This window comes from Priestia megaterium (genome assembly GCF_023824195.1).
GTDB lineage: Bacteria > Bacillota > Bacilli > Bacillales > Bacillaceae_H > Priestia > Priestia megaterium_D.
Window position 1 is genome coordinate 4,145,348 of record NZ_CP085442.1, and the last position, 57,671, is coordinate 4,203,018.

The 57,671-nt window shown below is 39.7% G+C and carries 52 protein-coding genes and 1 other annotated feature (2 of these 53 running past the window's edge); of the genes, 2 read left to right on the top strand and 50 right to left on the bottom strand.

All coding sequences use genetic code 11. The features are described from left to right. From priA to LIS78_RS21530, 7 genes are all read right to left on the bottom strand, one after another. A protein-coding gene (gene priA / locus LIS78_RS21500) for a primosomal protein N' (RefSeq protein WP_195781981.1) crosses the window boundary here: on the bottom strand, nt 1-1,352 show its 5' portion. The gene continues 1,063 nt to the left of window position 1, outside the view; only the first 1,352 of its 2,415 coding nucleotides appear in the window; its start codon is at nt 1,350-1,352; its stop codon lies beyond the left edge, outside the window. Next, nucleotides 1,349-2,566: a bifunctional phosphopantothenoylcysteine decarboxylase/phosphopantothenate--cysteine ligase CoaBC gene (gene coaBC / locus LIS78_RS21505; protein ID WP_252284330.1), complete on the bottom strand. Its 1,218-nt coding sequence runs from the start codon at nt 2,564-2,566 to the stop codon at nt 1,349-1,351. The genes priA and coaBC overlap by 4 nt, the downstream gene beginning before the upstream one ends. Nucleotides 2,567-2,746: 180 nt before the next feature. Next, a complete protein-coding gene (gene rpoZ / locus LIS78_RS21510; RefSeq protein WP_013058926.1) occupies nt 2,747-2,968 on the bottom strand; it encodes a DNA-directed RNA polymerase subunit omega in 222 nt (73 codons plus the stop codon). A 2-nt stretch (nt 2,969-2,970) separates the two neighbouring features. Then, nucleotides 2,971-3,585, bottom strand: a complete 615-nt coding sequence (gene gmk, locus LIS78_RS21515) for a guanylate kinase (RefSeq protein WP_013058927.1) — start codon at nt 3,583-3,585, stop codon at nt 2,971-2,973. A 13-nt stretch (nt 3,586-3,598) separates the two neighbouring features. Next, nucleotides 3,599-3,859, bottom strand: coding sequence for a DUF370 domain-containing protein (locus LIS78_RS21520; RefSeq protein WP_013084831.1), 261 nt, complete (start codon nt 3,857-3,859; stop codon nt 3,599-3,601). Nucleotides 3,860-3,905: 46 nt separating this feature from the next. Then, nucleotides 3,906-4,781, bottom strand: coding sequence for a YicC/YloC family endoribonuclease (locus LIS78_RS21525; RefSeq protein ID WP_028411458.1), 876 nt, complete (start codon nt 4,779-4,781; stop codon nt 3,906-3,908). Between the two features lie 152 nt (nt 4,782-4,933). Beyond that, nucleotides 4,934-7,612, bottom strand: coding sequence for a cation-translocating P-type ATPase (locus tag LIS78_RS21530; protein ID WP_195781979.1), 2,679 nt, complete (start codon nt 7,610-7,612; stop codon nt 4,934-4,936). Nucleotides 7,613-7,753: 141 nt separating this feature from the next. On the opposite strand from LIS78_RS21530, the gene LIS78_RS21535 reads away from it, so the two are divergent. Beyond that, nucleotides 7,754-9,466: an Rqc2 family fibronectin-binding protein gene (locus LIS78_RS21535; protein ID WP_252284331.1), complete on the top strand. Its 1,713-nt coding sequence runs from the start codon at nt 7,754-7,756 to the stop codon at nt 9,464-9,466. 51 nt (nt 9,467-9,517) lie between these two features. Here the strand turns inward: LIS78_RS21535 and pyrE are convergent, their stop codons facing one another. From pyrE to LIS78_RS21745, 42 genes are all read right to left on the bottom strand, one after another. Further along, nucleotides 9,518-10,156, bottom strand: a complete 639-nt coding sequence (gene pyrE / locus LIS78_RS21540) for an orotate phosphoribosyltransferase (protein WP_013058931.1) — start codon at nt 10,154-10,156, stop codon at nt 9,518-9,520. After that, nucleotides 10,153-10,875, bottom strand: coding sequence for an orotidine-5'-phosphate decarboxylase (gene pyrF / locus LIS78_RS21545; RefSeq protein ID WP_195781977.1), 723 nt, complete (start codon nt 10,873-10,875; stop codon nt 10,153-10,155). Before pyrF ends, pyrE begins: the two co-directional genes overlap by 4 nt. Next, nucleotides 10,847-11,788 (bottom strand): dihydroorotate dehydrogenase, encoded by a 942-nt coding sequence (locus LIS78_RS21550; protein ID WP_013058933.1) that lies wholly within the window; start codon nt 11,786-11,788, stop codon nt 10,847-10,849. The genes pyrF and LIS78_RS21550 overlap by 29 nt, the downstream gene beginning before the upstream one ends. Beyond that, nucleotides 11,785-12,558, bottom strand: a complete 774-nt coding sequence (locus LIS78_RS21555) for a dihydroorotate dehydrogenase electron transfer subunit (protein WP_195781976.1) — start codon at nt 12,556-12,558, stop codon at nt 11,785-11,787. The genes LIS78_RS21550 and LIS78_RS21555 overlap by 4 nt, the downstream gene beginning before the upstream one ends. Further along, nucleotides 12,555-15,767 carry a carbamoyl-phosphate synthase large subunit gene (gene carB, locus LIS78_RS21560; protein ID WP_195781975.1) on the bottom strand — a complete coding sequence of 1,071 codons (3,213 nt, stop codon included), beginning with the start codon at nt 15,765-15,767 and terminating at the stop codon, nt 12,555-12,557. Before carB ends, LIS78_RS21555 begins: the two co-directional genes overlap by 4 nt. Next, nucleotides 15,767-16,852, bottom strand: a complete 1,086-nt coding sequence (locus tag LIS78_RS21565; protein WP_195781974.1) for a carbamoyl phosphate synthase small subunit — start codon at nt 16,850-16,852, stop codon at nt 15,767-15,769. Before LIS78_RS21565 ends, carB begins: the two co-directional genes overlap by 1 nt. Beyond that, the gene (pyrC, locus tag LIS78_RS21570; RefSeq protein WP_045290205.1) at nt 16,837-18,126 is read right to left on the bottom strand and encodes a dihydroorotase; all 1,290 of its coding nucleotides are present in this window, start codon (nt 18,124-18,126) and stop codon (nt 16,837-16,839) included. Before pyrC ends, LIS78_RS21565 begins: the two co-directional genes overlap by 16 nt. Continuing rightward, complete coding sequence (locus LIS78_RS21575) at nt 18,089-19,027, bottom strand: aspartate carbamoyltransferase catalytic subunit (protein ID WP_195781972.1); 939 nt, start codon at nt 19,025-19,027, stop codon at nt 18,089-18,091. Before LIS78_RS21575 ends, pyrC begins: the two co-directional genes overlap by 38 nt. Before the next feature lie 148 nt (nt 19,028-19,175). After that, nucleotides 19,176-20,483, bottom strand: coding sequence for a uracil-xanthine permease family protein (locus LIS78_RS21580; RefSeq protein ID WP_252284332.1), 1,308 nt, complete (start codon nt 20,481-20,483; stop codon nt 19,176-19,178). 156 nt (nt 20,484-20,639) lie between these two features. Beyond that, complete coding sequence (pyrR, locus tag LIS78_RS21585) at nt 20,640-21,182, bottom strand: bifunctional pyr operon transcriptional regulator/uracil phosphoribosyltransferase PyrR (protein WP_013058940.1); 543 nt, start codon at nt 21,180-21,182, stop codon at nt 20,640-20,642. A 192-nt stretch (nt 21,183-21,374) separates the two neighbouring features. Continuing rightward, on the bottom strand, nt 21,375-22,289 hold the full coding sequence (locus tag LIS78_RS21590; protein WP_013058941.1) for an RluA family pseudouridine synthase: 915 nt from the start codon (nt 22,287-22,289) through the stop codon (nt 21,375-21,377). Then, on the bottom strand, nt 22,286-22,753 hold the full coding sequence (gene lspA, locus LIS78_RS21595; RefSeq protein ID WP_013084844.1) for a signal peptidase II: 468 nt from the start codon (nt 22,751-22,753) through the stop codon (nt 22,286-22,288). Before lspA ends, LIS78_RS21590 begins: the two co-directional genes overlap by 4 nt. An 80-nt stretch (nt 22,754-22,833) precedes the next feature. Then, nucleotides 22,834-23,121 carry a conjugal transfer protein TraR gene (locus LIS78_RS21600; protein WP_013058943.1) on the bottom strand — a complete coding sequence of 96 codons (288 nt, stop codon included), beginning with the start codon at nt 23,119-23,121 and terminating at the stop codon, nt 22,834-22,836. A gap of 170 nt (nt 23,122-23,291) precedes the next feature. After that, entirely contained in the window at nt 23,292-26,057 is a 2,766-nt protein-coding gene (gene ileS, locus LIS78_RS21605) for an isoleucine--tRNA ligase (RefSeq protein ID WP_252284333.1), read from the bottom strand. Between the two features lie 70 nt (nt 26,058-26,127). Then, nucleotides 26,128-26,348: a binding site (T-box leader), on the bottom strand. Between the two features lie 69 nt (nt 26,349-26,417). After that, the gene (locus tag LIS78_RS21610) at nt 26,418-26,912 is read right to left on the bottom strand and encodes a DivIVA domain-containing protein (protein ID WP_013058945.1); all 495 of its coding nucleotides are present in this window, start codon (nt 26,910-26,912) and stop codon (nt 26,418-26,420) included. Nucleotides 26,913-26,996: 84 nt separating this feature from the next. After that, nucleotides 26,997-27,770: a YlmH family RNA-binding protein gene (locus tag LIS78_RS21615; protein ID WP_252284334.1), complete on the bottom strand. Its 774-nt coding sequence runs from the start codon at nt 27,768-27,770 to the stop codon at nt 26,997-26,999. 50 nt (nt 27,771-27,820) lie between these two features. Beyond that, nucleotides 27,821-28,090 carry a YggT family protein gene (locus tag LIS78_RS21620; RefSeq protein WP_014458382.1) on the bottom strand — a complete coding sequence of 90 codons (270 nt, stop codon included), beginning with the start codon at nt 28,088-28,090 and terminating at the stop codon, nt 27,821-27,823. Nucleotides 28,091-28,093: 3 nt separating this feature from the next. Next, complete coding sequence (locus LIS78_RS21625; RefSeq protein WP_013058948.1) at nt 28,094-28,558, bottom strand: cell division protein SepF; 465 nt, start codon at nt 28,556-28,558, stop codon at nt 28,094-28,096. A gap of 16 nt (nt 28,559-28,574) precedes the next feature. Then, a complete protein-coding gene (locus LIS78_RS21630) occupies nt 28,575-29,258 on the bottom strand; it encodes a YggS family pyridoxal phosphate-dependent enzyme (protein WP_195781970.1) in 684 nt (227 codons plus the stop codon). Between the two features lie 7 nt (nt 29,259-29,265). Further along, complete coding sequence (gene pgeF, locus LIS78_RS21635) at nt 29,266-30,087, bottom strand: peptidoglycan editing factor PgeF (protein ID WP_097824528.1); 822 nt, start codon at nt 30,085-30,087, stop codon at nt 29,266-29,268. A gap of 74 nt (nt 30,088-30,161) precedes the next feature. Continuing rightward, nucleotides 30,162-30,416, bottom strand: a complete 255-nt coding sequence (locus LIS78_RS21640; RefSeq protein ID WP_013058951.1) for a YlmC/YmxH family sporulation protein — start codon at nt 30,414-30,416, stop codon at nt 30,162-30,164. Between the two features lie 349 nt (nt 30,417-30,765). Continuing rightward, nucleotides 30,766-31,545 (bottom strand): RNA polymerase sporulation sigma factor SigG, encoded by a 780-nt coding sequence (gene sigG / locus LIS78_RS21645; protein ID WP_013058952.1) that lies wholly within the window; start codon nt 31,543-31,545, stop codon nt 30,766-30,768. Nucleotides 31,546-31,693: 148 nt separating this feature from the next. Continuing rightward, the gene (sigE, locus tag LIS78_RS21650) at nt 31,694-32,413 is read right to left on the bottom strand and encodes an RNA polymerase sporulation sigma factor SigE (RefSeq protein WP_013058953.1); all 720 of its coding nucleotides are present in this window, start codon (nt 32,411-32,413) and stop codon (nt 31,694-31,696) included. A gap of 30 nt (nt 32,414-32,443) precedes the next feature. Then, nucleotides 32,444-33,367, bottom strand: a complete 924-nt coding sequence (spoIIGA, locus tag LIS78_RS21655) for a sigma-E processing peptidase SpoIIGA (RefSeq protein WP_053487710.1) — start codon at nt 33,365-33,367, stop codon at nt 32,444-32,446. Between the two features lie 276 nt (nt 33,368-33,643). Further along, the gene (ftsZ, locus tag LIS78_RS21660; protein WP_252284335.1) at nt 33,644-34,801 is read right to left on the bottom strand and encodes a cell division protein FtsZ; all 1,158 of its coding nucleotides are present in this window, start codon (nt 34,799-34,801) and stop codon (nt 33,644-33,646) included. Between the two features lie 41 nt (nt 34,802-34,842). After that, on the bottom strand, nt 34,843-36,138 hold the full coding sequence (gene ftsA / locus LIS78_RS21665) for a cell division protein FtsA (RefSeq protein WP_168761254.1): 1,296 nt from the start codon (nt 36,136-36,138) through the stop codon (nt 34,843-34,845). A 425-nt stretch (nt 36,139-36,563) separates the two neighbouring features. Continuing rightward, the gene (locus LIS78_RS21670; protein WP_016765445.1) at nt 36,564-37,322 is read right to left on the bottom strand and encodes a cell division protein FtsQ/DivIB; all 759 of its coding nucleotides are present in this window, start codon (nt 37,320-37,322) and stop codon (nt 36,564-36,566) included. Nucleotides 37,323-37,475: 153 nt separating this feature from the next. Beyond that, nucleotides 37,476-38,381 (bottom strand): UDP-N-acetylmuramate dehydrogenase, encoded by a 906-nt coding sequence (gene murB, locus LIS78_RS21675; RefSeq protein WP_013058958.1) that lies wholly within the window; start codon nt 38,379-38,381, stop codon nt 37,476-37,478. Between the two features lie 540 nt (nt 38,382-38,921). After that, nucleotides 38,922-40,022, bottom strand: a complete 1,101-nt coding sequence (gene spoVE, locus LIS78_RS21680) for a stage V sporulation protein E (RefSeq protein ID WP_013058959.1) — start codon at nt 40,020-40,022, stop codon at nt 38,922-38,924. 61 nt (nt 40,023-40,083) lie between these two features. After that, complete coding sequence (gene murD, locus LIS78_RS21685) at nt 40,084-41,433, bottom strand: UDP-N-acetylmuramoyl-L-alanine--D-glutamate ligase (protein ID WP_209150631.1); 1,350 nt, start codon at nt 41,431-41,433, stop codon at nt 40,084-40,086. Beyond that, nucleotides 41,434-42,408: a phospho-N-acetylmuramoyl-pentapeptide-transferase gene (mraY, locus tag LIS78_RS21690; RefSeq protein WP_252284336.1), complete on the bottom strand. Its 975-nt coding sequence runs from the start codon at nt 42,406-42,408 to the stop codon at nt 41,434-41,436. A gap of 61 nt (nt 42,409-42,469) precedes the next feature. Continuing rightward, a complete protein-coding gene (locus tag LIS78_RS21695) occupies nt 42,470-43,933 on the bottom strand; it encodes a UDP-N-acetylmuramoyl-L-alanyl-D-glutamate--2,6-diaminopimelate ligase (RefSeq protein WP_252284337.1) in 1,464 nt (487 codons plus the stop codon). Nucleotides 43,934-44,144: 211 nt separating this feature from the next. After that, complete coding sequence (locus LIS78_RS21700; protein ID WP_252284338.1) at nt 44,145-46,061, bottom strand: stage V sporulation protein D; 1,917 nt, start codon at nt 46,059-46,061, stop codon at nt 44,145-44,147. Nucleotides 46,062-46,130: 69 nt separating this feature from the next. After that, the gene (locus tag LIS78_RS21705; RefSeq protein WP_252284339.1) at nt 46,131-48,389 is read right to left on the bottom strand and encodes a penicillin-binding protein; all 2,259 of its coding nucleotides are present in this window, start codon (nt 48,387-48,389) and stop codon (nt 46,131-46,133) included. 5 nt (nt 48,390-48,394) lie between these two features. Continuing rightward, nucleotides 48,395-48,754, bottom strand: coding sequence for a cell division protein FtsL (gene ftsL / locus LIS78_RS21710; RefSeq protein ID WP_252284340.1), 360 nt, complete (start codon nt 48,752-48,754; stop codon nt 48,395-48,397). Between the two features lie 33 nt (nt 48,755-48,787). Next, nucleotides 48,788-49,723 (bottom strand): 16S rRNA (cytosine(1402)-N(4))-methyltransferase RsmH, encoded by a 936-nt coding sequence (gene rsmH, locus LIS78_RS21715; protein ID WP_116076265.1) that lies wholly within the window; start codon nt 49,721-49,723, stop codon nt 48,788-48,790. Between the two features lie 334 nt (nt 49,724-50,057). Continuing rightward, the gene (bshC, locus tag LIS78_RS21720) at nt 50,058-51,683 is read right to left on the bottom strand and encodes a bacillithiol biosynthesis cysteine-adding enzyme BshC (RefSeq protein ID WP_252284341.1); all 1,626 of its coding nucleotides are present in this window, start codon (nt 51,681-51,683) and stop codon (nt 50,058-50,060) included. A gap of 90 nt (nt 51,684-51,773) precedes the next feature. Further along, nucleotides 51,774-52,157 (bottom strand): DUF3397 domain-containing protein, encoded by a 384-nt coding sequence (locus LIS78_RS21725; RefSeq protein ID WP_013058968.1) that lies wholly within the window; start codon nt 52,155-52,157, stop codon nt 51,774-51,776. Between the two features lies 1 nt (nt 52,158). Further along, nucleotides 52,159-53,040, bottom strand: a complete 882-nt coding sequence (locus tag LIS78_RS21730) for a 2-dehydropantoate 2-reductase (protein ID WP_195781962.1) — start codon at nt 53,038-53,040, stop codon at nt 52,159-52,161. Between the two features lie 158 nt (nt 53,041-53,198). After that, nucleotides 53,199-54,740 carry an acyl-CoA carboxylase subunit beta gene (locus tag LIS78_RS21735; RefSeq protein WP_252284342.1) on the bottom strand — a complete coding sequence of 514 codons (1,542 nt, stop codon included), beginning with the start codon at nt 54,738-54,740 and terminating at the stop codon, nt 53,199-53,201. A 19-nt stretch (nt 54,741-54,759) separates the two neighbouring features. Continuing rightward, nucleotides 54,760-54,972, bottom strand: coding sequence for a biotin/lipoyl-containing protein (locus tag LIS78_RS21740; protein ID WP_013058971.1), 213 nt, complete (start codon nt 54,970-54,972; stop codon nt 54,760-54,762). Further along, on the bottom strand, nt 54,969-56,321 hold the full coding sequence (locus LIS78_RS21745) for an acetyl-CoA carboxylase biotin carboxylase subunit (RefSeq protein ID WP_252284343.1): 1,353 nt from the start codon (nt 56,319-56,321) through the stop codon (nt 54,969-54,971). Before LIS78_RS21745 ends, LIS78_RS21740 begins: the two co-directional genes overlap by 4 nt. Before the next feature lie 313 nt (nt 56,322-56,634). Here LIS78_RS21745 and LIS78_RS21750 point away from each other — a divergent pair, with 313 nt between their 5' ends. Beyond that, nucleotides 56,635-57,105: an N-acetyltransferase gene (locus LIS78_RS21750; protein WP_195781959.1), complete on the top strand. Its 471-nt coding sequence runs from the start codon at nt 56,635-56,637 to the stop codon at nt 57,103-57,105. 81 nt (nt 57,106-57,186) lie between these two features. Here LIS78_RS21750 and LIS78_RS21755 read toward each other — a convergent pair whose 3' ends face one another. Then, nucleotides 57,187-57,671, bottom strand: the 3' portion of a protein-coding gene (locus LIS78_RS21755; RefSeq protein WP_028411482.1) for an RsfA family transcriptional regulator. 118 nt of this gene lie beyond the right edge of the window; the window shows 485 of its 603 coding nt (coding positions 119-603); its start codon lies beyond the right edge, outside the window; it ends in the stop codon at nt 57,187-57,189.

Below are 57,671 nucleotides of genomic sequence, written 5' to 3' on the forward strand. Positions count from 1 at the left end.
ATTCTTTGCTTTAACGTCAGTAGCTTATACACACCTTTTTGCGCTCTTGCAAAGGACTCAAGCGTTGGTGTTGCACTTCCTAAAATGACTGGACACTGATGATGCTGCCCTCGGTAAATGGCTACATCTCTGGCATGATAACGGGGGTTTTCTTCTTGTTTATAACTCGTCTCATGTTCTTCATCGATAATAAGAAGGCCCAAATTTTCAAATGGCGCAAATACAGCAGAGCGGGCCCCTACTACAACGGATACTTCTTTCCGCTGAATTTTTCGCCATTCATCGTATTTTTCTCCAGTAGACAAGCCGCTATGAAGCACAGCAACTTTTGAGCCGAATCGCTCTTTAAAACGCTTGACCATCTGAGGGGTAAGTGAAATCTCCGGAACAAGCATAATCGCTTCTTTCCCTTTTTTTAGCACTTGATCAATGGATTGGAGATACACTTCAGTTTTTCCGCTTCCGGTTACTCCGTACATTAAAAACACATCGTGAAGATTTTCTTCGATGTCATGCAGAATCGGTGCGATTGCCTCAGCTTGTTCATCTGTCAATTGAAATGGCTTTGATGGTGTAAAGTATCGATCTTGATAAGGATCACGGTATATTTCAATTTCCGTTTCTGCTAAGAGTCCTTTGTTAATCAGCGCTTTTATAGGAGCGGAGGTAATCTGCAAATCTTCCGCTATTTCTTTTATGGCTACTTCTTCATTTCGATCGAGCATAAAAGACAGCACTTGTTTTTGCTTTTCTGCCTGCTTATTTAACTCGCTCATAAACTGCTGAATTTCTTCAAGGCTTTGATTCAGTTTTACGCCTTTTGCCGTTTTTTTGTTTCCTTTGTTTTTCACGACGTAGACGACTTCAATTAGACCTTTTTGAATATCACGGTGAAAAGCAGGAGCAGCGGCTGTTTTTTCTACTTCACTCCACTTCAGCGAGGATCTTGACTGAAAAAACGGCTTTACTTGCTCATGAAGCTGTTCGTATGCCTCTTTTGAAAGGAGTGACAGTTCTTTATCATATTTTGCTTTCATCGCCGCAGGCAGCATCACTTGAAAAGCCGATATCATAAAACAAAGCGTTTTTTCTGTTAGCCAGTGCCCAATCTCTAACAGTTCGGGAGTCAGAACCGGCGTTAAATCAAGCAGGTCAGCGATTGGTTTAACACGCTTAACTTCGGCCTCTTCTTTAAGAGCCACCACAAACCCTTGAACTTTTCTAGGACCAAACGGAACGACAACTCGCATACCCGGAACAATAATTCCTTTCCATTTGTCAGGAATAGCGTAGTCAAAAGCTCGATCTGTTTGCTTAGCAGCCACGTCCACAATTACACTAGCTACACTCATTTTTTCAGCCCTTCTAACATTTCCTTCACTTCTTTTAACACCTCGGTAGCTACATCGTGTTTTGAAAGAATAGGAAGTTCCTTAGACTCTCCGCTTCGCTTATAGAGCGTTACAATATTTGTGTCCGTCCCAAACCCTGCTCCTTCTGTCGTCACGTTATTGGCTACAATCATATCCAAGTTTTTAGATGCAAGTTTCTTTTGTGCATATTCATCCACTTGTTCTGTTTCTGCTGCAAAGCCGACTAAAAGCTGGTGTTCTTTTCGCTCTCCAAGCGTGCGTAAAATATCTGTTGTTCTCTCTAGCTCTAATACTGCTTCACCAGGCTGCTTTTTCATCTTTTGATCAAACACATGCTTTGGTCGGTAATCTGCCACTGCGGCTGATTTAATGACAACATCTGCTTCATGATAGCGCTGCATAACAGCTTCAAGCATCTGCTGCGCACTTTCAATTTGAACAACCTGCACCCCTTTTGGATATTCTAAATTCGTCGGTCCCGTTACAAGTGTTACCGATGCGCCTAATTTAGCAGCTTGTTCTGCAAGGGCATAGCCCATCTTCCCAGTAGAGCGATTGGTAAAAAATCGGACGGGATCAATGCGTTCTACCGTAGGTCCTGCTGTAACCAATACATTAATACCTTCAAGGATCTTTTGTGTATCTGATGCTTGTGAAAAATAAGATCCGATTAGTGAAACAATTGTTTCTGGCTCTTCAAGACGACCTTTTCCTACATAACCGCATGCCAAATACCCTTCTCCAGGTTCTACAAAAGAGTAACCAAATGATGAAAGAGTGCTCATATTTTTTTTAACAGCTTGATGATCGTACATATGAACATTCATTGCAGGTGCAATCCACACAGGTGCAGTAGCAGCCAGCAGCGTTGTGGAAATCATATCATCTGCAAGACCATTTGCTATTTTCCCTATCATATTAGCCGTAGCAGGAGCTACTAAAATTAAATCAGGCCAATCTGCTAAATCAATATGTGCAATCACAGATGGATCTTTTTCATCAAACGTATCTGTATAAACTGGGTTTCGAGACAGAGCTTGAAACGTAAGCGGCGTTACGAACTCGCATGCTGAAGCAGTCATCATTACTTTAACTTCCGCTCCCGCTTGTACTAATTTACTTGTTAAAGCTGCAGCTTTATATACGGCGATTCCGCCGCTAACACATAATAAAATTCGTTTTCCCTTCATCATTATGCCCCCATCTATTTATCCCGCTCAACCAGCATCCGCTTGTTTACTCGGGTAACTATCTAAAGCTTTTCAATTCAATTATTATACCATTTTTGTAGTGAGACATTCACTATCCTGCTTGAATACAAACAAAAGCATCAAAAAAATAACAACCTATAAAGTAGGTTGTTATTTTTTCACTTACTGATGTTTAGAATCTTCTTCTGCTACACCTTGCTTATAGCTTAATTGTTCAGCATTAATTTCTTCTAAAGCACAGCCTACAAACTTATAAGAAACCGGCTTTTCAATCGGCGTATCATTGTGAAGCTGTAATTGACGTGCACGTTTTGCAGCTACTGTCACAAGCGTGTACTTAGAATCTAATTTTTCCATTAGAGAATCAATTGATGGATAAAGCATGTTTATTCTACCTCCAGCATTCTTTTATAGCGCGCAGAAATACGATCACGACGGCAGTGTTCAGCCGTTACGATAGCACGGATGCGAGCACAAGCATTTTCTACTTTGTCATTTTCTACAACATAATCGTAGGCGTCCATAAGTTCAATTTCTTCTTTTGCCACGCGCATACGGTTATTGATTAAATCTTCTGTTTCAGTACCGCGATTTACGATACGACTTTTAAGCTCTGATAAACTTGGCGGTGCCAAGAAGATGAACAAACCTTCTGGAAATGCTTCTTTCACTTGAAGAGCACCTTGCACTTCAATTTCTAGAAATACGTCTTTTCCTTCAGATAACGTTTGTTCTACATAATCAACCGGGGTACCGTAGTAGTTGCCTACGTATTCAGCCCACTCTAATAATTTCTTGTTTTCAATCATGCGCTCAAACTCTTCGCGTGGTTTGAAGAAATAGTCAACGCCATCTACTTCACCTTCGCGGGGCTTTCTTGTTGTTGCAGAGATAGAATACTGCAATTTAATGTCTTCTTGCTCAAACAATGCTTTTCGTACCGTTCCTTTTCCAACACCTGATGGTCCGGAAAGAACAATTAATAAACCTCTTTCAATCATCGGTTCAAGTGACCTACCCTTCTAATAATTCTTCTTTGTTTATAAGTCGCTGTGACACAGTTTCTGGCTGTACAGGAGCTAAAATAACATGATCGCTATCCATAACAATAACAGATCGTGTTTTACGTCCTTGCGTTGCATCTATTAAAGAGCCTCGATCTTTTGCATCTTGAATAATGCGTTTGATTGGAGCTGATTCAGGATGAACGACAGAGATTATACGATTAGAAGAAATAAAATTTCCAAATCCAACGTTCACTAATTTACCGCTCATAAGAAGCCTCCTGCTATACCAATATAATCTTTATCTTACACGAAGGCTATTCAATATTTTGAACCTGCTCTTTTATGCGTTCTAATTGTGCTTTCATACTAATAACATACTGAGCAATAGTACCATTATTTGCCTTCGCACCGATTGTATTCATTTCACGATTCAGCTCTTGAACAAGAAAATCCAGCTTGCGTCCTACTGAATCAGGTGTATTTAATGCTTGAATAAATTGTGAAACATGACTTTGAATTCGCGTAAGTTCTTCGCTAATATCTGCTTTTTCAGCAAAAATAGCTACTTCAGTCAGCACTCGCTGCTCATCGAAAGTACCTTCTAAATAGTCGCTCAGCTTCCTTTTAATACGCTCGCGATATTGTTCAGCAACTTCAGGAGCAAGCTGTGTAATTTTTTCGCGAATATCTTGAATGTCCTGTAAGTACCCCATTAAATCGTGATACAGCTCTGATCCCTCTCGTTTCCGCATATCCACTAACTGATGCACAGCAGCTTCCACGGCTTCAAAGATTGCACCATGAATACTCGTCTGATCAGCTTCTTCTTCATAAGTTGTCATCACTTCAGGCATGTGTAAAATGTCTTGAATTTGAACAGATTGTGACAGCCCATGCTTTTCTTTTACTTGCTGCAGCGCATTCATATATTCATCAAGCAGCTGCCAATCCGTCTGCAGTTTCTTTTTTGCCATTTCTTCACCTGAAATAGTAACAAATACTTCTACTCTACCACGTTTTATGTATGTTTGAACGATTTTTTTTATTTTATCTTCAATTTCAATTAATTGTCTTGGCATACGAATAACAATTTCACAAAAACGATGATTAACAGACTTCATTTCCACTGTTACTGATCGATTTTCCACTTCCGCTTTTCCGCGGCCAAAACCAGTCATACTTTTTATCATTATCATCACATCCACTATGTACATCTTACATAAAAAGTATCATAAAAGAAAGTGTTAGCAAAAAAAAGAAATCTCTCTTCTTTATTCAACCTGTAAAGGCTGCCTTCATGAGTTTTCTCATTTGGGACAGCCTGTATTAAGTATAGCACAATTTATGAAGGTTTTCTTGTTAAAAGTGAACCGGCAAGTAAAAAAGTTGGAAGACTTGCAAGTCCTAAAATAACGAGCCATTCCCGCGGTGCAATGGCCATTGTATGGAAAATAGGCTGCAGGGGCGGATAGTAGATAGCCACCAGCATAAGGATAATAGATGAAATAACGGCTCCTACAAGATATAAGTTCTGAAATGGATTGCGATCAAAGATTGATTTTTCACTTCGGCAGTCAAATACGTGAATAAGCTGTGCCATGACAAGCGTGGCAAATGCAATCGTCTGAGCATACTGCAGCCGATCTGGGTCATTGTCGTAGACAATCATGAACGCAGCAAGTGTAGCAGCTCCAATTAAAAATCCACGGCTGACTACTTTCCACCCTAATCCTCTTGCAAAGATACCTTCACGCGGATGCCTTGGATGGCGCTTCATCACATTGTCCTCTGGCTGGTCTAAGCCAAGAGCCATTGCAGGCAAACCGTCTGTTACTAAGTTTACCCATAGTATTTGAATTGGCACTAGCGGAAGCGGAAGTGCTAAAATCATCGCAAAGAGCATAACTAAGATTTCTCCTACATTTGATGCAAGCAAGTAACGGATAAACTTTCGAATATTTTCATAGATGTTTCGCCCTTCTTTGATCGCTGATTTAATAGTAGCAAAATTGTCATCAAGCAAAACGAGTGAAGACGCTTCTTTTGCTACGTCTGTCCCGGTGATGCCCATCGCGATGCCTATGTCTGCTGCTTTAATAGCCGGTGCATCATTTACGCCGTCGCCCGTCATGGCTACAATGTGATCTTTCGCTTGAAGAGCTTTAACAATTTTAAGCTTATGCTCAGGTGATACCCTGGCATATACGTAAACATCATCCACTACTTCTTCTAGCTCTTCCTGCGTCATTTTGGATAAATCCGTTCCTTCCAAGACTTGACCGTTTTTCGGTAAAATGCCGAGCTGTTTTGCAATCGCCTGTGCTGTAATGACGTGGTCACCTGTAATCATAACGGTTTTGATGCCTGCGTCTCGGCATTCTTTGACCGCTTGCTTGACTTCTGGTCTTGGCGGATCAATCATTCCTTGAAGCCCGAGGAAAGTCAGGTCTTTTTCCGCTTCGTTCTCTGTATGAACGCTCTCATGGTCCCCTAACGGCCGATAAGCAATAGCAATGGTTCGAAGCGCTTGGCTAGCTAACTGTTCAATCGCTCCTTTTACTTCATTATGAACCGTTACCGACAGCGTTTGTTGCCTGCTTTCCCACAAAATATTTTTACTGTTTATAAGCAGCACATCCGGAGCACCTTTTGTTATGACATAGCGCTTATTAGATGCGTCTTCAATGACTACACTCATCATTTTACGCGTTGAATCAAATGGAAACTCTTCAATAATCGTAAACTGCTTTTGAATGTTTTCTTTTGTCAGCCCCGCTTTCATCGCGGCAACAAGCAAAGCCGCTTCAGTAGGATCCCCGTCGATGACATATTCTTTATCTTTTCTCGAAATGGACGTTTGATTGCAAAGCAGGCCAAACACCAAAAGCTGCTGAAGCGGTTTTTCACTCCGAGTATCAACTTCTCTTTCCTCTCGCGAAAATACGCCCGTAGGTTCATACCCTGTCCCTGATACCCTCCACGTCATTCCTCCTGACCAGAGGTGAGTAACCGTCATTTTATTTTGCGTTAATGTACCCGTTTTGTCTGAGCAAATGACTGACGCGCATCCTAGTGTCTCAACAGCAGGAAGTTTGCGAACAATGGATCTTTGCTTAATCATGCGCTGTACACCAAGAGATAGCGCCACGGTTACGATGGCAGGAAGACCTTCGGGTATGGCAGCAACAGCTAAGGAAACTCCCGCTAAGAACATACTGTATAAATCATGGCCTTGCAGCACACCAATCCCGACAACTAATACAGTAAGTGCAAGAGCTAAAACGATTAAAATTTTACCTAATTGCTCTAACTTCCGTTGAAGAGGAGTAATCATGGCTTCAGCATTTTGAAGCAAATCAGCAATTTGTCCCATCGCTGTTTTCATTCCAATCCCTACAACGATACCTGTTCCGCTTCCTCGCGTCACAAGCGTACCCATAAACGCCATATTGTCTTGATCTCCAAGCGGCACTTCATCTCCTGGCAAAGCTTTTATTTGCTTGGCAACAGGCAAAGACTCTCCCGTAAGCGCGGATTCTTCAATTTCTAGACTTTTGGCTTCCATAATCCGAAGGTCAGCCCCGATACGGTCTCCGCTCGAAAACTTTACAATGTCCCCTACTACCAGCTCTTTAGATGGTAACTTAACCCATTTCCCTTCACGCATGGCTGCTACTTGAGGAGCAGAAAGCTCTTTTAATGCATGAAGAGATTTCTCTGCTTTTCTTTCTTGAAAAAAACCTAGAAATCCATTAATTACTACAATCGCAATAATAGCAATCGCATCGATGTATTCGCCTAAAAGCCCTGAAATAAGTGTGGCAGCTAGTAAAACTAGCACCATAAAATCTTTAAACTGCTCTAGAAACACAAGAATGGCCGGTTTTTTCTCTCCTTCAGTCAATTCATTAAATCCTTGTTGCTGCTGACGTGCTTTTACTTCTTTGTGTGTAAGACCATGCTGCCTGTCTGTTTTTGTTACTTCTACTATTGCTTTTTCACCTAATTCATACCATTTCATTGCATCTTTTCACACCCTTTTATTTGTAAATGCACCTATTAGATTGTTACAATCTTATATCGTATGCTTATTCAGACTCGTCCTAAAAAATGCTATACTTTTCTATAGGACAATTTTCAATTACTTAAGGATGTGAGCACTATGTCATTTGATGGTATTTTTACATATGGCATTTTACAAGAATTATCTGAGACCTTGGTTTCAGGACGAATTTCAAAAATATATCAGCCGTTTCCAAACGAGTTGATTTTACAAGTACGCGCTAAAGGTGAAAACCGCAAACTTTTAATCTCAGCTCACCCAAACTATTCACGCGTTCATTTTACAAACGAGCCCTATGAAAATCCATCTGAGCCTCCTATGTTTTGTATGCTTCTTCGCAAACATTTAGAAGGAAGCATTATTGAACAAGTGTATCAGCTTGGATTAGACCGCATTTTAGTCATTGAAACAAAAGGACGAAATGAAATTGGCGACGTGACGTACAAGCAGCTTATTATTGAAATCATGGGAAGACATAGTAATGTTGTGCTTGTAGATAAAGAAAAACAAACGATTATCGACAGCATTAAGCACGTTCCAATGGCCTTGAACAGGCACCGTACGCTTCTACCCGGAGCTCCTTACGTACTGCCTCCTAGTCAAGATAAGCTTCACCCATTTGAAGCGGATGAAGAAACCGTGGTTAAAAAAATTGATTTTAATAGCGGAAAATTAGCCACCCAGCTAGTGCAGACCTTCTCGGGGCTTTCTCCTTTAATTGCAAATGAAGTAGTGTTTCGCTCTGGCTTAGCGAATCGTTCTACCCTTCCAAAATCATTCGTCGAAACGATGACGCTGATCAAAGAAGGTCAGTTTACACCGACTCTGACAACAGTTAATCAAAAAGACTACTTTTATTTACTGGAATTAACGCATTTAGAGGGTATGAAAAAAACGTATGCAACCATCAGCGAGCTTCTTGACCGCTATTACTATGGGAAAGCAGAGCGAGATCGTGTAAAGCAGCAAGCGCATGATTTAGTACAGTTTATTTCTACCGAGAAAAAGAAAAATGAGAAAAAAATAAAAAAACTTGAGCAAACGCTGCAAAATGCAGAAAAAGCATCTGATTATCAGTTAGCCGGTGAACTCCTTACCGCAAATTTACACCTTGTCAAAAAAGGAGATGCGAAAGTGGATGTGATTAATTATTATGATGAAAATAGCGGTACACTTACGATTTCATTAGATCCGCAAAAATCACCGTCTCAAAATGCTCAAAGCTATTTTACAAAGTATCAAAAAGCGAAAAATTCCGTTTCGATTGTAATCGAACAAATTGAAAAAGCAAAGGAAGAAGTACAGTATTTTGAATCACTTATTCAGCAAATGGATACTGCTACTCACAAAGACATTGCGGAGATTCGTGAAGAGCTTGTGGAAGAAGGATATTTGCGCAACCGTCAGCAAAAACAAGCGAAAAAACAAAAAAACACCACACCTACACTTGAACAATACGTTTCAAGCGACGGCACGACGATTTTAGTTGGAAAAAACAATAAGCAAAATGAGTATTTAACAAATCGCCTTGCTGCTCGTGATGACGTTTGGTTTCATACGAAAGATATACCGGGTTCTCACGTTGTTATTCGCAGCCAAGAGCCTTCAGAAGAAACGATTTTAGAAGCGGCTCACCTTGCTGCTTACTTTAGTAAAGCTAAGAATTCAAGTTCAGTACCCGTGGACTATACAAAAATTCGCCACGTAAAAAAACCAAGCGGTGCTAAACCTGGTTTTGTAACGTACGATAACCAGCAAACGGTGTACGTAACGCCTAGCGAAGAACTTGTACTGAAGCTGCGTCAGTCATAATAAAAACCCCCTTTCTATATAGAAAGGGGGTTTTTATTATATAGATCTAGTTTAGTTCATCCATGAAGGGTCTGAAGGATTTTCACGCCATTTAAATAGCTTGTCCATCGCTTCTTCTTCAATGTATCCCGCTTCGTTTGCCGCTTCTACTAGCGTAGAGTAGTCTGTTAGCGAATAAACTTGAAGTTCTTTTTCTTTAAACAGCTGACGCGCTTTTTCCAGCTCATATGTAAAGATAGACACAACTCCTAGCACTTCACAACCCTGCGCTTTTAATGCATCGACTGCGGTAAACACACTTCCGCCAGTTGAAATCAAATCTTCAATCACAACTACTTTTTGACCTTTTGTTACTTTTCCTTCGATTTGATTTCCTTGGCCATGTTCTTTTGCTTTGCTTCGCACATAGCACATTGGAAGCTCTAGCGCTTCACTTACCCATGCTGCATGAGGGATACCAGCTGTAGCGGTACCAGCAATCACTTCTGCATTGGCAAAATACGTTTTAATTAAATGCTGCAGACCTTTTGCAATTTCTTTTCGCACTTTCGGGTAGCTAAGCGTTAGACGGTTGTCACAATAAATAGGTGACTTAATTCCAGAGGCCCACGTAAACGGCTCGTTTGGTTGAAGGCTTACTGCCTCAATATCAATTAATTGTTTTGCAATTTCTTTTCGTAGTTTTGTCATCGCGTAATACGCTCCCCTTTCCACTGCTGTAACATCTCATAATATGCTTTAAGCGGGTCTTTTGCTTTAGTAATAGAACGTCCAACGACAATGGCACTTGAGCCATATTCTCTCGCTAGCTGAGGTGTTGCTACGCGGACTTGGTCATCTACTGAATCTGTGCCCATACGAATACCCGGCGTTACGGTCAAAAAGTCCTCCCCTGCTGCTTTTCGAATCGAAGGCACTTCATGAGTAGAACATACAACGCCGTCAAGTCCACTTTTTTTAGCAAGCGCTGCATAATGGGTAACCACTTCTTGCATCGAATGTGTAATGAGCTGCTGCTCTTTTAGCATTTCATCAGATGTACTCGTTAGCTGAGTAACCGCAATACAATCCGGGCGCTTTTTGCCGGCAGCGGTTCCTAAGTCAAGTCCTTCAATGGCTGCTTGCATCATGTTCGTTCCGCCGGCAGCGTGAACGTTAACCAAATCTACTTCAAGAGAAGCCAAAGACTTCATCCCTTGCTTTACCGTATTTGGAATATCATGAAGCTTTAAGTCTAAAAAGATTTGGTGGTTTTGCTCTTTTAATGCAGAAATAATGGATAACCCTTCTTTATAAAACAGTTCCATGCCTACTTTCACAAATAATGACTCTTGTTGAAAAGGCATTAAAAACTGCTGCACATCGTTAATTGATGAAAAGTCAAGAGCAATGATTAACGGTTGCTTCACGCTTTTTCCAGCTCCTTCCGATACATTCTGAAACATGCTCGTATCCTAATGATGTTAATAGCCTTGGCAGTTCGTCAATGATGGTTGGACATACATACGGATCAACAAAGTTTGCTGTACCAACCGCTACTGCACTTGCACCTGCATATAGGAACTCGAGTGCATCTTCAGCAGTCGTCACTCCGCCCATACCGATAATTGGAATGTTCACTTTTTGGCTCACTTCATATACCATTCGAATCGCTACCGGTTTAATTGATGGGCCTGACAGTCCGCCTGTGCCGTTCGCTAAAACCGGCTGAGCTGTTTTCAAATCCAGACGCATCCCGAGAAGCGTATTGATCATCGTTAAGCCATCCGCGCCAGCTTCTTCAACAGCCATCGCCATGTCTACAATATTGGATACGTTTGGTGATAGTTTAACATAAACTGGAACATTTGAAACATCTTTTACTGCTTTCGTTAAACGAGCAGCAATGACAGGATCTACGCCAAACGCAATTCCGCCTTCTTTTACGTTAGGGCATGAAATATTCAATTCAAGTGCTTTCACATTTGATACGGTTGAAATTTCTTTTGCCACGTGCACATATTCTTCAATTGAAGCACCGGCTACGTTCGCGATAATCGGCACATCATATTGCTGAAGCCAAACGAGCTCTTCATTCATTACTTTTTCTAACCCAGGATTTTGTAATCCAATCGCATTTAACATTCCTGCAGATGTTTCCGCTACGCGAGGAGTTGGATTACCAAAACGAGTTTCAGCAGTAGTCGCTTTAATCATAATGGCTCCAAGTGCATCAAGTGAATAAAATTGAGCATACTCACGCCCAAATCCAAAACAGCCGGATGCTGGCATAATTGGATTTTTCAAATCTAATCCTGGCAATGTCGTTTTTAGCATACTCATAGAAGCACCTCCCCTGCTTGAAAGACGGGACCGTCGCTGCAGATTTTTTTATACGCCGTAGAATCTTCACTTTCCCTGCATACACATGCAAAACAAGCGCCGATTCCACAGCCCATTCTTTCTTCTAAAGAAATGTAAAGCGGCTTGTTTGTATAATTATTTTCTAGTGCTTTTAACATCGGAGTTGGACCGCATGAAAACATAACGTCATATGAAAACTGCTGCTCGTCAATCACCGTTGTGACAAAACCTTTTGTTCCGTAAGAGCCGTCTACCGTTGCAATATATGTTTCTCCTAAAGCTAAAAACTCTCGCTCGTAAAATACGTCTGCTTTTGATTGAAAGCCTAAGACGTGAATAACCTGTACGCCTTTTTCACGAAGTCTTTTTGAAAGCTCATAGAGCGGAGGCACTCCAATGCCTCCCCCTACTAATAAAGCCGTTTGACCTGACTCTATCGCATCTAATGGAAAACCGTGGCCAAGCGGACCTAACACGTCAATCGACTGTCCGGCTTGTTTTTCGGCCAGCAGCGATGTTCCCGTCCCTTCTGCACGGTAAATCATCGTAAATTGTTCGTGCGTTTGGTCAATTTCTGCAATACTGATTGGTCTGCGAAGCAGTGGCAAATAGTCGTTGTTGACGCGGATATGCACAAACTGCCCCGGCTCATTCATGAAACGAACAAGCTCGCCTTGAAGAGTTAATTCATATACATTGTGTGTTAACGGTCGCTGACTGACGACTTGCATCATTTCATGTTTGATCATACGGTTGTCACCTCTTTAGTTGGACGAACTTTTTTCATTGGCGTTGTATGGAAGCTGATCGTTTCAAGCACTCGTAAAATCGCTTCTGCTGTATCAAGTGATGTTAAGCAAGGTACACCATTTTCAACTGCTTCACGGCGAATTTTAAATCCGTCACGCGCAGGCTGCTTTCCTTTTGTTAGCGTGTTGATGACAAGCTGTGCTTCACCTTTTCGTATCACATCTAAAAGATTGTGATCTTCATGATGAATTTTATTTACTATTTTTACGCGAATGTCTTCTTTTGTAAACGTTGAAGCTGTTCCTTCCGTTGCAATCACCTGATAGCCAATGTTAGCAAAACGCTTCGCTAGCGCTGTTGCCTCTTCTTTATCTTTATCCGATACTGTCATAAGTACTGAACCGTACGGCTTAATGGACATACCTGACGCAATTAGTCCTTTATATAATGCTTTTTCGTACGTTGAATCTTGCCCCATTACTTCTCCAGTAGATTTCATTTCAGGTCCAAGCGTAATATCTACGCGACGCAGCTTTGCAAATGAGAAGACCGGCACTTTTACGTAGACACCTTCTTCTTCAGGGTGTATGCCTGATTCATAACCAAGCTCTCGCAAACTTGTTCCTAAAATAACTTTTGTTGCCACATTCGCCATCGGAATACGCGTAATTTTACTTAAGAACGGCACCGTACGGCTTGAACGAGGATTTACTTCAAGAACAAACACTTCTCCTTTTGATAAGACGAACTGAATGTTGAGCAGCCCAATAATGTTTAAGCCTTTTGCAATACGTGTTGTGTAATCAATGATTGTATCTTTTACGTCCTGTGACAGAGTTTGTGGTGGATATACAGCGATGGAGTCACCTGAGTGTACACCCGCGCGCTCTACATGTTCCATAATTCCCGGAATAACCACTGTTTCACCGTCTGAAATGGCATCGACTTCAATTTCTTTTCCAGTTAAGTAGCGGTCGATTAACACAGGGTGATCAGCGTGTACTTTTACCGCGTGTTTCATATAGTGAAGCAGTTCTTCTTCTTTATACACAATTTCCATTGCGCGTCCGCCTAGTACATATGAAGGTCGTACAAGCACCGGATAACCAATTTCTTTTGCCACAACCACTGCTTCTTCTACGGATGTTACCGTCTTTCCAAGCGGCTGAGGTACTTCTAAACGCGCTAGCGTCGCTTCGAATTTTTTACGGTCTTCTGCTGCATCTAAGCTTTCAAGGGACGTTCCTAAAATCTTGACCCCTCTTGCTTCTAGCTCGTCTGCTAGGTTGATTGCTGTTTGACCACCGAACTGTACAACCACACCTTCTGGTTTTTCTAAATCGATGATATGCATCACATCTTCAATCGTCAGCGGCTCGAAGTATAATTTATCTGAAATACTGAAGTCAGTTGATACTGTTTCTGGATTGTTATTTACAATAATCGCCTCGTATCCAGCTTCTTTAATCGCCCACACGGAGTGAACTGTTGCATAGTCAAACTCAATTCCTTGCCCGATGCGGATTGGACCTGACCCTAACACTACAACGCTTTTACGATCTGTAACAATCGATTCGTTTTCATCTTCAAACGTACCGTAGAAATATGGTGTTGTAGATTCAAATTCAGCTGCACATGTATCTACTGTTTTGTACACTGGCATCACGCCATTTTGTTTGCGGAAGTCATATACTTCACGCTCTGTTTGATTCCATAGCTTAGCAATCGTGCAGTCTGCAAATCCCATTTTTTTTGCTTCCTGTAAAACTTCTACGTTATGAATCTCTTCTTTTAACACATTTTCAAAAGCAATCACTTTTTCAAGTTTTACTAAGAAGAAGAGATCGATTTTGCTCCAGTCATGAATTTGCTGAATTGTTACGCCGCGGCGAATGGCTTCTGCGATGTAGAATAATCGCTCATCACCAGCTTTGCGAATACGTTTTTCAATAATTGCATCATCAAATTCATGCGCATCTTTTAGCTCTAAGTGATGAACGTTTGACTCAAGTGAGCGTACGGCTTTTAAAATTGACTCTTCGAATGTACGGCCAATTGCCATTACTTCCCCTGTTGCTTTCATCTGTGTACCCAGTTTACGGTTAGCTGATTCAAATTTATCAAACGGCCAGCGTGGAATTTTAGATACGATGTAATCTAGTGCAGGTTCGAAACATGCGTACGTCTTCCCAGTTACCGGGTTCATCATTTCATCTAATGTTAACCCTACCGCAATTTTTGCTGCTAATTTTGCAATTGGATACCCTGTTGCTTTTGATGCTAAAGCCGACGAGCGGCTTACACGAGGGTTTACTTCAATTACGTAATACTGGAAGCTTTCTGGGTCTAGTGCTAGCTGAACGTTACATCCGCCTTCGATTTTAAGCGCTCGGATAATTGTTAGTGACGCATTTCTAAGCAGCTGATACTCACGGTCGCTTAGCGTTTGGCTTGGTGCTACAACAATTGAATCTCCCGTATGAATACCGACCGGATCAAAGTTTTCCATATTACATACTACGATCGCATTATCGTTTGCATCGCGCATTACTTCATATTCAATTTCTTTAAAGCCTGCAATGCTTTTCTCAAGTAAGCACTGTGTTACAGGACTGTGTTTTAATCCACTTGTTACAATTTCAATCAACTCTTGCTCGTTGTTACAAATTCCGCCTCCCGTACCGCCAAGCGTATAAGCAGGACGCACGATTACCGGATAGTTTACTTGTTCAACAAACGCATACGCTTCGTCTAGCGTATGAATGATTTCACTTGCTGGGACAGGCTGATTTAGTTCATTCATTAGTGAACGGAACTGCTCACGGTCTTCAGCTTGTTCAATCGCCGATAATTTTGTCCCGAGAATTTCTACGTTAAATTCATCTAAAATGCCTGTTTCATGTAATTCTACCGCTAAGTTCAATCCCGTTTGACCGCCAAGCGTTGGAAGCAGTGCATCCGGGCGTTCTTTACGAATAATTGAGCTTACAAATTCAACCGTTAGAGGTTCAATATATACTTTATCTGCCATTTCTGAATCTGTCATGATTGTTGCAGGATTGGAGTTTACAAGAATAACTTTGTATCCTTCTTCTTTTAACGCAATACATGCTTGCGCTCCTGCATAGTCAAACTCTGCCGCCTGTCCGATGACGATTGGTCCTGATCCGATTACGAGAATTGTGTTAATATCTTGACGTTTTGGCATTAGCAATTACCTACTTTCTGATTGTTTTTCATAAGATCCATAAATTCGTTGAACAATCCGTTTGCATCTTCAGGTCCCGGTGATGCTTCAGGGTGATATTGAACCGTAAATGCCGGATATTCTTTATGCTTTACTCCTTCAACTGTTCCATCGTTAAGCGCAACGTGCGTCACTTCTAATGGCGTGTTGACAAGAGATGGCTCACATACTGTATAGCCGTGGTTTTGAGATGTAAGAGCTACTTTATTGGTTTTTAGATCCTTTACAGGATGGTTGGATCCACGATGACCAAATTTCATTTTTTCTGTATCTGCTCCGCATGCTAGCGCAAACAGCTGATGTCCTAAACAAATTCCGAACAGCGGAACTTTTCCTAAAACCCCTTGAATCATCTCGATTGCTTCAGGTACGTCTTTTGGGTCTCCAGGTCCGTTGCTCAACATGATGCCATCTGGATTTAATTGAAGAATTTCTTGCGCAGTTACGTTATAAGGAACCACAATCACGTCGCATTGACGAGCCGTTAATTCACGTAAAATTCCGTGTTTCATTCCAAAGTCAACGAGTACCACTTTTTTACCTCTGCCTGGGCTTGGGTAAGGCTTCACCGTTGATACTTTTTTAACCGAATCAGTTGGAAGCTCATGGTTTTGAAGCTCAGCTACTACTTCTTCTACATTGACTTCCATGTTGCACACGCGTCCGCGAAGCGCACCGTGCTGACGGATTTTTCGCGTTAATTTTCGCGTATCAATTCCAGCTAATCCTGGAATGTCTTTTTGTTTTAAAAATTCATCTACTGATAATTCGCTTCGGAAGTTTGAAGGAGCATCACAAATTTCTTTTACAATCAAACCATGTACAGCTGGTTCAATCGACTCAAAGTCATCGCGGTTAATACCGTAGTTTCCGATTAAAGGATATGTTAATGTCACAATTTGTGCACAGTATGATGGATCAGATAGAATTTCTTGATATCCTGTCATTCCCGTGTTGAAAACAACTTCTCCTGTCATTTCTTTGTCGCTGCCGAATCCTTTTCCGATAAATACTGTTCCATCTTCTAAAATTAGTTGACGTTGCATGCTTTAACATCCTCCCATACTCGTTTACCTTCTACTAATGTCATTACCGGCCAACCTTTGCATACCCAGTTAGCAAACGGCGTGTTTTTACCTTTTGATACAAATTCTTCTGGATTAATTGCTTTTTCTGTTTCAAGATCAATGATGGTTAAATCCGCTGTTTTTCCCACTTCAATCGTGCCATAAGGAAGATTGAACGTTTCAGCAGGCTTGTTTGTTAAATACGATACTAGCTGCTCTAGCGTCATTACCTCTTTTAATACTAAGTTTGTATAAAGAAGCGGGAAAGCTGTTTCAAGTCCCACAATCCCAAACGGCGCAAGCTCCATGCCTTCTGCTTTTTCGTCCGCTGTGTGCGGTGCATGATCAGTGGCGATAAAATCAAGCGTTCCGTCTAATAAAGCTTCAATTAATGCCTGTTGATCATCTTTTCCTCGAAGCGGCGGATTCATTTTAAAATTCGAATCAAGTCCCGGGATATCTTCTTCATTTAGTAACAGATGATGTGGCGTTACTTCTGCGGTTACGCGAATGCCTGCTTTTTTCGCATCACGAATGGCGCGAATGGATTCTTTTGTACTTACGTGACACACATGGTAGTGACAGTTTGCTGCTTCAGCAAGCAGGACATCTCGTGCAATTTGAACGGCTTCGCAGATAGAAGGGATACCGTTTAGTCCATGTTCTTTTGCGAATTTCCCGTCGTGTACGCAGCCTTTGTTAATTAAATCATTATCTTCACAGTGTGCAACGATTGCTTTATTTAATGAAGCGGCTTTTTTCATCGCTTCTAGCATCATTCCTGTTGACTGAACACCTACTCCATCATCTGTAAAAGCAAATGCTCCCGCTTCTTTTAAGCCTTCAAAGTCCGTTAGTTCTTTTCCTAATTGACGAGTGGTAATCGATGCGTATGGCAATACGCGAACATGTGCTGTTTCTTCAATGCGCTTGTTTACCCACTCCATTTGTTCAACAGTATCCGGAACTGGACGCGTGTTGGGCATTGCAGCAATTGCTGTAAAACCGCCCTTTGCCGCTGCTAAAGTACCCGTTTCAATCGTTTCTTTCTTTTCTCCCCCTGGCTCACGCAAGTGAACGTGGACATCGATTAAACCCGGTGATAAGAAGTTCCCGCCTGCATCAATGACTTCTTCATTCTGTACGTCAATGTGTGAAGCTATTTCAGCAATTACACCATTTTCAATTTTCAGTTCGACTTTTTCAATTTTTCCTTCATTTAACCATGTAGCATTTTTGATAATTGTTGTCATTATTAAGTCCCCTTTCAATTGGTTGTAGCGCTCTTGCTAATACTGCCATGCGAATGTAGACGCCATTTTGCATTTGTTTAAAAATTCTTGATCGTTCACATTCAACGAGCTCATCTGCAATTTCGACTCCTCTGTTTACAGGAGCTGGATGAAGAATAATGCTATGTGATTTCATTTTCCGCTCTCGTTCAACGGTTAATCCGAAGCGGCTGTGGTAGTTCTGTGCAAGCTCTGAAGTGTTATCTTCATGCCTTTCAAATTGAATACGCAGCAACATCACAACATCGACCGTTTCGATTGCTTCATCGATATCAAGATATGTACCGTGTCTGTTTTCTTCATCTTTCCATTCTTCAGGTCCCGCAAAATATACGGTGGCCCCTAGTTTTGTCAGCATTTCAGCATTCGATCTCGCTACGCGGCTATGTCGCAAATCTCCGACTATTGCGACTTTTAATCCTTTAAACGATCCGAACTCTTGACGAATGGTCAGTAGATCAAGCAGACACTGAGTTGGATGCTGACCGCATCCGTCTCCTGCATTAATGATGGGAATCGATACTTTTTCCTGCAGTGCTTCATAATAACGATCTTGCGGGTGGCGAATAACAACTGACTGAACGCCGATTGAAGCTAATGTTTCAATCGTGTCGTAAAGCGTTTCTCCTTTTTGGACGCTTGAAGTTGTTACTTCAAACGGAATTGTTGTTAATCCTAGCTGCTGTTCTGCCATTTCAAAGCTGCATCGAGTACGCGTGCTCGCTTCAAAAAATAAGTTGGCAACAAACATTTTCTCTTCCGGTTTCCATCCTTGTTTATTCGTTCGATAGTTTTCAGCGCTGTCTAAAATCTCTAGAATTTCATTTGTTTCTAGTGTTGAGACTGTCACTAAATGTTTCATATCGATTCCCTCCATTTTTGCTTTCCTCGCATTTCTTTATAAAAAACACCCTTTCTAACTTAGAAAGGGTGTAAGAAAACAAGCTTCGTCTATAACGCGCTTTTCACACACCCTTAGAAACCTCTCTGGATTTCAATTAAAAGGCGTTCTATGAAATTTTTCGTGCTGACGTTTGTTGAACGTTTTCTGCTTCTTTTATCTTCTCTTTCGGCAGAACTAGATTCAGCAGAACTCCCATGATAGCAGACAGTGCCATGCTATCAATCTTTACATGTTCTGAGATATCTAAGTGTGCTCCTCCGATTCCTAACACTAAGATAATCGAAGCAATCATTAAGTTTCGTTTTGATCCAAGGTCTACCTTTGCATCCACCATCATGCGCAAGCCTGATGAAGCAATGATTCCGAATAAGAGAATTGAAATCCCGCCCATGACCGGCGTTGGTATACTTGAAATAAGAGCGTTGATTTTGCCGACAAACCCGAACAAAATCGCGAAGACTGCTGCTCCTGCTATCACAAATACGCTAAGCACCTTTGTGATGGCTAACACTCCGATGTTCTCACCGTATGTTGTATTTGGCGGTCCGCCGATCAGCGCAGCAAGCATAGTTGCTACTCCGTCTCCTAAAATCGATCTGTGCAGTCCTGGTTTTTCAATATAGTTTCGATCCACAATCTTATTTAAGACGAGAATGTGTCCGATATGTTCTGAGAGTGTTACGACTGCTACGGGTACCATGATAAGCACAATCCCTAATGAAATGGACGGTGTGTATGTGACGAACGGCACGTAGAAGTGAGGTACTTCAATCCACTCTGCTTTCACTACCTTTGAAAAGTCTACCAATCCTTGTGTATAAGCGAAGATGTATCCGCCGATAATTCCCATCAGTACCGGAATCAGACTGATAATGTTTTTAAAGAAGATTGAGCAAGCAACTGTTATCACTAGTGTCACAAGCGCAACCATCAGGTAAGTTAAGCTGTAATTTCCTTTTGCATCGTTCATAGCCATGCCTACTGCTGTATTAGCTAGTCCTAAGCCTATAACCATAATAACTGGTCCTACTACAACCGGAGGAAGCAGCTTCATAATCCAATTAATTCCTGTTCCTTTTATAATCAAAGCAACGATTCCATAAACAAGTCCGGCTAAGAAACAGCCAACCATCGTTTCTTCAGGTCCAAACGAAGCTTTTGCGAAAATGATTGGCGTGATGAACGCGAACGATGAACCAAGATAAGAAGGAATTTGACCTCTTGTAATGAGCAGAAAAGCAAGCGTTCCTACCCCGCTTGAAATCAAAGCAATTGCCGGGCTGAACCCGACTAGGAACGGCACTAACACCGTCGACCCAAACATTGCAAACAAATGCTGTAGACTCAATGTTAACCAATTTACTGCTTTTGGTTTATCATGTATATCAAGTACAAAATCTCGTTGTTGACTCATATGTTTTTCCTCCTATCACTATTAAAAAACCTCTTTACGCAGAGGCAAAGAGGTTTTCAGCATACAAGGAAGACGCTATACCGCAGCATAGGTTTCCTTATATAGTGATCCCCCTTTTGCAGCCTCACGGGACTACCATTTAAAAGGGTATATAATTTATTTTTCGTAAATAGACACGTGGTCTTTTTCGTCTACTTCCATTAAATGCACCGCAATTTTTTCACTTTTAGCTGTCGGTACGTTTTTACCAACATAGTCTGCTCGAATCGGCAGCTCGCGGTGTCCTCTATCTACTAAAACAGCCAGCTGAATGAGTTCAGGTCGGCCGATATCAATCAGTGCATCAAGTGCTGCTCGAACCGTGCGGCCCGTATATAACACATCGTCTACTAAGATGACGTTCTTATTTGCAATATCTGTCGGAATATCTGATCCTTTTACGAGAGGCTCGTCATTGCTTGTCACTTTCGATAAATCATCTCGGTAAAGCGTGATGTCTAGTTCTCCGACTGGCAATGTGTTTCCTTCAATTTGTGCAATTCGTTCTGCTAAACGTTTTGCGATATAAATGCCTCGCGTTTTAATACCGACTAGCACACAATTTTCAATCCCTTTATTTTTTTCAATAATCTCATGTGCGATTCGAGTTAAAGCGCGGCGAATAGCTTGTTCGTCAAGTACGGTAGCTTTTACGTTCACTGTTTTTCACCTCGAGTTGTTGACATAAAAAAAATCCTCTTGCCTTGAGGCAAGAGGATTTGGTTTTAGACATATTTCTTCAAAAAGGCTATAAGTATGCCTTTTCTGCACCGTTTCCTTCTCAGCCTCTCTGGACTGTTCTTAAAGGTTCTTATTAAGTTAATACAAGTATGCCATCACTTATGGCAGTTGTCAACTTCTTTTTTCAATAAGCTCTAGCATCTCATTAAACTCTTTTGGAGCCGGTGCTTCAAATTCCATATATTCATTTGTACGAGGGTGAATAAAGCCTAATACGCCTGCATGAAGCGCTTGTCCGTCAATCGGAAGCGTTTTTTTCGGTCCGTACTTCGGATCCCCGGCAAGCGGAAAGCCAATATACTTCATATGAACGCGAATTTGGTGTGTTCGCCCCGTTTCTAGCTTACATTCGACCAGTGAAAAATCTTTAAAACGCTGCAATACAGTAAAGTGCGTCACTGCATCACGACTGTTTTCATCAGTCACCGTCATGCTTTGACGATCTTGCTTATCTCGGCCGATTGGCGCATCAATTGTACCGTGATCGTGCGCAATTACTCCGTGAACGATAGCTTTATAACGACGCGTCACTGTTTTAGCTACAAGCTGACTAACTAGTGATTCATGGGCTAAATCATTTTTTGCAACCATAAGTAAACCGGATGTATCTTTATCAATTCGATGAACGATACCAGGGCGCATAACGCCGTTAATACCGGATAAATCTTTACAGTGAGCCATTAGGCCGTTTACAAGCGTGCCGCTATGATGACCAGGAGCTGGATGTACAACCATGCCGCGAGGTTTATTTACAACAAGCACATCTTGATCTTCATAATAAATATCTAAATCCATTTCTTCCGCTACCACATCAAGCTCTTCTAGTTCCGGCACTTCAATAATAATAGCGTCTCCTGTTTTACATTTATAGTTTCCTTTGACGGTTTTATCGTTCACTTTTGCGTGACCTTCTTTAATCCACTGCTGCACTTGTGAACGTGACCATTCTGCATTTACAGTCGAAAGTACTTTATCAATACGTTCTCCTGCTTGTTCTTCATTTATAACTGTTTCAATTACATTCATTCTTTGTGCTCCTTCTTCATTTTCCCTTCAAACAGCGTCATAATAAACATGATGATTACTCCGACGACAAGTGCCGAATCAGCTACGTTAAAAATCGGAAAATCATACGTAAAGATGTATGTGTTTACGAAATCAACTACTTCTTTACGGACCACTCGATCAATAAAGTTTCCAATGGCGCCGCCTAACATTAATGCTAGCGCAATACCGAACCATTTATCTTGTTTTTTGAGCTTTTGAATATAAATTATTAAACCGACTACCACAACCACCGTAATGAGATAAAAGAACCACATCTGTCCTTGTAAAATCCCCCACGCGGCTCCTCTGTTACGATGAGAGGTAATGTAAAGAAAGTTTTCAATTACGGTGATGCTTTGTCCATAATACATTTCTTTTACAATCATCCATTTTGTTACCTGATCAATAAGTATAACAGCTAAAGCGATAAGATAATAAAACACAAACGTTTTCCTCCCGCAATAAAATCAAACGAATCCATACTAAAGCATTTTAGCACATAATTCATTTTTTTTCTCGCTTCTCACCATAAAACAAATAAATCTTCGTTTGTGCGGGCCGTCGGCATTACTTTTAATTTATGAATAGACATCACTTCGCCAGTTAGTTCATCAATTCCGAACGCACCAACGTCAAGCTTTGCTAACGCGTGTTCTACATCTTTTAAATCTGCTTTAATCATTTCTATTACATAACGTTCCTTTTCATCTATATAACCAGATTGTTCTGTAGCATATCTCACTAGGCGATCTTGTAATTCTTCTTTAATAAGAGCTAATTCCTGTCCAATGGAAAGATAATTTTCATACATGCAAACGCCTCCTGTGCTGATAAGATGAAGTATTAATGATGTTAGGTTTACCGAGTTTTCCATCGAATCTACAACACAAGTTTTTCCTAAGGCTTTAAATGCTTTATACCATTGTATTTGGGAATTTCGTACAGCAAAAAACACGCCCAAAAAGGACGTGTTTTTGTTAATTACTGCTGAACGTAGTGATTTTTTACAACATCCGCACAGCGTGTACATAAAGTCGGGTGATCTTGATCTTCGCCAACTGTTGGTGATACAACCCAGCAGCGCTCACACTTCTCACCTTCTGCTTTACTTACAACAATTGAAGCATAGCTGAATTTTTGTGCTTCAGCAGGTGCTTCACCTTCTGCTACCTCAAGATCTGAAACGATGAAGAGTTGACCTACATTTTCAGAAATAGATGCTAACAGTTCTTTCGTATCTGCTGTTGGATACAGCGTTAATTTTGCTTCTAAAGACTTACCGATTACTTTTTCATTACGAGCTTGTTCTAGCGCTTTTAATACTTCATCACGAAGCTCCATGAATGCATCCCATTTCTCTACTAATTGATCTGCTCCTTCGATTTCTTGAACCTCTGGCATATCAACTAGCTGCACGCTTTCTTCCGTTACATTTGGAATGTGAACCCATACTTCGTCTGCTGTATGAGAAAGAATTGGAGACACTAATTTCGTTAACGATAATAACGTTTCATAAAGGACCGTTTGAATGCTGCGACGCTCTACATTATTTTCTGCTTCGATGTACAATACATCTTTTGCAAAGTCTAAGTAGAATGAACTCATATCAATTGTACAGAAATTATGCACTGCGTGATAAATGCTTGAGAATTCATATGAATCATAAGATTTTTTCACTTTATCAATTAATTTGTTCAGCTTCACAAGCATGTAGCGGTCTACTTCACGAAGGTCTTCAACGGCTACAGCATCAGTTGATGGATTAAAGTCCGCTAAGTTTCCTAGTAAGAAACGGAACGTGTTGCGGATTTTACGATATACTTCTGCTACTTGTTTTAAAATGTTATCAGATACACGAACATCAGCTTGGTAATCTACAGAAGCTACCCATAAACGTAAAATATCTGCACCTAGTTGTTTCATTACTTTTTCTGGAATTACAACGTTTCCTAATGACTTACTCATTTTGCGACCTTCACCGTCTAAAGCAAATCCGTGGCTAAGTACCCCTTTATAAGGTGCTTCACCCGTTACAGCTACACTTGTAGAAAGACTTGAATTAAACCAGCCGCGGTATTGGTCAGAACCTTCTAAATACAAATCAGCCGGACGCTGTAAGTCTTCACGTTCTTCAAGAACAGCTTGATGTGAAGAGCCAGAGTCAAACCATACGTCCATGATGTCTGTTTCTTTTGTGAAGCGGCCATTTGGGCTTCCTTCATGAGTAAAGCCTTCTGGAAGCAAGTCTTTTGCTTCACGCTCAAACCATACGTTTGATCCATGTTCTCTAAATAGATTTGATACGTGTTCGATTGTTTCGTCCGTAATGATTGGCTCATCATTTTCAGCATAAAATACCGGAATCGGAACGCCCCATGCACGTTGACGAGAAATACACCAGTCTCCGCGGTCACGCACCATGTTATAAAGTCGCGTTTCACCCCAAGTAGGCACCCATTCTGTTTTTTCTACTGCTTTTAATAAATCTTCACGGAAATCTTTAATAGACGCAAACCACTGTGCCGTTGCACGGAAAATTGTTGGTTTCTTTGTACGCCAGTCATGTGGGTATGAGTGGGTAATGAAACTTAATTTTAACAGCGCGCCTTCTTCTTCTAGTTTGTCTGTAATCGGCTTATTCGCTTTATCATAGAATAACCCTTCAAATCCTGGTGCTTCATTCGTCATATGCCCCTTACTGTCGACTGGACAAAGAACTTCCAAACCATATTTTTGACCAACGATAAAGTCGTCTTCCCCGTGTCCCGGTGCTGTATGAACACACCCAGTACCAGCATCCGTTGTTACGTGATCGCCAAGAACAACTAAAGAATCACGCTTGTAGATTGGATGCTCAGCTACTACACGCTCAAGTTCTGAACCTTTTACCGTACGAAGCGTCTTATAGTCAGCCCATTCAATTTCTTTAGCAACTGTTTTAATCAGTTCAGTTGCCACTACATATTTTGCTCCATCTGCTTCAACTACGCTGTACTGAAGCTCAGGATTGACAGCAATCCCTTGGTTAGCTGGCATTGTCCATGGTGTTGTCGTCCAAATGATGAATTTTTCATCTTGTTCAAGCACACCTTTACCATCTTTTACGTTAAACGCTACGTAAATAGAAGCTGAACGCTTGTCATAGTATTCAATTTCCGCTTCTGCTAAAGCAGATTCACTTGAAGGGGACCAGTACACAGGTTTTAACCCTTTGTAGATGTAGCCTTTTTTCGCCATGTCACCAAACACTTTGATTTGCTGCGCTTCGTACTGCGGCTGAAGCGTTACATATGGATTATCCCAATCTCCGCGTACGCCTAAACGCTTGAACTGCTCACGCTGGCCGTTTACTTGTTCCCAAGCATACTGTTCGCAAAGCTTACGGAACTCAGCTACCGTCATTTCTTTGCGGTTTACTTTTTTATTTTTTGTTAAAGCTGTTTCAATTGGCAAACCGTGTGTATCCCAGCCTGGTACATAAGGTGCGCAGAAGCCTGACATCGACTTATAGCGAACGATAAAATCTTTTAAAATTTTATTTAATGCATGTCCCATGTGAATATCGCCATTCGCATATGGAGGTCCATCATGCAGGACAAATAGCGGACGGCCTTCCGTACGTTTTTGTACTTTTTCATAAATATTCATTTCAGCCCATTGTTCTTGCATTTTAGGCTCGCGGTTCGGTAAATTTCCACGCATCGGAAATTCAGTTTTTGGCATCAATAATGTATCTTTATATTCCATGTTTTACCCTCCCAAAAAAACGTAAATTTCATATCTTTTTGTACCATAACAAAAAGACCTCCTCATCCCAAAAAGGGACGAGAAGGCCTCCCGCGGTACCACCCTAGTAGATTTGCTGCACGCAAATCCTCTTTGCATTCGTAACGTGAATAAACCGCCACTGCTTACTATCATCAGTTCAGCAATGGTACTCTAGGGTGATTTTCACTTTTTTGTTTGTTATCGAGCTCGCACCATCCTCGATTCGCTTTGACAAACTAAAAAAGCTACTGTCCCTGTCTCCGTACTGTTTGATATGAAATTTCATCTGTTACCAAATTATATGACAACAAAACGTGAGAAGTCAAGATGATGTCTTGACTAGTCAATTTTTTCTTCTAGCGCTGGCATCTCATAATCCATCAACTGATCCCAGTCGTCGCTGTTTAACATTTCAAGCTGTGCTTCGATTAACATTTTGAAACGAGTTCTAAATACTTTAGACTGCTTTTTCGTCTCCTCAATGTCCATCGCAATTTTACGAGACTTAGACAGTGCTTCATTAATAATACGGTCCGCATTTTTTTCTGCTTCTTTTATAATGAGCTTCGCTTCTTTTTCAGCGTTTCGCTTCACATCTTCCGCTGCTTCTTGAGCAATTAAAATTGATTTATTTAACGTCTCTTCGATGTTAGTAAAATGTCCAAGACGATCTGTTAATTCAGATACTCTTCCTTCTAACTCCTTTTTATCACGCATTACCAGCTCATAGTCTTTAATTACTTGGTCAAGAAACTCATTCACTTCATCTTCATCATATCCGCGAAACCCGCGATTAAACTCTTTGTTATGAATATCCAAAGGGGTTAAAGGCATCTAGGCCACCTCCGTGTTGTCTCATTACATCATTAGTAATGGTTTATTCGACATATTTTTAAAATTTCCTGCTAGTAGATTTCTTTATTTCTGCTTTCCTACAACAATTCGCCATTTTTCTTTTTTGGTTTTGCCTTCAAGTGAAACAATACGACTTCTGCCGTGACCACGAAGCGACAAAATATCACCTTCATGACATTCAAAAGAAGGCTGTTCAATGACTTTAAAATTTACTTTTACCGCTCCATTTGCAATAAACGGCTGGACTTTTTGTCTTGATAAATTGTGAATGGTCGACAGCAAAACATCAAGCCTCATTGAAGAAACTGTATAAACGTGTTCAATCAGCTCTTCTTTTACCACATGCAGCTGCTCTCTTTGAATAGAAGAAAGTGAAACTTTGGCTTTTCCAATTAACGTTAAATTCATCTCAATATAAGAAGAAATTTCCTCTGCAGCTACAAGCTGAATATCGTCTCCCGCGACCAAAATATCGCCAAATTTTGAACGGCGCAGTCCTAAGGACATCGCCGAACCAAGAACTTGAGGATGTTCAATCGTCACAAACTTTTTAGGATAATTGAGCTCATACATATGCAACTGAAAATCTTCGCTTTCAGGTACATAGTAATCCGGATATAGCAGCGCACGCTTGCGTTCAGCAAACGGTTGTCCACCATCAAATGAAACTTGAACCTCTCCTTCAGTCCCGACAATAGCCGTCACAATCTGCTGCTCTCTTGGATCTAAAAAGTCCGTTAACTTTGGGCTGTATTGATGTAGGACATCTTCTTTCCACTGAAGAACCTGGTCAATAAATCCATGTTCTTCTTGCCTAAAATGTTCATAAATAGACATATTATTACTCCTACTATTGGTATGTAAAAAAGGAATCCAGCGATTCCTTTTTAAATAAATCCAACCATACTGTGAAGTGAACGTACACCTGCTTGCGCAAATCGTAGTAAAAAGATTGCAACAAGAGGTGAAATATCAATCATGCCAATAGGCGGAATGATTTTACGAAAAGGCTCTAAGTAAGGCTCACAAATGCTGCCAAGCAGCTGACCAAACTTAGACGCCCTTACATCGGGTACCCAAGACATCAAAATGTAAATAATCAGTGCCCATGAGTAAAGACCAATCAATTGTCCAAGAATCCCAAAAACGATGTCCAAAAACTACCACCTCTTTACGTTTGTTGTATCATGTTCTCCCATCATATCTGAAATGCTTCCGCTTACGTCTACATTATCAGGTGTACATAAAAAGATGTCGGTTCCAATTTTTTGAATGTCCCCGCCTAAAGCATAAACTGTACCACTTAAAAAGTCGACAATTCTTACTGCTTGATCTCGTTGAATGCGCTGTAAATTCACAACTACGACTTTACGATTTTTTAAATGATCCGTAATTTCTTGTGCTTCGGCATAGACGCGAGGTTCGCAAAGCATCATTTTTGATGATTTTTGAACGCTTTGCAAGCTAATCACGTTTTGCTGCTGATTCGGCTGCTGACTAGCTTTCGCTGGTCTCGACTGCTGTACAGGCTCTTCTACCGACTCTTCTTCTTCGTAATGTTCTTCTACATATTCAGTATCGTCATCAAGAGCAAAAAAACTTCTAAAGCGATTTTTCATACTCATCTTGAATTACACCTCCTTAACGTTCATTCCCAACTAACGTGGTTCCTAGCCGAATGAATGTTGCTCCTTCTTCAATTGCAATTGCATAATCGTTTGACATTCCCATTGATAGCTCTGTACACGGTGCATATGGGAGTTTTAGTTCTTGTATACGGTCCTGCAATTTCTTTAGACCTTGAAAACAGCTGCGAAGCAAGGACTCGTCATCTGTGTGAGGAGCCATGGTCATTAATCCAACCACTTGGATATTTGCAAACGCTTCAAGAGATTGAATAAATGGCATTACGTCTTCTACAGCAAGGCCATGCTTTGATTGTTCTTCGGCAACATTAACTTGTACAAAACATTTTATACGATGTCCTGCACGTTTATCAATTTCTTTTGCTAAAGATAATCGGTCTAGTGAATGAATATAGTCAACTTTATCAATCACATTTTTTACTTTTCTTGTTTGTAAGCTTCCGATAAAATGCCAGGTCGCTTTCTCACCGATTGATTCATACTTTTCTAGAAGACCTTCATCCCTGTTTTCTCCGAGATGTAAAATGCCTGCATCCACTGCTTCTGCTGCTCGTTTTGTGGAAACGTATTTTGTTACAGCAATCAGCTCTACATCTTCTCGATTTCGATTAACTTTTTTACACGCTTCAGCAATTGTTTGTTGAACTGCTTCTAGATTTTCACTTACGCTAGCTGTCACTATGTAATTACTCCTCCTTAAAGCCTATGAAGTTAAACATGCGTCCTGTTTTCCCTTGGTCGCGGCGATGTGAGAAGAACAGGTCATCTTCACAGCTTGTACAATACGACGATGTTAAAATTCGTTCCGGCAATACGCCTGCGTTTTGAATCAGCAGCTTATTGACTTTTTTTAAATTAAGCGCGTATTGTCCAGGGCTTACTTCTTGATATCCATTTTGGCCAACTACTTCGTTTACTTGTGTAATGACGCGGTTATCGACAACATAACAGCAATCTTCAATCGAAGGGCCAATCGCCACGTAAATATCTTCAACCGGAACATTTTCTTGCTCTACCCACCGTCGAATCATATTTCCTGCAATATCTTTTACTGTTCCCTTCCACCCAGCATGAGCAAGACCAACTAAATGGTGATCAGGCGCATAGAAGTACAGCGGAACACAATCTGCATAACATAAAGCTAACAAAATATCAGATTCATTTGTATAAATGCCATCCGTTGCTTTTATGCCCTCTTCATATTTGTAGAGTCCTTTTGCACAGTCGGCTTTTGTTACTTTTTGAACAGTTGCTTCATGTACTTGTTCAGCACATACAAAGCTTTCAAAAGACATGTCTAGTTCGGCTGCTAAAATTTTTCTATTTGTAATAACATCTTCTACGTTATCGTTTACGTGAAGCCCTAGGTTAAAAGAAGCAAATGGAGGTTTACTCACGCCACCATTTTTTGTGGTGAAACCAGCAACAAGCATATCATTCTTTTCTACCCAAGGGCTCAGCCACATAAACGACTCGTGATGGCTTTTTTTTAATGGCTCAGGATTCATGTATGTGACACATCCCTTGTTTCATTTGTTCTCACATATTGTACCACAGATTGCTAGGTGCTGTTGACAAAAAACTAATTCTCTTCAGGCTGAAATGCGTCTTTATAACGTACTAAAATGACATCAGAACCAATTTTCACAATATTTTTCCACGGAATCACAATTTCATCATCTTTTCCAAAGAAGCCCAATACACGAGAGCCTCCGATAATGACGGCCTGTATTTTTCCCGTTGTTAAGTCAATATCAATATCCCCTACATTTCCAAGTTTTTTGCCATCAGCTACATTCACTACATCTTTCAGCTGAAATTCTGAAATCTTTAACATGCTCTCTCCTCCTATAGCCAACTTTATTCCTTAGCCTATATATATTTTCAAATTTTCATTTCATGAAGGAAAAGCTTATTTTTTCTCTGCCACTCTCTTTCTATAGGCATTTTGTTCACTAATTACACAGCTTTTCATCAAGAGACATTCTCAACGAGTAGCTAGAAGTCCTCACAGCAATAGGAAATCTGATATGAATATCTTTTGGTCATGTATTATACATTGATACATACAAAATAAGCACCGTGTCTGTTTTTATAGACACGATGCTTATTAAGTTGAACATCAAATAAAGTGAATGGTAATTAATTATATGAACGTGAGCAGCTGCCAGTTTAGATAGCTTTTGTTAACTTTGAATATTTTTATTCATCTGTTTAATAGCAGCTTTTTCTAAACGAGAAACCTGCGCTTGAGAAATACCAATTTCTTCAGCAACTTCCATCTGTGTTTTACCTTGAAAGAAGCGCTTTCGTAAAATTAGTTTTTCTCGCTCGTTCAATCTTCTCATACCTTCTTGCAAAGCAATTTCTTCAATCCAAGTTGAATCACGATTGCGTTCATCGCTTAGCTGATCCATGACATAGATTGGGTCTCCACCATCATTGTAAATAGGTTCAAATAGAGAAACCGGATCTTGGATAGCATCTAAAGCAAACACAATTTCTTCATGCGGGACTTCTAGGACTTTTGAAATTTCCTCAGCTGTAGGTTCCTTGGATGTTTCACTCATAAGCCTTTCACGAACTTGAAGAGCTTTATAAGCAATATCACGAAGGGAACGAGAAACACGGATTGGATTATTGTCACGTAAATAGCGGCGAATTTCCCCTATAATCATTGGGACAGCATATGTAGAAAACTTCACGTTTTGACTTAAATCAAAATTGTCAATGGATTTCATTAATCCAATACACCCAACCTGAAATAAGTCATCAACAAATTCTCCACGATTGTTAAAACGTTGGATCACGCTGAGTACGAGACGTAAATTTCCGCTTACTAGCTTTTCTCTTGCTGTTCCATCTCCAGCCTGCATTTGTTTAAACAACTTTCGCATTTCTTCATTTTTTAATACGGGAAGTTTCGAAGTATCTACTCCACAAATTTCTACTTTATTTCTTGTCAACTCTTTCCCTCCTAACAGGAGATGATGTTCTGAATTCAGTATCTCCTCCGAAGGAAAAAATATGCACTTTTACAATTCTGACAATTCTCCACTAAAAAAGCTGATTGTATAAGATGCTTCTCAGCCCTTATACAATCAGCTTTTTTACTTAAACCATTTTATTAAATTCTTTTCGCAGCCGTTTAATAATTCGTTTTTCAAGCCTTGAAATATAAGACTGAGAAATGCCTAGCATATCAGCTACATCTTTTTGCGTTTTTTCTTCTCCGCCGGCTAGCCCAAAGCGCAGCTCCATAATTTGCTTTTCCCGATCATTTAATTGGTGCAGTGCTTTCAACAAAAGTTTTCGATCTACATTCGCTTCTAGGTCTTTTGTGATGATATCTTCTTCGGTTCCCATCACGTCAGATAATAACAGTTCGTTTCCATCCCAATCAATATTTAACGGCTCATCAAATGAAACTTCAGATCGAATTTTATTGTTGCGGCGCAAATACATTAAAATTTCATTTTCAATACAGCGAGAGGCGTACGTCGCTAGCTTAATTTTCTTTTCAGGATTAAACGTGTTTACTGCTTTAATTAAACCGATGGTGCCGATGCTAATTAAATCCTCAATGTTGATTCCCGTATTTTCAAACTTGCGGGCAATATAAACAACAAGTCGCAAATTACGCTCAATCAATAATGAACGTGCTGCTTCATCTCCTGATGGAAGTTTTTTTAAGAGCACTTCTTCTTCATCTTTTGTTAAAGGTGGTGGAAGAGCTTCACTTCCTCCTATATAGTACACTTCATCTGTTTTTAGCTTAAGTTTAATTAATAATTTGTACCACCATAATTGAAATCGAATTCGATATGTAGCCATTCTGTATCCTCCTTTATTTGTTCACACCTTTTACGATGCGGAACTTACTTCTCCAATAACGATAAGCTTCGGATGAACAATACATTCATATTGCTTCTCCACTGAAAGCGTTGTATGACTAATACCTACTAATACTTTAGTGACTTCAATCGTGTTGGACTGATGCACCAGCCTTACCATATCTGGCTTTAGAGCAAGCAGAAGCTGATTGGCTTGGCCCACGCTTCGATAAGGGACAAAGCGGACTTTTGAATACCACTCTTGATCAATATCTTCGCTGTGTGAAAAGGATTGGACATTTTTGCTTAATTCCATTAAGCCTTCAGGCAATATTTCTTTTAAAGAATCTGCTGTAACAATCATAACCGGGGTTTTCGTCAGCGGATCTACAAGCTGGTTTCCACTATCAATAAGTCCTTTCATCGACAGCGTCTGTTCGTTTAAAATAATTTCCACATCTACCAGCTGATCAAATGTAATATTTTTCATTCGCAAATCATCAACTCGTGTTTTTGAAAAATAAGATAATAGCGGAAAACCGATAAGAACAAATATCCAGCTAATAGGATCACCAAACTGTGGAGATTTCGTATCAACCATTTGATTAAGAACAAGGAACTGATCTTGAAATAAAAAGTGAACGCCCATTAATCCTCCACCCACAACAAAGGTTGCAAAATAAAACGTTAATAAATTCTCAAAGAAAAAGCGCAGTCGTTTATAACCAAACGTCATCAATACCATAAAAAAAGAGAATAAAATTTTAATAGCAGGGTGAACCATAAGATGAGAAAAAGGCGTAAACATAAGAAGGACAATCAATGAACCGATAAAGCCCCCAAGCAAAAGCCGCCACCACTTGTAATTCCGTTTAAGTACAACTGCACATAACATTAGTAAAATCGTATCTAACCCAAAATTCAGCATCCATATTAAATCTAAATAGATTGGCAATGTTTATAACCTCTCCATTCTTTCTGAATTTTTCTGTTAAAAATTAGTATATAGTACATCCTATTAGAAAGTCTGTCAGTTCATGCCGAGAAACAAGCAGTATTTTTGAGGAAATCATTCGATATTTGTCACACCACTTTTAGAAAGAAAACACAAACCCTTTGAAGGCATCATATTGACCATGTCGAATGTTTTTTATATTCTTTTGGAGTTTTCTAGCTTCATGGCATAAAAAAAGACCTCTGTATAAAACAGAGGTCTTGGCTTTTTATTTTCTTAGCGTCTACGATTACGGTTTCGTAAGAATGTTGGAATATCTAGCGCATCTTCAGACTGTGGCTGAGATGGACGCGTATATTCTTGCTGTACAGGTTCTTCACGCTTTACTTCACGCTTCGGCTGTGGGGCCGGCTGCTGTGTCGATTGCGGCATGCGATTCGCCGATAACGAAGGACGACCTGGTTTTGGCTGTGATAAATCTTGGTCACTAAAGCCAGTTGCAATAACTGTAACAACAATCTCGTCTTTTAGGTTTTCGTTAATAACAGATCCAAAGATCATGTTCACTTCTTGGTCAGAAGCCGAAGCAACGATATCTGCAGCTTCTTGTACTTCGTAAAGACTTAGGTTTGTACCGCCTGTGATGTTCATTAATACACCTTGAGCTCCATCGATAGATGTTTCAAGAAGTGGACTTGAAATAGCTTTTTTAGCCGCTTCAGCAGCGCGGTTTTCACCAGTTGCAATACCGATCCCCATAAGTGCAGATCCTTTGTTAGACATAATTGTTTTCACGTCAGCGAAGTCTAAGTTAATTAATCCAGGAACTGCGATTAAATCTGAAATACCTTGCACACCTTGTCGCAATACGTTATCCGCTTCACGGAACGCTTCTAGCATTGGCGTGTTTTTATCAACGATTTCCAATAAGCGATCATTTGGAATAACAATCAGCGTGTCCACTGCTTCTTTCATTGACGCAATGCCGCCTGCCGCTTGAGTAGAACGCTTACGGCCTTCAAACGTAAACGGACGAGTAACAACACCTACCGTTAGTGCTCCTAGCTCACGAGCAATTTGGGCAATGACTGGAGCTGCACCAGTTCCAGTTCCTCCACCCATACCAGCTGTTACGAAAACCATATCTGCACCTTTTAGTGCTTCTTGGATTTGTTCCTTACTTTCTTCAGCTGCTTTTTTACCAACTTCTGGATTAGCACCTGCACCTAATCCTCTTGTTAATTTAGCGCCGATTTGCATTTTTGTTTCAGCTTTTGATAAATTTAATGCTTGTGCATCTGTATTAACTGCAATAAATTCTACACCTTGGACGCCATGTTCAATCATTCGGTTAACCGCGTTGTTACCGCCGCCTCCGACACCGATTACTTTAATCGTCGCTAATTGGTCTACACTTGTATCAAACTCCAACATGATAGTTCCTCCTAATTCTTCGAAATTACCAATCCGTAACGTTAATCAAAGAAGTATCCAAAAAACTTCTTCATTAAATTTTGGTCATTTTTCTTTTTCGGCTGCTCAGCTGATTGTTGCGGCTGCTGTGGTTTCGGGCTAGGTTTGATCATTTCTTGCTCAATCGGCTCTTCTTCCACAACTGGCGCTCCAATTTCCCGGCCTTGTATTTTAGCATTTTTGTATGCAAATTTTATTAATCCTACGCCTGTTGTATAATGCGGCTCACGTACTCCAATATAATCAGGCACTGCTATGCGCACGTTATTCTTTAAAATCACTTGAGCTAGCTCAAGAATACCAGGCATCGCTACTACTCCGCCTGTTAAAACAAATCCTCCTGGAATATCTTTGTATCCTAGGCGATTTATCTCCTGCGTAATCATATCTAAAATCTCTTCTAATCTAGCTTCAATAATATCAGAGATTTCGAGCTGATTAAACTGCTGATGCTGATCGCTTCCAATGATCGGTACACTAAATACTTCTTCTTCAGAAGCATGATCGTAGAAAGCATGTCCATGCTTTATCTTAATATTTTCCGCATCTTCAGTCGATGTGCGAAGGCCAATAGATAAATCCTTGGTAATGTGCTCTCCGCCAACAGCTAGTACATTTGTTACTTTCAAATGTCCTTGGTCAAAGATCGCAACCGTTGTTGAACCTCCACCGATATCTACCAGTGCGACACCTAAGTTTTTTTCATCACGAGATAATGCAATTGAACCAGCGGCTAGAGGCTGTAAACAAATATCACTGATTTCTAAACCAGCTCTTTCTACACAGCGTAATAAGTTATGTAAAACCGTTCTAGATCCTGTTATGATTGTGCCTTCCATTTCTAAACGTACCCCAATCATACCTCTAGGATCGTTAATACCTTCTAAGCCATCTACAATAAATTGCTTTGGAATAACATCAATGATTTCACGATCTGGCGGGATAGACATGACTTGAGCAGCATCAATTACTCGATGAATATCTTCGTTTGTAATTTCACGATTCTCGCTTGAAACGGCTACTACTCCGTGACAATCCTGTAAAAATACATGATTTCCGCTTATGCCTACTACAACCTTTTTAATTGTAATGCCTACCATTCGTTCAGCTTGTTCTACTGCTTTTCTAATAGATTGAACTGTTGCATCTATATCAACGATAGAACCTTTTTTTAGTCCGTGTGATTTAACATTCCCTACACCAATGATATTCAATGAATCGTTACTCATCTCTCCGATGATTACTTTCACACTGGATGTACCGATGTCTAAACTAACGTATATTTCATTGCTGTTCATTCTTTGGCACCTCCTTTTTCTTTCTGCACATGTCATCTTAATAAATTAAGAAGAACAACAATATTAATTTTTTATTATATGAAAATATTCAACAAATACATCTGTTTCCCTTTTGTAAAATCAATTTTTTTCAAGTTTTTCACAGACTTTATCTCTTTCAAAGAACAAAACGTTCTGGTTTTGACTTTTTTTTAGATTTAAGCCTAAAATTCACTGAAAAAAGCTATTTAACTACAAGTCTACACTAAGATGTACACCGAGAAAAGCGAAACTTACCTAGAACAAATATTACATTTCCATTTCACAGCACCGGAGAAGAAAATCATATGTATGCAGAATACTTGCATGTGATTATACAATGTACAAGGGCTATTTTGCCAGTCTCAACTCATCTATTTCCTTTAATTAACACTTATAAAAAATAATTACTGCTTGCTCTTTTTATAAGGTTTAAATGCGTATCCTTCTTCTAAATCAATAATACCTTTTTGATCATCACTCAATTTACTTGCAATAGCTGGGTAATGAACAATTTTATCAGAGAAGTTGCTAATTTTCCCGCTTACTTCACGCGTATCATTCATAAATACCTCGATGTGAAGAGGTTCTGATTTTGTCGGCGCATAGTAAATCTCAGAAATAGCCCCTTTTATACTCTTAGGCGTTTTAGCTAATTCTTGAACCATGCTTTGTATAGCGTCTCCATCTTTCCAGTCAATTAGCAACGGAGCGTCGGATGACACTTTCTTAGCACTCACTTCTTTTAAAACTTTTCCATTTTCATTCACAGGGAAATATTTATTCCCCGAGGTTACATATGCAATTCTTGCGTACTCTTTTACGTCGATTACGACCTTATTAGGAAATGTTTTGTGAATGACAGCTTCCTTTACCTCAGGGTTTTTTTCGACTTTTTCTTGAATTTGATCAGCATCAGCTTTCCAGTAGCTGGTTTTTTTGGACAGACCACTCGCTTTGACAATATCCTTATCACTTACATGTTTATTCCCTTGTACTTCAATGTTAGAAACATTACTCAGAGAAGATTGAGAATATACAATAAATAAAATAAGGATGAAAAAGAGTGATAAATACAAAATAAGCCGTCTATTTGCTTTTTGCTTTCGCTGTTCTTGCAGCTTCGGTACACGATCTTCTAAAACAATTAACTTACCTTTTTCCATTTTTTTCACCCTTATCCATTTGAGAAAATAAACGAGGAATTACCATCTATTTATTTCCAATCTTTGCTTCATGAGAATATCCCCATTATAGCATAGAATAAACACATAAAAGCTACCTTTTCACGCATAACCATACAGCGACGGGCTGAGTAATTAGCGACCGATAATCTCAACTTCTGTATGAATATCAATATCGAATTTCTCTTTAATTGTTTTCTTAACGTGAGCAATTAAATTCAGCACGTCTGAAGCCGTTGCATCTCCTGTGTTGACAATGAAGTTCGCATGCTGCTCACTAATTTGCGCACCGCCTACTGAAAAACCTTTTAAGTTGGACTTTTCAATTAAGTCTCCTGCATAATTTGGAAGCGGATTTCTAAAAATACTTCCTGCACAAGGGAAATTCCAAGGCTGTGTTTCGCGGCGATAGTCTTTATTTTTCTGCATGACCGCCACAATATCATCTTTCGTTCCCTTTTTCAAACGCAGCACGGCTTCTACACATACTCCAGGACGGTCTTTTTGTAGAATTGAATGACGATACGAAAATTGAAGCTCTTCATTTGTCAGCCACTCCAGAGTGCCATCTTCAAATAAAATCAGCGCTTTTTCGACTACATGAGACATATCAGAACCATGGGCACCTGCATTCATATAAACGGCGCCTCCCACAGATCCAGGAATTCCACTTGAAAACTCCAATCCAGACAGACCTTGTTTTGTAATAACTGTTGCAAGCTTGATGCTAGGGTATCCCCCACCTACAGTAACCGTCTCTCCATCTACTGTTAAATCATCTAATCCGGCTCCGAGCTTAATGACCACACCTTCAATTCCCTTATCAGAAACAAGAAGATTAGACCCTCGACCAATCGCTCTCCATTTCACGCCGTGTTTTTTAATGATATCCATTGTAACTTTTAAGTGATCAACAGAATCAGGTTCTACAAGCACATCTGCTGGACCACCAATTTTCATTGTTGTATGTTTTGCTAGCGGTTCATTTTCACGAACCTTTCCAATATTCGCTTCGACTAACTCTTTTACTAACGCTTCCATAAGAACCTCCTAAAACCCTCTTTGCTGTTATAAAACTTTCATGTCAATGCGCCCTTACTTCTAATGCATAAGAATAATAAGAACAGATTCATAACTAAGCAGCAGCACCTTGTAAGATAACTTTTTTCTACGAAGGCACTCTATTCTGTTGTCAATTTCATCATTTTTATTTATCGTATGACATTCACCCATAGAATGTACGTTCATCTGCTATATAAAGTAATTTTGATTGTTTTTTTATCGTTTTTCATTTAGAAGTTAAACACATGCTGACAGTCATAAAAAAACGCTACGCTCATAAGTGCACATACGTTCACCTAATCACTAAGATAAAATATTTAACCTTACACATCATACCATAGTTGGACTCAAATTTGGTTATCACAACATTACATTTTAAAAACATTTCATACAAAAATATCATCTACCTGTAAAAAATCGAAAATAAACCGCCAACAAAATCCGGCTTGCACTTGGATTTAAGATGACGGTTTACTTCAGTAGACCATTGCCTACTTGACATTATACAATTTTTTTCAATTAATAGCGAGAATATCTACTAACATTTAACAAAACTCCAACTGCTGCCAGCATGAGCGTCAGCGATGATCCGCCGTAACTTAAAAATGGAAGCGTAATTCCCGTAACAGGCATAAGACCTGTTACCACGCCTATATTAATCATGACTTGAATCGCGACCATTGAAATAATTCCTAAGGCTAAAAACGTTCCGTAAAGATCAGGTGCTCCGAGCGCTACTTTAATTCCTCTCCAAAGCAATAAGCTAAACAAAAGCAGAACAAGCGTTCCACCGATGAAACCGAGCTCTTCTGCTAGAATAGCAAAAATAAAATCAGTTTGAGGCTCCGGCAGATAAAAGAACTTTTGTCTACTTTGCCCTAACCCTAATCCAAGCAATCCCCCCGGCCCAATTGCATAAAGAGATTGAATGATTTGAAACCCGCTTCCAAGCGGATCTTCCCAAGGATTTAAAAATGAGGTGATGCGTTTAATCCGATAAGGAGCCGATAAAACAAGCCCTACAAAACCGGCAACGCCAAGCAATCCCAGACCTGCAAAGTGACTTACTTTTGCTCCTGAAACAAAAATCATGACTAAACAAGTTCCAACAAGGACCGTTCCAGTTCCTAAATCCGGCTGCATCATAATAATGCCAAATGGTAAGAAAACCAGCAATAATGCCGGTAACATTCCTTTTCTAAAGGATGTAATTTTCTTCTGGTTTTCTGATAAATATTTCGCTAAAAATATAATCATAGCAAACTTCATAAATTCTGAAGGCTGAATCGAAAACGCTCCAACTCCTATCCAACTTTGCGACCCATTCCGTACTAGCCCTACTCCCGGAATCAATACAAGTACCAGCATAACAAAGCAAATGATTACAATTGGCTTCGCCCACGTACGCCACATCCAATAATCAATATTCATGATGACAAACATCGCGCATACTCCAAGCCCTGCAAATAAGAGCTGGCGTTTAGCAAAGAAAAAAGAATCATTAAACTTGTATGTAGCCCATACCGCACTTGCGCTGTATACCATAATAAGGCCGATGGTTAGCAAGGAAAGCGTAACGATTATGAGAAAAAAATCTGGGGTAGACCTTTTTGTCGACACTGTCACACACCTCTAAAAATAGATTAGGGCTAGTGTATTTTCTAGGTGTTTAGACAAGCCCTTATTTCAGTTTATGCACAGATTCAATAAAGATGTCACCACGTTCTTCAAAAGTTTTAAATTGATCCCAGCTTGCACAAGCAGGAGATAATAAAATAACATCTTCTTCATCTGAACAAGCATATGCTTCTGAAACTGCTTGTTTAACATTATCGACACGTTTTACAATTTGTATTCCCGCTTCTTTTGATACGCGTTCAATTTTAGGAGCCGTTTCACCAAACGTAATAACAGCTTTCACATTTTTAAACTCTTCTTTTAAATCATCAAACTCATTGCCGCGATCGAGTCCACCTGCAAGTAGAATCGTCGGCTGCGAAAAAGCGGAAAGAGCTACTTTTGTAGCAAGCATATTCGTAGCTTTAGAGTCATTATAAAACTTACGTTTGTTGATTGTTGTGACGTATTGAACGCGGTGTTTAACACCAGCAAACGTTGTGAGCACGCGGTAGATAGCTTCATTTGAACAGCCATACAGCTTCACAACGGATACAGCTGCTAAAATGTTTTCTTGATTATGTTTGCCTGGCAGCACCACATCTTTTAACGACATCACTTCTTCATCTTTAAAGAAAATCGTTTCGTTTTTAATATACGCTCCTTCTGTCGTTTGAGCTGTAACAGAAAAAGGTACTTTTGTGGCTTTAACATCTGCACTAGCTTTCATCACTAGCTCATCATCCGCATTAATAACGGCAAAGTCTTCACTTGTTTGATTGTTAAAGAGATTTGCTTTTGCTTTGATATATTCCTCTTTTGTGCCATGATAGTCTAAGTGAGCATCAAACAAATTCAATAATAAAGAGATTTTCGGACGGAATTTTTCAATTCCCATCAGCTGAAAAGAAGAAAGCTCCGTTACAATTACATTGTCCTTTGTTGCTTTTTGCGCCACTTCACAAGCTACTGTTCCAATATTTCCAGCAATCAACGGCTGCTTTTGATCTTCTTCTAACATTTTATAAATTAGCGTTGTTGTTGTTGTCTTCCCATTGCTTCCCGTAATTCCGATAAAAGGCGCTTCGCTAATTTCATAAGCTAATTCTACCTCTGTTAAAATCGGAATATTTCGCTTTAATGCTTCTTGCAATAGAACATTTGAATACGGAATCCCAGGGTTTTTTACAATAACATCCGCTTTGTCTAAAAGCTCAAGCGGATGATGTCCACAGACAACTTCAATGCCCGTTTTTTCTAATTCCTGTGCTGCTACGTTCTCTTCGTACGGTTTTTGATCATTAACGACTACTTTAGCACCAAGCTGTTTAACTAACTGAGCGGCTGCTAAACCGCTCTTGGCTAATCCTAAAATAAGTACTTGTTTACCTTGATACGTATTGACTGATTTCATTTAAATCCACACCTCGATATAAATTCCAAGCATTGCAAATAATAGTCCTACAGCCCAAAAAGTCATAACTACGCGCCATTCCGACCAGCCGCTTAGCTCGTAATGGTGATGAAGCGGGCTCATTTTAAACACACGTTTTCCTGTTGTTTTGAAAGATGCGACTTGAATAATAACCGATAATGTTTCAATGACAAACACACCACCGATAATAACAAGCAAGAATTCCATTTTCATTAAGACAGCCACCGTAGCGATAGCTCCTCCTAGCGCTAAAGAACCCGTATCTCCCATAAATACTTTTGCAGGATGGGCATTAAAAACTAAAAACCCTAACACAGCTCCTACTACAGCAACTGAGAAAATAGATAGTTCAAACTGCTCTGCATTCCAGGCAAGAACTGCAAATGCACCAAAAGCAATCGCACTTGTACCAGATACAAGTCCGTCTAATCCATCCGTTAAGTTGACCGCATTTGAAAAACCAACAAGCCAGATGATGAGGAAAACAACATAAAACCAACCTAAATCGATTGGGTCTTTAATTCCTGGAATCATCACTTCAGTTGAAAACTCAAACTGTCTTGCAATAAAGTAAAAAATAATTGAAATGACAACCTGACCTAAAAACTTTTGTTTAGATGTTAATCCAAGGTTACGCTTTAACACTACTTTTATAAAATCATCTAAAAATCCTAATAAACCAAATCCGATTGTGACAAATAATAATAGAACCGTCTTATATGTAAGTTCTGCATATTGATTGACCATAATAAGAGTTGCCACAATAATAGATAATAAAATCATGATACCGCCCATTGTAGGTGTACCTGATTTTTTCTGGTGAGATTTCGGGCCTTCATCACGAATACTTTGACCAAACTTTAATCTTCTTAAGAAGGGAATAAAAATCGGCGACAATACAACCGTAATCAAAAAGGCTACGCCGATTGTCAATAAAATTGATTGTTCTAGCACGATGTCCCCTCCTTAACTTCCAACTCATTCCGACTCATTTTGTTCTCTACCCATTTCATTACTACTTTCGCTCCTCAATCATTTTGCGTGCTACTTCTCGATCGTCAAAATCGAATACTTTTTTACCAATAATTTGATAGGTCTCGTGCCCTTTTCCAGCAATGACAATAACATCATCTTCATGCGCTGCTTCCACTGCATAGCGAATAGCTTCTGCACGATCAGCAATCGTCACATAGTTACCTGTATCCAAACCTTCTTCCATATCTTTTAAAATAGCCAATGGATCTTCACTTCGTGGATTATCAGATGTCAAAATAGCTTGTGTACTGTATTCAGCTGCAATCCGAGCCATGATTGGTCGTTTTGTACGATCTCGATCTCCGCCACAACCAACAATAACATATATATTGCGTTTTGCGAATTCTTTTACAGTTTTTAACACGTTCTCTAAGCTGTCCGGCGTGTGGGCATAATCAACGATAACCGTAAAATCTTGCTCCGCATCAACCACTTCAAAACGCCCAGACACGCCTTCTAACACTTTTATTTCCTCGACAATAACTGACAGAGGAATACCTGATACTAAACATGAAGCCGTAGCCGCTAACACGTTGTAGACGCTGAATTTCCCAATAAGCTTCATTTCTACACGAACCGTTTCTGTTGGTGTTGTCAAGTCGAACGTTGTGCCGCTGTTTGTAATTTGAATATTTGTTGCACGAATATCACTGTCACGGTCAATGCCATAGGTAATCACTGTAGCAGCCGTGTTCTTAATATATTCCTCGGTTGCCGCATCATCGGCATTAAGAACAGCAAATTTAGGACGATTATGGTTATAAGCGTTTCCTAACTGTGCAAATAGCAACCCTTTCGCACGACGATAATCTTCCATTGTATGATGATAGTCCAGGTGATCTTGCGTTAAGTTACTAAATACCGCCACGTCAAAGTCGCACCCGTGTACGCGTCCTAAGTCAAGTGCATGAGATGATACTTCCATCATCGCTACTTCTACATTCTCCTCCACCATTTGATGAAATGTTTTTTGGAGCGTCAGCGATTCAGGCGTTGTGTTTTTTACATCATAAGACGTATCACCAATACGAATTTCAATCGTTCCAATTAGACCCGTCTTTTTATGCTGTGATTTAAAGATATGCTCAATTAAATGTGTAATCGTTGTTTTTCCATTTGTGCCTGTTACACCAATTAAATGCATTTTTTGTGTGGGCTGATTGTAGAAAGCATCCGCTAGCACTGCCATTGCTCGCTTTGTACTCTTCACGCGTACAACAGGCACTTCTACATCCACAGCCTTTTCTGCTAAGATTGCTACTGCCCCTTTTTCCACAGCCATCTGTGCAAAGCTATGGCCATCAACCGTATAGCCGTCTATACAAATGAACAATGCTCCGGGCTTAACTTCTCTTGAATCCATTTCAATTGACGTAATATCAATATTCTGTTCAGGAAGCTGAACAAAATCATGTAAATGTGTTAGTAGTTCTCGTAAATCCATTCCTACCATGTCCTCTCTATTTGTAAAGTGAAACGTTTGTTATAAGACGCTATGGCAACTATTCTTCTTTTTCTAGCACCTAACCTATTACATTTTACAGAAAAAGAAGCCCGGAGGGAACACCCCCAAGGCTTATTTGTTGATTTCATGTTCACAAGCAGAGAAACCTGCTGATTATCATGCAAGGAAGAATAGTGGTTTATAGAGATTTTTATTTTCCCATATAAATTCTAACCGTTTCGCCTTCTTTAACTTTCGTTCCGGCTGCAGGAGACTGCTTGACCACTTTATCTCCTTCGCCACTCACATCTAATTTTAAATTAAGTAGCTGTTCTTGTAACTCTTTTTTTGACATTCCTACGACATTTGGTACTTTTATCATTGGTGTGTCCAGCCATGTTAACTCTTTTTCAATTTGTCCTTTACGCGGTTTAACCTCCATCACACGCAAACTGTCTTCAATCATTTTACCTACAATCGGAGCTGCTACAACTCCACCAAACTGAATGGTGCCTTTTGGATTATCAACCGCAACATACACGACAATTTCAGGGTTATCTGCTGGTGCAACACCGATAAAAGAAACGATGTGATTATTTTTCAAATACTTTCCATTTTGAGCTTTTTGCGCAGTACCCGTCTTTCCTCCAACGCGGTACCCTTCCACAAAAGCTCCTTTTCCGCTTCCTTGTGCTACTACACTTTCAAGCGCAAAACGCACTTGCTTAGACGTTTCCTCGGAAATAACTTTTCGCTTAGCAACCGGCTTATGACTGCTTACAACTTTTCCGGTAGTTGGATCCACCCACTCTTTTGCGATATACGGTTCATAAAGCGTTCCACCGTTTACGGCTGCGGAAACAGCAGCTACTTGTTGAATAGGCGTAACAGCAACCCCTTGCCCAAAAGCTGTTGTAGCTTGTTCAACCGGCCCTACGCGATCAAGCGGGAACAAAATTCCTTTTGCTTCCCCTTGTAAATCAATACCTGTTTTTTGACCAAAGCCAAATTCTTTAATGTATTTGAACAATTTCTCTTTTCCTAAACGTTCCCCAAGCTCCACAAAACCAGGGTTACATGAGTTCTGTACAACTTCTAAAAAAGACTGCTGTCCATGTCCGCCTTTTTTCCAGCAGCGAAGTCTCGCTCCTCCAACTTCCGCGGCTCCATCATCGTAAAATTGATCTTTTAGTAAATCCACTTTCTTTTCTTCAAGAGCAGCTGCCAGTGTAATAATCTTAAACGTTGATCCGGGCTCATATACGCTCCAGATTGGAAGATTGCGATTATACACCTCAGGCTTCACATTTTTAAAATCCGTAGGATCAAAGCCCGGACGACTTGACATACCTAAAATTTCACCGTTTTTAGGATTCATAGCAATGGCAATCATACCATCTGGATTATAAGCTGTCTGAGCATTATCCAACTCACGCTCCATGATCGTTTGCACACGTGAATCAATGGTCAATCTCAAATCCAGCCCGTCCACAGGTGCTGTGTAGTCATCGGCTATATTTGGCATCTTTTTACCTTTAGCATCAGAATACAATTTAACTGAACCTTTTTGTCCTTTTAGCTCTTTATCATAATATAATTCAAGGCCTGTTAACCCTTGATTATCTACTCCCGCAAAGCCTAATACATGCGACAAATAACTCCCAAATGGATAGTACCGCTTCGAATCCTCAGCTATATATACGCCTTTTAAATTTAAATTTCGCACTTCATTTGCTTTCGCATGTGAAATTTTTCTTCCTTCAGGACGCAAATATACGCTAGAAGAAGCTTTTGTTATTTGTTCATATACTTTTTCTTTTGATGCTCCCAGCACTTTTGCTAACTTTTCAGCCGTAACAGCTGGATTTTCAACTTGTCTTGGCATAACTAAAACGGTCGGTGCACTTTTATTTGTAGCAAGTGCCACATCATTGCGATCTAGTATCTTTCCTCTTTCAGGTTCAAACGGAATATTCCGACTCCATAAGTCTTTGGCTTTTTCAGTTAGCGTATCCCCAGTCAGCAACTGTACATATCCAAGCCTTGTATCAATAATCAAAAACACAATAAAACCGACAAACAAAACAATGGCTAGCCTTTTACGAACTGTGACTCCTGATACCCGCATATATTAGAACCTCCTCTGAATCGGCTCGTTCCAATATATGCTTGTACAGGATTCACTAGAACTTATTTTCTAGTCAAGTTGCTTATCGTCTTTTTTACTATCAGACTCACTTTTTTCCGTTTCTTTTAACTTATTTAACGTGCTTGAAAACTCTTTAGGCGTTTCAAGTTCCACTTTCAGGTACGTTCCTGCTTTTAGCGGATCGCCTGCTTTAATACTTTGACTTACAACATAACCATTTTCAAGTGCGCTAGGTCGAACGTTGACAAATTCACTAAAGCGAATAACATCACGATGTGAAAAACCTGTTAAATCAGGCATTGTGGCTTTTCCATTTGTCTTAATAAACACGCGTTGACCAGTGACAATGGTATCAGAAGTCGGTGATTGGCTTTCTACCGTATCTCCTTTACCTATTACAACAGGAACAAGTCCTTTTTGTTTTAAGTCTTTCACGGCACTATCAACTGATTCATTAACGTAAGATTTAAGCGTAATTTCTGAATCTACTTTTTTATCTTCTGTTTTCTTTCCGTCTTCGTCTGTTTTTTCAGGCTCCACCCCTAAGTACTGCAGGCTGTTTTTCATCACCGGATTAAATACGGCTGTAAGCGGCGCAGTACCCGTCTCTTGAGGCGTGAGAGTTGGATTTTTAACGGCCACATAGACAAGCAGCTTTGGATCTTTAGCAGGTGCAAAGCCCATAAAGGAAATGAAATTTTTCCCGTGTCCATGCAAGTAGCCTCCGTTAGGACCAGGAATTTGAGCTGTTCCCGTCTTTCCAGCGACATCGTATCCTTCAATCGCGTAAGGTTTCCCTGTTCCGTCATCAGAAGAAACAACGGTTTCTAAAATATCTAGCGTTTCGTTCGCTGCTTTTTTAGATATAGGGTGTCCTACTACGGTAGGTTTTGTTTTCTTAATCGTTTTTTTATTTGTTTCATCGACTACTTGTTTAATCACATAAGGCTTCATCATTTTTCCGTCATTTGCAATAGCAGTAGCCGCTTGAATTTCTTGAATAGGTGTAAAAGCAGACGCCTGTCCAAACGCAGTGGTTACTCGATCTCTCGGGTACTTCGTCACTAACTTGCTAGAAGCTTCGTTTGGCAAGTCAATTCCCGTTTTATCCATAAAGCCAAACTTGTCCAAGTATTTATACAAACGGTCGGTACCTAATTTTTCGTTGGCTAAAATGGCAACCGCTACATTTGAAGACCTTTGAATTCCTTCATTAAATGTAATAGCTCCCCAGCCGACCCCACCGTTGTGGTCGTTAATCGGAACGCTGGTTTTCGTTACTTTATAAGATCCGGACTGATAGCGGTCTTCGCCGTTATAGACTCCTGCATCAATCGCCGCCGCTAGCGTAAAGATTTTCATCGTTGAACCAAGTTCATAGCTGTTTTCGACAAACGGATTACGATAAGACGTGATATCACGAATATTTGGGTCAAATGAAGGGCGGTTTGACATCGCCAAAATTTCACCGGTTTTCGGATTCACTACCGTTGCCATTAGCTCTTCTGGTTTATATTCTTTAGCAGCAGCTGTCATTGCATCCTCTAAAAACGTTTGAATTTTTTCATCAATCGTAAGCGTGACGCTGTCTCCATTTTTCGGAGCTACAATTGACTCTTTTGGATCCGGAAGCTTAATTCCATTTTTAGCAGCTTCGTATTTTACATATCCATCTTCTTCAGAAAGCTGCTTATCAAATACTTTTTCAATTCCCATTTTCCCTACGATTTTACCCGTATCATCTTTTTGCGCATATCCTAAAATACTTGAGGCGAATACACCGTTTGGATAGAAGCGCTTCGAATCGCGTAAAAACGTGATGCCTGGGAGATTTAGTTTCTCAATTTTTTGCTTTAGCACGTTATCAATGTCACGGCCCCCGGGACCAAGTTCGACTTGGAAGGTACCACGTTTAATTCCTCCCGTTAACATGCTTTCAATTTTCGATTCGTCCATATTTAATAATGGGGCTAATTTTTTAGCCGTCTTTTCAGGGTCTATTACGTGCTGCGGGTGATCTTTGTCTTTTGTTTGTTTTTTATCTAAAATCGCCACAACCGTATAAGCACCCGTGTCTTGGGCGATTGCTTCTCCGTTTCGATCGTAAATCGTACCGCGCTGTCCTTCAATTTTAGACGTTCGCGTATGCTGTTTTTGTGCAATTTCGGCTAAAGCTTCTCCGTCTGCTTTGCCCGTCGCTTGGATGTAAAAGAACCTGATGGCTAATACAAAAAAGAGCAATGCAAATATTAAAATTAATATTGCTGCTCCTGTACTAATATTGCTATTTTTTCTTGGCGTAGTCATCGCAATTAATCGTTAACGACTTTTACGTTATTTTCATTCAATTTTAGTCCAAGTTCTTTTGCTTTTGTCCAAATACGATCGTATGCACTTAACTCTGTTACCTGTAGTTTTAACTCATTGTTTTTTGCTTCTTGCTTGTCAATCTTTCCATCGAGTGATTGCACTTCTTCACTGATGCTATAAAGGGAAGATTGATTTGAAATGATTTGCACAGACCCAAACAGCATGAGTGCGACAAATCCAGAATACACAATTTTTTCACCAACCGTGATTTTTCTTTTTGTCTTCCGAATAACTTGACGTACCGTCTTTTGCTGCTTCTGCTGCTGATCTTGCTCTCTTACTTTGTATGCTACATTGTTCATTCTCGTCCCCTCCTCTTTGATTAAACCCTTTAATTAAACTAATTTCTCAACAATTCTAAGCTTTGCCGAACGCGCTCGCTTATTTTCTTCTATCTCTTCTTCTGAAGGTAAAATAGGTTTTCTTGTAATAACTTTCATTTTAGGTTTAAATTCTTCTGGAATAACCGGCAGTCCATGCGGAAGCTGCGGAACCGTGCTTGCATTTTTAAACGCTACTTTACAAATTCGGTCTTCAAGTGAGTGGAAGGTAATAACACTTACACGTCCACCTTTTTTTATCACATCCATAGCCTGTTCAATTGCATCTTCAAATACTTGAAGCTCATCATTTACAGCAATTCGAATAGCCTGGAAAATTCGTTTTGCCGGATGTCCACCCGTTCGTCTAGCTGGTGCTGGAATACCATCTTTAATAAGATCAACCAGCTCTAGCGTTGTTTCAATTGGTTTAGACTCTCGATATGCTTCAATTTTGCGGGCAATTTGTTTCGAAAACTTTTCTTCTCCGTACTGGAAAAAGATCTTCACAAGTTTTTCATAAGGCCATTCATTTACTACGTTGTACGCAGAAAACATTGAGTTTTGATCCATGCGCATATCAAGCGGGGCATCATGGTGAAAGCTGAACCCTCGCTCTGGTGTATCCAACTGAGGAGACGAGACGCCGAGGTCAAACAATACTCCGTCTACTTCTTCAATTCCGTGTTTCATTAGCTGCTCTTTTAAATAGCGAAAATTACTTTTGATTAGAATAACTCTGTCTAGATACGGGGCTAATTTCTCTTTTGCATTTGCAAGAGCGACATCGTCTTGATCAAACGCAATTAATTTCCCTTTTTCTGATAGCTGTTTTACGATATATTCACTATGACCTGCTCCGCCAAGCGTGCAGTCGACATATACTCCATCCGGCTTAATATTTAAGCCTTCCGCTGCTTCTTTAAGCAAAACAGTTGTGTGATTAAACATTATGACACCTACTTCTTTCTAAACTACTTAGTTATGTATACAAAAAGCAAAAAACGGTGTTTTTCTTTGATATATATACACGTTTATATTATATATCAAAGTTCAACATTATTTCAGCTATTTATATAAGAATTAAGTAGAATTTTGTCTTTTTGTCACAAAAAGTGTCATTTTGTTAAAAGTAGGACATATTCGTAGAATAAAATGTAAGGAATATAAGGTTTTTTTGTGCAATTAGAAATAAATACCTTATAAGGATTCAATTGGTTGACATTCACCTTGTAGACTTTTTCTCTTTTCCAAAATAAAAATCCTGCTTTTCAGCAGGATTTTATTAGACATAACAGACTTTTAACTGGTGATTTAATTCGACTTCAGCACTTAGTAAATCTGACACAAATTGCATACCATAACCGTTTAAATAATACATAATATTCCACATGCGTTCTTGTGGAGCATTGTAGGGACGAAGAGCAAGTTCAATTTGAGCATATTTTGAATGCTTCACATCGTGCTTAATTAGCTGTTTGGATTCGACAATCTTTTGAATGGTTTCAAACTGCTTTTGAATAATCGCTCGATTTTTAAGCATGACTTCATCAAATGTTTTGTCTTCTTTTTGAATATTTTCACGAAGAGTTTTATGAATTTTTTCGAAATCTTCTTTCGCTTTTTCAAAATACATTTCGTATGGGTTGTGAACTTCTGTCTTAAGCCAGTGCTCCCTCTCTGCATCTACGCCTTCGTTCACTACGTTCGAAAGGTCTAACTGAAGTTCATCCATATACTTCTCAATATGTCTTTCTACGATTGCATAGGATAACCTAGGGACCACGGGAGGCATTTTAAAGCTAAATAAAGAAAATGCTTTTTCAAGTTCTGCCCAATACGCTACTTCCCCGGGACCTGCAATAAACGCAAGGGTAGGAAGTAAGTACTCCTGCATAAGGGGTCTAGTCACAACGTTGTTACTAAGAAGCTCAGGCGTTTGTTTAGCAATTTGAACCAGCTCTTCTTTAGAAAGCGCGAGTTCATTTTGCTTTCCAACAAACTGCTCTTGTTCTGCATCTCTTTCTAAAAGTACTCTGTTTTCGTTGTGTGAATAAAAGAGATGAGCAGTTTCTTCTCCCACTTCAATCATTCGTCCGTATTGTTTTTTAATCTCTTTTTGCTGTTCCATAACGGCTGACGATAATTTGTCATTTTGTTCAATTAACGTCACAAAGAAAGAAGATTCAATGCTGCGCACTTCTTTAGAAGCTGCATCCATTAAAATAAGACCTGACTCTGCGAACATTGTGGTAACCAAATGAGCAAAGAAATCGACATAGGTACGTGATTTATCTAACGCCTCTAAAACAAAGTGTAATACCTGATTTGTATGCGCCGTTTCGTTAAACGTTTGAAATACATCACGAACCCAGCTTCTACAGGCTTCATGGTCTAGTTCGATTTGAGAAACCATTTGCTTTTTCTTTAAAGAATGCTTTAACGTTTTCTTTAAAAGCTGGTTTTTACGCTCTGTGTATACATGGTTGATCTCAGCAAAATCATGATCTTCTCCAGCAATCCAAAATACCGGAAGCACGGGCACATTTAAAGCTTCCTCTTGTTGTTTAGCTAGCAGCACAATTGAAATCACTTTATGAATGGTGTACAAAGGACCTGTAAGCAGCCCCGCTTGCTGACCTCCAACGACCACTACGCTGTTAGGACCTTTTAGCTTTTCAATATTTTCAATCGTCTTAGAAGATGCTCCGTAGCGCTTATTAAAATCAAGCAGATACTCAGCAAGCTGTTCTCTTGGATAAGACTGCTTTTGAACATCCGCTAAACGTTTTTCATATACGTCTTTTTCGTGTATATTATAATGAAAAAAGGAAAGTGCTTGCTTTTCACCTTTTATGTAATCGTTCGTTAGTTTGTTTCCCGCCTTTAAAGAGACGTCTGTAATCTCCATGAAAGAACTTCCTTTCTTTTCCTAATACTTATATTCTCTACATATAGCTTCATTATCCATAATGTAACTGCTCACGTCTAGTAACATGCTTTACAGAGAGGAAATACGAAAAGCGATTCCACCTATATTTAATACAATATGTGCAATAAGAAACAAAACGAAATTCATCCGAAAGAACCCTTTCGCAATAAGCTTCATTTCTAAGTCATGTTTGACTTTCCAATGTACAAACATCATAATCATTGCTACAACTAAAAGGACTAACGCAATCAACCACAAAAAAGAGTGCCCGAAAATTTCCACAGCTGCATAATGTACGGACAAAATAAGAAAAACCGTAGTAATGTACGTTGCTATATGGACAGATTTCCTTTTATTTTTCGTCAGTTTGCGTAAAAGCATGTATAGAATAAAAAAACCAACGAGCGGCAGAGTGACAAACGTCGCAAAAACTCCAGCAATAAAACTTCCCATGTTAATCACCCTTTTCTTCTTCGATTCCTTTTATTGACCCATATAAAAAGTCAACAATAGGCGTCGACGTTCTTTTTTCAGCAGCTTGTGTTTGAATATAACCTAAAATAGCATCAATTTCTGTTTGCCGCCCCTCCTGTATATCTTTTAGCATAGAAGATTGATTTGTACTCGTGCGCGAACAAACCCCCAGCGCATTTTCCCAATAATTAAAAGCTGAATCCAGTTTTAACACATCCGCAATCTCTTCAAACAATAGACGCATCGTTTTATAAAAGTAGCTGTTGTGAATCAGCTGCCCATTTTTCACCCGATACAGCGCCGTAAGAGGATTGATGAGCGCATTTACAACTAATTTCTTCACCAGCATCGCATACCAATCTTTTTCAATCACCCAAGGAAAATTCACAATTGGTAAGATAGACTCCATTTCGCCTCTGTACGAAGCAATACGGGTTGTTCCTATTCCTGTATGATGGACGCTATCCATATTTGTACGCATTGCCCCGTGCTCAACTGTACCCAAATAGAGAGTGCGTTGCGGGAGGTTTTTGAGAATTTCAATATGGCTCATACCGTTTTGGATAAACAAAAGGGGAGTATGTATAGTAAGGGTTTTGATAAAAGGAATAATCTCTTTTAAATGATACTGTTTTACAGTAATAATGATTAAATCTGCTTCTTTTATGTTTTTTTCCAGAGGGATAGCACTGACTTTTTTAGTGTGATGTTCCCCTTGTCTATGTAAGGTAATTCCATTTTCGTTAATACACTTTGCTTGAGTTTTTGTTTTCGTGTACAAGGTTACATCATAACAATCTGATAAATACGCGCTAAACAACAGACCTAATGATCCGCCTCCAATAATACCTATAGTTTTCATCGTATTTTTTGTTCCTCTTTCTATTATTGAGTTTCATTTTAGCAAAAAAATGCTTTGAATTAAATGCATTCTTTAAATTTTACCTATTCATATAGCCCGTGTGATTAAAAATCACCGGGCTTATTGTAAATTATTTAGAGTGATCCCGTTTTTTTCTATTATACGGGATACACCGGATGTTTACGACGGCTAAAGGTCACATTCTTTGTTTCATATAATCGAAAGCGGTCAATTAAAGTTCGACGCAGTTCGTTAGCAGGAACGATGTCGTCAATAATAAGTTCAGAAGCCAGCGTATAGATATCGATGTGTTCTTTATACTCCTGCTGTTTCTGTTTAACAAACATAAACCGCTCTTTCGGATCTTCAATTTCATTAATTTTATTAGAATAGACGGCATTTACTGCAGCTTCAGGACCCATTACGGCAATTTGAGCAGTAGGCAATGCAAGGCAGCAATCCGGTTCAAAAGCTGGACCAGCCATAGCGTAAAGCCCTGCGCCATAAGCTTTACGCATGACTACGGAAATTTTAGGAACTGTAGCTGAACTCATCGCTGCAATCAATTTTGCTCCATGTCTAATGATGCCTGCTCTTTCTACTTTAGTCCCAATCATAAATCCAGGTACATCCGCTAAAAATAGCAAAGGAATATGGAAGGCATCGCACAGTTGAATAAATTTTGCTCCTTTATCTGCTGAATCTACAAACAGCACTCCTCCTTTGACCTTCGGCTGATTGGCGATAATCCCTACTACTTTTCCATCTATTCGTGCAAGCCCTGTTACCAATTCGGCGGCAAACAGTTTTTTCACTTCAAAGAAGCTCCCTTCGTCAATAAGGGTATCAATTGCTTCATAGATATCAAACGGAACATTTTGATTCTCCGGAATTAGTTCTACTAAATCCTTTGTCTGCTTAGGCTCTTTAGCTTCTTGTACTTTAGGCTTCTCTTGATAGTTTTGCGGAAAGTACGTTAAATAAGATTTGGCATACGAAATAGCTTCTTCTTCAGAATAAGCTAACACATCTCCACACCCGCTAACGCTGCAGTGCATATGTGCTCCTCCCATTTCCTCTAGCGTAACCTTTTCCCCAATAACAGCTTCGGCCATACGCGGCGAACCCAAGTACATAGAAGCGTTTCCATCTACCATCACAACAATATCACAAAATGCAGGGATATAAGCCCCTCCAGCTGCTGACGGACCGAAGAGCAAACAAATTTGAGGAATGACGCCGGAAAGTTTTACTTGATTGTGAAAGATCCGTCCAGCTCCTCGGCGGTTTGGAAACATATCTAATTGATCCGTAATACGCGCTCCCGCAGAATCCACTAGGTACAGCAAAGGCACATGCAGTTTTTCTGCTACTTCTTGAATCCGAATAATTTTCTCTACTGTTCTAGACCCCCAAGACCCTGCTTTTACAGTAGAGTCATTAGCCATTACACAAACCGTTTCACCGTTTACTTTTCCAATTGCGGTTACAACACCGTCTGCCGGCAACCCTTCGGCTTTATTATTTGCAAACATGCCGTCTTCTTCATATTTCCCGTCATCAAATAAAAGAGCTAAACGATCTCTTACAAAAAGCTTCTGTTGTTTTGCAAGTTTCTCTTTATACTTCTCCGCGTTGCCACGCTCTACTTTTTGACGATTTTCATCATATTTTTTCTGAGATTCACCTGTATGTATCATGATATCTCTCCTTTATGAGTTATGAAATAGTCACCAAAACGTCGCCTTCGTTAACAAAATCCCCTACCGCTATATGGACAGTCTCTGCAATACCAGCTTGATCGCTTTCAATAGGAATTTCCATTTTCATAGATTCTAATACAACAACAACTTCTCCTTTGGCTACACTTGCACCTTGTTGAACAAACACATTAAATACCATGCCTGCCATTGTCGCTTTGATTTCACTCATTGTGGTGCTCCTCCTTTATTTAATACTGTTGATAATAACGATGTGTTATAGGTGCCTTTTTCATATAACTCTTCATTTAACAACTGCTTAAATAGAGGAATATTCGTTTTGATTCCCTCTACGACAGCTTCTGTAAAATATGATTTAGCTAGTTCAATTGCATTTGAACGCGTACGACCAGTAATGATAACTTTTGCAATCATTGGATCATAAAAAGGTGTAACCGCATTCATATCACTGTAGCCGCTATCTACGCGCGCATAGGTTCGCTCCGGCAAGTGATAACCCGTAATTTTTCCCGGAGCCGGTAAAAAAGTAAACGGATCTTCTGCATAAATTCGAAATTCAATGGCGTAGTTATTTGCTGCTATTTCCTCTTGCACACGAGGAAGCTTTTCTCCGCGCGCAGCTAAGATCTGCCACTTAACTAAATCAACCCCTGCAATTTGCTCGGTGATCGGATGCTCAACTTGCAGCCGCGTGTTCATTTCAAGAAAATAAAAATTTTCGTCTTCATCCACAATAAACTCCACCGTACCTGCATTATAATATCCGATTGCTTTAGCCGCTTGAACGGCTTGGTTTTGCATGGCTTGTCGCGTACTTTCTTTTAAAGAAAGCGCAGGGGCTTCTTCAATCACCTTTTGATTTCTTCTTTGTACAGAACAATCGCGTTCAAAAAGATGAACGACATTACCATGCTGATCTCCAAACACCTGTACTTCGATATGTTTTGCGTTTTTGATAAGCTTTTCAATAAACATTCCTTCATGACCAAAATATGCTTTTGCTCTTGCTTTTGTTGAGGCATACACTTGTTTTACTGCTTCTTCGTTATCGCAGCGCACCATCCCAATTCCTCCGCCGCCTCCGCTTGCTTTTAACATAACGGGATATCCAATTACGCCGGCTACTTTACAAGCCTCTTCAACTGACGTCACATCGCCTTCGCTGCCGGGGACAACAGGTACACCCGCTTCTTTCATCGCGGCACGAGCAGCAATTTTGTCGCCCATCATCGAAATGATTTCGGGAGAAGGACCGATAAAACAAAAACCTTCATCAATCGCTCTTTTAGCAAATGCACTATTTTCCGATAAAAATCCATATCCAGGATGAATGGCATCTACTTTTTCTTCATGACTAATTCGCAGCAGCTCTTCTACATTCAAATATGATTTTTGCACAGGAGGCTCTCCAATTCGACGTGCTTTTGTAGCCGCTTGAACATAAGGAAGTTCTGCATCTGCATCGGAATAGACAGCCACCGTTTCAATGCCCATTTGTTTGCATGTATAAATAATACGAAGAGCAATTTCTCCTCGATTTGCAATCAGTATTTTTTTCACCTTTCTCTCCCCTTTCCTCAAATTTCTACTTTCCCCCATATAATTCTACAATAATTTTAAAACTCCTCTACATTTTTTGAAAACGCTTTCCATTTGAACCTCCCTTTCCCTTTGCTTCCTTTCTAAAAAGTGATGCTTATAGTAATGTATTCTTCGTATTTAACTGAAAGAATTCATTTTTCTTTATGCGCATTGAATATTCGTTCACCAATCACGAAAACAGAATATTTTGTATTTTTGTTATATAATATTAGATGAACGAACCAAGCCAGTTCGTTCATCTAGCAAGGAGACATAACAAGGGGGATATGGGATGAATTACGAAGTGAAGCATTTAAAAATTAATTTTAAAACGCTAGAAGAGTTCAAGAAATTCAAAGAATATGGCATTCAAGAACTTTCAATGCTAGAAGAATTACATGCTAAGATTTCCGATAATGAAATAAATTCTCCGTTTTACGGCATTTATTTTGGAAATAGCTTAGTGGCTCGCATGAGTCTCTATAAGCGAAACAAACAGTACGATCAATATTTTGAGCCGCCTCAAACGTATGTTGAAGTATGGAAACTTGAAGTGCTCAGCGATTTTCAGCGCAAAGGATTAGGTCAAACGCTCGTTGAATATGCCAAATCCTTTCAATTACCTATCAAAACAAGCCCACGAGTAAAATCGAGTGATTTTTGGTCAAAAATGGGGTTCGTACCTGTAACGTATGATATCGATCGTGATTTGGGAGAAAACCCTCTTATTTGGCTACCAAACGGTGTAAGCGAACAAAAATAAACAGCTGATTTCCAGCTGTTTATTTTATATCTATGTGGTATATATGATCAACATGAAGTAGGGAGCATTCAAACTATCGCTTTACTTTTGAACTTTTTCTAAATTTAAATTTTTATCCACTTGAAATTTCACTTTTCTACTTTTTTCATCCTCTTTTAATACAACCATTTTACGAGCCCTCTCCATAATTTCAATAAGAGCTTTATAGTCATCTTCCACAATTAACAAGTTGTTTTGCAAAGCTTTTTTTTCTTTTTCCAAAATCGTTACTTTCTCTTGTAAACGTTCAATCTTTTGCTGCAGTTCTTCATTAGCTTCGAGAAGCTCCGACGAGTGTTTTTGCCCTTGATCTACATTTTCTAAATACTTAATTACCTCATTAAGCGAAATATGTTTCTCTGCTTCCATATATGATAAGCGTGCAGGCTGCTCGTCATCTTTTGAAACAGTTCTTGCTTTTAATTCTTTTCTCTGTTTTTTCGCAAGATCAATACCAGTCTTGTATTGTTTGCGCACAAAAGAATTCCAGCGGAAGCCACAAGCTGCTGATGTTCGTGTAAGTTTCT

What these genes read in the sequence shown, in the direction of transcription:
- coaBC (WP_252284330.1), bottom strand. Translation starts at nt 2,566, where the DNA reads ATGATGAAGGGAAAACGAATTTTATTATGTGTTAGCGGCGGAATCGCC.
- rpoZ (WP_013058926.1), bottom strand. Translation starts at nt 2,968, where the DNA reads ATGCTTTATCCATCAATTGATTCTCTAATGGAAAAATTAGATTCTAAG.
- gmk (WP_013058927.1), bottom strand. Translation starts at nt 3,585, where the DNA reads ATGATTGAAAGAGGTTTATTAATTGTTCTTTCCGGACCATCAGGTGTT.
- LIS78_RS21520 (WP_013084831.1), bottom strand. Translation starts at nt 3,859, where the DNA reads ATGAGCGGTAAATTAGTGAACGTTGGATTTGGAAATTTTATTTCTTCT.
- LIS78_RS21525 (WP_028411458.1), bottom strand. Translation starts at nt 4,781, where the DNA reads ATGATAAAAAGTATGACTGGTTTTGGCCGCGGAAAAGCGGAAGTGGAA.
- LIS78_RS21530 (WP_195781979.1), bottom strand. Translation starts at nt 7,612, where the DNA reads ATGAAATGGTATGAATTAGGTGAAAAAGCAATAGTAGAAGTAACAAAA.
- LIS78_RS21535 (WP_252284331.1), top strand. Translation starts at nt 7,754, where the DNA reads ATGTCATTTGATGGTATTTTTACATATGGCATTTTACAAGAATTATCT.
- pyrE (WP_013058931.1), bottom strand. Translation starts at nt 10,156, where the DNA reads ATGACAAAACTACGAAAAGAAATTGCAAAACAATTAATTGATATTGAG.
- LIS78_RS21550 (WP_013058933.1), bottom strand. Translation starts at nt 11,788, where the DNA reads ATGAGTATGCTAAAAACGACATTGCCAGGATTAGATTTGAAAAATCCA.
- LIS78_RS21555 (WP_195781976.1), bottom strand. Translation starts at nt 12,558, where the DNA reads ATGATCAAACATGAAATGATGCAAGTCGTCAGTCAGCGACCGTTAACA.
- carB (WP_195781975.1), bottom strand. Translation starts at nt 15,767, where the DNA reads ATGCCAAAACGTCAAGATATTAACACAATTCTCGTAATCGGATCAGGA.
- LIS78_RS21565 (WP_195781974.1), bottom strand. Translation starts at nt 16,852, where the DNA reads ATGCAACGTCAACTAATTTTAGAAGATGGAACAGTATTTATCGGAAAA.
- pyrC (WP_045290205.1), bottom strand. Translation starts at nt 18,126, where the DNA reads ATGACAACAATTATCAAAAATGCTACATGGTTAAATGAAGGAAAAATT.
- LIS78_RS21575 (WP_195781972.1), bottom strand. Translation starts at nt 19,027, where the DNA reads ATGAAACATTTAGTGACAGTCTCAACACTAGAAACAAATGAAATTCTA.
- LIS78_RS21580 (WP_252284332.1), bottom strand. Translation starts at nt 20,483, where the DNA reads ATGAGTCAACAACGAGATTTTGTACTTGATATACATGATAAACCAAAA.
- LIS78_RS21590 (WP_013058941.1), bottom strand. Translation starts at nt 22,289, where the DNA reads ATGAATGTAATTGAAACAGTTATAAATGAAGAACAAGCAGGAGAACGT.
- LIS78_RS21600 (WP_013058943.1), bottom strand. Translation starts at nt 23,121, where the DNA reads ATGTATGAAAATTATCTTTCCATTGGACAGGAATTAGCTCTTATTAAA.
- ileS (WP_252284333.1), bottom strand. Translation starts at nt 26,057, where the DNA reads ATGGAATATAAAGATACATTATTGATGCCAAAAACTGAATTTCCGATG.
- LIS78_RS21610 (WP_013058945.1), bottom strand. Translation starts at nt 26,912, where the DNA reads ATGCCTTTAACCCCTTTGGATATTCATAACAAAGAGTTTAATCGCGGG.
- LIS78_RS21615 (WP_252284334.1), bottom strand. Translation starts at nt 27,770, where the DNA reads ATGTCTATTTATGAACATTTTAGGCAAGAAGAACATGGATTTATTGAC.
- LIS78_RS21625 (WP_013058948.1), bottom strand. Translation starts at nt 28,558, where the DNA reads ATGAGTATGAAAAATCGCTTTAGAAGTTTTTTTGCTCTTGATGACGAT.
- pgeF (WP_097824528.1), bottom strand. Translation starts at nt 30,087, where the DNA reads ATGAATCCTGAGCCATTAAAAAAAAGCCATCACGAGTCGTTTATGTGG.
- LIS78_RS21640 (WP_013058951.1), bottom strand. Translation starts at nt 30,416, where the DNA reads ATGTTAAAGATTTCAGAATTTCAGCTGAAAGATGTAGTGAATGTAGCT.
- sigE (WP_013058953.1), bottom strand. Translation starts at nt 32,413, where the DNA reads ATGGCTACATATCGAATTCGATTTCAATTATGGTGGTACAAATTATTA.
- ftsZ (WP_252284335.1), bottom strand. Translation starts at nt 34,801, where the DNA reads ATGTTGGAGTTTGATACAAGTGTAGACCAATTAGCGACGATTAAAGTA.
- ftsA (WP_168761254.1), bottom strand. Translation starts at nt 36,138, where the DNA reads ATGAACAGCAATGAAATATACGTTAGTTTAGACATCGGTACATCCAGT.
- LIS78_RS21670 (WP_016765445.1), bottom strand. Translation starts at nt 37,322, where the DNA reads ATGGAAAAAGGTAAGTTAATTGTTTTAGAAGATCGTGTACCGAAGCTG.
- murB (WP_013058958.1), bottom strand. Translation starts at nt 38,381, where the DNA reads ATGGAAGCGTTAGTAAAAGAGTTAGTCGAAGCGAATATTGGAAAGGTT.
- murD (WP_209150631.1), bottom strand. Translation starts at nt 41,433, where the DNA reads ATGAAATCAGTCAATACGTATCAAGGTAAACAAGTACTTATTTTAGGA.
- LIS78_RS21695 (WP_252284337.1), bottom strand. Translation starts at nt 43,933, where the DNA reads ATGGATTTACGAGAACTACTAACACATTTACATGATTTTGTTCAGCTT.
- LIS78_RS21700 (WP_252284338.1), bottom strand. Translation starts at nt 46,061, where the DNA reads ATGCGGGTATCAGGAGTCACAGTTCGTAAAAGGCTAGCCATTGTTTTG.
- LIS78_RS21705 (WP_252284339.1), bottom strand. Translation starts at nt 48,389, where the DNA reads ATGACTACGCCAAGAAAAAATAGCAATATTAGTACAGGAGCAGCAATA.
- ftsL (WP_252284340.1), bottom strand. Translation starts at nt 48,754, where the DNA reads ATGAACAATGTAGCATACAAAGTAAGAGAGCAAGATCAGCAGCAGAAG.
- rsmH (WP_116076265.1), bottom strand. Translation starts at nt 49,723, where the DNA reads ATGTTTAATCACACAACTGTTTTGCTTAAAGAAGCAGCGGAAGGCTTA.
- bshC (WP_252284341.1), bottom strand. Translation starts at nt 51,683, where the DNA reads ATGGAGATTACAGACGTCTCTTTAAAGGCGGGAAACAAACTAACGAAC.
- LIS78_RS21725 (WP_013058968.1), bottom strand. Translation starts at nt 52,157, where the DNA reads ATGGGAAGTTTTATTGCTGGAGTTTTTGCGACGTTTGTCACTCTGCCG.
- LIS78_RS21730 (WP_195781962.1), bottom strand. Translation starts at nt 53,040, where the DNA reads ATGAAAACTATAGGTATTATTGGAGGCGGATCATTAGGTCTGTTGTTT.
- LIS78_RS21735 (WP_252284342.1), bottom strand. Translation starts at nt 54,740, where the DNA reads ATGATACATACAGGTGAATCTCAGAAAAAATATGATGAAAATCGTCAA.
- LIS78_RS21740 (WP_013058971.1), bottom strand. Translation starts at nt 54,972, where the DNA reads ATGAGTGAAATCAAAGCGACAATGGCAGGCATGGTATTTAATGTGTTT.
- LIS78_RS21750 (WP_195781959.1), top strand. Translation starts at nt 56,635, where the DNA reads ATGAATTACGAAGTGAAGCATTTAAAAATTAATTTTAAAACGCTAGAA.